The sequence below is a fragment of the uncultured Empedobacter sp. genome, from assembly GCF_937930195.1.
In the GTDB taxonomy this organism is placed as follows: Bacteria; Bacteroidota; Bacteroidia; order Flavobacteriales; family Weeksellaceae; genus Empedobacter; species Empedobacter stercoris.
Map to the genome: position 1 here is coordinate 1 of NZ_CALGVK010000064.1, position 41059 is coordinate 41059.

42 protein-coding genes are annotated in these 41059 nt (G+C 32.9%); 7 read left to right on the forward strand and 35 right to left on the reverse strand.

What is annotated here, in order from left to right; genetic code table 11:
* From carB to Q0616_RS03770, 9 genes are all read right to left on the reverse strand, one after another.
* On the reverse strand, positions 1 to 1223 hold a 1223-nt coding region (gene carB, locus Q0616_RS03730), incomplete at its 3' end, for a carbamoyl-phosphate synthase large subunit (RefSeq protein ID WP_298775220.1).
* 78 nt (positions 1224 to 1301) lie between these two features.
* The gene (locus Q0616_RS03735) at positions 1302 to 1682 is read right to left on the reverse strand and encodes a GxxExxY protein (RefSeq protein WP_262903637.1); all 381 of its coding nucleotides are present in this window, start codon (positions 1680 to 1682) and stop codon (positions 1302 to 1304) included.
* 190 nt (positions 1683 to 1872) lie between these two features.
* Positions 1873 to 2958 (reverse strand): glutamine-hydrolyzing carbamoyl-phosphate synthase small subunit, encoded by a 1086-nt coding sequence (gene carA, locus Q0616_RS03740; RefSeq protein WP_298775224.1) that lies wholly within the window; start codon positions 2956 to 2958, stop codon positions 1873 to 1875.
* Positions 2951 to 4087: an aminotransferase class III-fold pyridoxal phosphate-dependent enzyme gene (locus tag Q0616_RS03745; RefSeq protein ID WP_298775226.1), complete on the reverse strand. Its 1137-nt coding sequence runs from the start codon at positions 4085 to 4087 to the stop codon at positions 2951 to 2953. Before Q0616_RS03745 ends, carA begins: the two co-directional genes overlap by 8 nt.
* Positions 4088 to 4114: 27 nt before the next feature.
* The gene (locus tag Q0616_RS03750) at positions 4115 to 4477 is read right to left on the reverse strand and encodes a four helix bundle protein (RefSeq protein ID WP_171621929.1); all 363 of its coding nucleotides are present in this window, start codon (positions 4475 to 4477) and stop codon (positions 4115 to 4117) included.
* 34 nt (positions 4478 to 4511) lie between these two features.
* On the reverse strand, positions 4512 to 5498 hold the full coding sequence (gene argC / locus Q0616_RS03755; RefSeq protein WP_171621928.1) for an N-acetyl-gamma-glutamyl-phosphate reductase: 987 nt from the start codon (positions 5496 to 5498) through the stop codon (positions 4512 to 4514).
* A gap of 83 nt (positions 5499 to 5581) precedes the next feature.
* The gene (gene argG, locus Q0616_RS03760; RefSeq protein ID WP_225541122.1) at positions 5582 to 6763 is read right to left on the reverse strand and encodes an argininosuccinate synthase; all 1182 of its coding nucleotides are present in this window, start codon (positions 6761 to 6763) and stop codon (positions 5582 to 5584) included.
* Positions 6764 to 6770: 7 nt separating this feature from the next.
* Positions 6771 to 7223, reverse strand: a complete 453-nt coding sequence (locus Q0616_RS03765; RefSeq protein WP_171621926.1) for an ArgR family transcriptional regulator — start codon at positions 7221 to 7223, stop codon at positions 6771 to 6773.
* A gap of 70 nt (positions 7224 to 7293) precedes the next feature.
* Positions 7294 to 7872: a GNAT family N-acetyltransferase gene (locus Q0616_RS03770; protein WP_171621925.1), complete on the reverse strand. Its 579-nt coding sequence runs from the start codon at positions 7870 to 7872 to the stop codon at positions 7294 to 7296.
* A 251-nt stretch (positions 7873 to 8123) separates the two neighbouring features.
* Here Q0616_RS03770 and argB point away from each other — a divergent pair, with 251 nt between their 5' ends.
* Together argB and Q0616_RS03780 are read left to right on the forward strand one after the other, a co-directional pair.
* A complete protein-coding gene (gene argB / locus Q0616_RS03775; RefSeq protein WP_171621924.1) occupies positions 8124 to 8891 on the forward strand; it encodes an acetylglutamate kinase in 768 nt (255 codons plus the stop codon).
* Complete coding sequence (locus Q0616_RS03780; protein ID WP_298775232.1) at positions 8885 to 9952, forward strand: M20 family metallo-hydrolase; 1068 nt, start codon at positions 8885 to 8887, stop codon at positions 9950 to 9952. Before argB ends, Q0616_RS03780 begins: the two co-directional genes overlap by 7 nt.
* A gap of 252 nt (positions 9953 to 10204) precedes the next feature.
* Here the strand turns inward: Q0616_RS03780 and Q0616_RS03785 are convergent, their stop codons facing one another.
* The 4 genes from Q0616_RS03785 to Q0616_RS03800 form a co-directional block, all read right to left on the reverse strand.
* Positions 10205 to 11155: a hypothetical protein gene (locus Q0616_RS03785; protein ID WP_225539387.1), complete on the reverse strand. Its 951-nt coding sequence runs from the start codon at positions 11153 to 11155 to the stop codon at positions 10205 to 10207.
* Positions 11156 to 11187: 32 nt separating this feature from the next.
* Positions 11188 to 11727, reverse strand: a complete 540-nt coding sequence (locus tag Q0616_RS03790) for a biopolymer transporter ExbD (RefSeq protein ID WP_298775234.1) — start codon at positions 11725 to 11727, stop codon at positions 11188 to 11190.
* A 19-nt stretch (positions 11728 to 11746) separates the two neighbouring features.
* Positions 11747 to 12337, reverse strand: coding sequence for a biopolymer transporter ExbD (locus Q0616_RS03795; RefSeq protein WP_171621920.1), 591 nt, complete (start codon positions 12335 to 12337; stop codon positions 11747 to 11749).
* Positions 12338 to 12423: 86 nt separating this feature from the next.
* Positions 12424 to 13236, reverse strand: a complete 813-nt coding sequence (locus Q0616_RS03800) for a MotA/TolQ/ExbB proton channel family protein (protein WP_188319171.1) — start codon at positions 13234 to 13236, stop codon at positions 12424 to 12426.
* Between the two features lie 324 nt (positions 13237 to 13560).
* On the opposite strand from Q0616_RS03800, the gene Q0616_RS03805 reads away from it, so the two are divergent.
* Positions 13561 to 15702, forward strand: a complete 2142-nt coding sequence (locus tag Q0616_RS03805; protein ID WP_171621918.1) for a type IA DNA topoisomerase — start codon at positions 13561 to 13563, stop codon at positions 15700 to 15702.
* A 39-nt stretch (positions 15703 to 15741) separates the two neighbouring features.
* Here the strand turns inward: Q0616_RS03805 and Q0616_RS03810 are convergent, their stop codons facing one another.
* The 6 genes from Q0616_RS03810 to Q0616_RS03835 all read right to left on the reverse strand — a co-directional run bounded on the left by Q0616_RS03810 (position 15742) and on the right by Q0616_RS03835 (position 21250).
* Positions 15742 to 16656 carry a WYL domain-containing protein gene (locus Q0616_RS03810; protein ID WP_171621917.1) on the reverse strand — a complete coding sequence of 305 codons (915 nt, stop codon included), beginning with the start codon at positions 16654 to 16656 and terminating at the stop codon, positions 15742 to 15744.
* Positions 16657 to 16805: 149 nt separating this feature from the next.
* Complete coding sequence (locus Q0616_RS03815; protein WP_171621916.1) at positions 16806 to 17456, reverse strand: N-acetylmuramoyl-L-alanine amidase; 651 nt, start codon at positions 17454 to 17456, stop codon at positions 16806 to 16808.
* A 208-nt stretch (positions 17457 to 17664) separates the two neighbouring features.
* Entirely contained in the window at positions 17665 to 18423 is a 759-nt protein-coding gene (gene tpiA, locus Q0616_RS03820; protein ID WP_171621915.1) for a triose-phosphate isomerase, read from the reverse strand.
* 71 nt (positions 18424 to 18494) lie between these two features.
* A complete protein-coding gene (locus tag Q0616_RS03825) occupies positions 18495 to 19577 on the reverse strand; it encodes an ABC transporter permease (RefSeq protein ID WP_171621914.1) in 1083 nt (360 codons plus the stop codon).
* 3 nt (positions 19578 to 19580) lie between these two features.
* A complete protein-coding gene (locus Q0616_RS03830; protein WP_298775244.1) occupies positions 19581 to 20705 on the reverse strand; it encodes a BT_3928 family protein in 1125 nt (374 codons plus the stop codon).
* On the reverse strand, positions 20702 to 21250 hold the full coding sequence (locus tag Q0616_RS03835; RefSeq protein WP_225539382.1) for a DUF1599 domain-containing protein: 549 nt from the start codon (positions 21248 to 21250) through the stop codon (positions 20702 to 20704). Before Q0616_RS03835 ends, Q0616_RS03830 begins: the two co-directional genes overlap by 4 nt.
* 53 nt (positions 21251 to 21303) lie before the next feature.
* Between Q0616_RS03835 and folP the strand changes: the two genes are divergently transcribed.
* A complete protein-coding gene (folP, locus tag Q0616_RS03840; protein WP_188319177.1) occupies positions 21304 to 22128 on the forward strand; it encodes a dihydropteroate synthase in 825 nt (274 codons plus the stop codon).
* Positions 22129 to 22165: 37 nt separating this feature from the next.
* Here folP and Q0616_RS03845 read toward each other — a convergent pair whose 3' ends face one another.
* From Q0616_RS03845 to Q0616_RS03855, 3 genes are all read right to left on the reverse strand, one after another.
* On the reverse strand, positions 22166 to 22594 hold the full coding sequence (locus Q0616_RS03845) for a hypothetical protein (protein ID WP_298775250.1): 429 nt from the start codon (positions 22592 to 22594) through the stop codon (positions 22166 to 22168).
* Between the two features lie 53 nt (positions 22595 to 22647).
* Complete coding sequence (locus tag Q0616_RS03850) at positions 22648 to 23670, reverse strand: DUF4407 domain-containing protein (RefSeq protein WP_188319179.1); 1023 nt, start codon at positions 23668 to 23670, stop codon at positions 22648 to 22650.
* Between the two features lie 107 nt (positions 23671 to 23777).
* Positions 23778 to 24839, reverse strand: coding sequence for a branched-chain amino acid aminotransferase (locus Q0616_RS03855; RefSeq protein WP_171621909.1), 1062 nt, complete (start codon positions 24837 to 24839; stop codon positions 23778 to 23780).
* 80 nt (positions 24840 to 24919) lie between these two features.
* On the opposite strand from Q0616_RS03855, the gene mnmD reads away from it, so the two are divergent.
* From mnmD to Q0616_RS03870, 3 genes are all read left to right on the forward strand, one after another.
* The gene (mnmD, locus tag Q0616_RS03860) at positions 24920 to 25636 is read left to right on the forward strand and encodes a tRNA (5-methylaminomethyl-2-thiouridine)(34)-methyltransferase MnmD (protein ID WP_286483609.1); all 717 of its coding nucleotides are present in this window, start codon (positions 24920 to 24922) and stop codon (positions 25634 to 25636) included.
* Positions 25637 to 25708: 72 nt separating this feature from the next.
* Positions 25709 to 26536 carry a 50S ribosomal protein L11 methyltransferase gene (prmA, locus tag Q0616_RS03865; RefSeq protein WP_188319180.1) on the forward strand — a complete coding sequence of 276 codons (828 nt, stop codon included), beginning with the start codon at positions 25709 to 25711 and terminating at the stop codon, positions 26534 to 26536.
* Positions 26537 to 26542: 6 nt separating this feature from the next.
* The gene (locus Q0616_RS03870; RefSeq protein WP_171621907.1) at positions 26543 to 26839 is read left to right on the forward strand and encodes an ATP-dependent Clp protease adaptor ClpS; all 297 of its coding nucleotides are present in this window, start codon (positions 26543 to 26545) and stop codon (positions 26837 to 26839) included.
* Between the two features lie 7 nt (positions 26840 to 26846).
* Here the strand turns inward: Q0616_RS03870 and Q0616_RS03875 are convergent, their stop codons facing one another.
* From Q0616_RS03875 to Q0616_RS03935, 13 genes are all read right to left on the reverse strand, one after another.
* Positions 26847 to 27251 carry a hypothetical protein gene (locus tag Q0616_RS03875; protein WP_260542057.1) on the reverse strand — a complete coding sequence of 135 codons (405 nt, stop codon included), beginning with the start codon at positions 27249 to 27251 and terminating at the stop codon, positions 26847 to 26849.
* 33 nt (positions 27252 to 27284) lie between these two features.
* Entirely contained in the window at positions 27285 to 27821 is a 537-nt protein-coding gene (locus Q0616_RS03880) for an RNA polymerase sigma factor (protein ID WP_298775255.1), read from the reverse strand.
* Positions 27822 to 27995: 174 nt separating this feature from the next.
* Positions 27996 to 28517, reverse strand: a complete 522-nt coding sequence (locus Q0616_RS03885) for a septal ring lytic transglycosylase RlpA family protein (RefSeq protein WP_171621904.1) — start codon at positions 28515 to 28517, stop codon at positions 27996 to 27998.
* A gap of 323 nt (positions 28518 to 28840) precedes the next feature.
* The gene (locus Q0616_RS03890; RefSeq protein ID WP_171621903.1) at positions 28841 to 29293 is read right to left on the reverse strand and encodes a GatB/YqeY domain-containing protein; all 453 of its coding nucleotides are present in this window, start codon (positions 29291 to 29293) and stop codon (positions 28841 to 28843) included.
* 101 nt (positions 29294 to 29394) lie between these two features.
* On the reverse strand, positions 29395 to 31215 hold the full coding sequence (gene ftsZ / locus Q0616_RS03895) for a cell division protein FtsZ (RefSeq protein ID WP_298775274.1): 1821 nt from the start codon (positions 31213 to 31215) through the stop codon (positions 29395 to 29397).
* A gap of 56 nt (positions 31216 to 31271) precedes the next feature.
* Entirely contained in the window at positions 31272 to 32714 is a 1443-nt protein-coding gene (gene ftsA, locus Q0616_RS03900; RefSeq protein WP_284583239.1) for a cell division protein FtsA, read from the reverse strand.
* Positions 32701 to 33432 (reverse strand): cell division protein FtsQ/DivIB, encoded by a 732-nt coding sequence (locus Q0616_RS03905; RefSeq protein WP_225541109.1) that lies wholly within the window; start codon positions 33430 to 33432, stop codon positions 32701 to 32703. The genes ftsA and Q0616_RS03905 overlap by 14 nt, the downstream gene beginning before the upstream one ends.
* A 1-nt stretch (position 33433) precedes the next feature.
* Positions 33434 to 34774, reverse strand: coding sequence for a UDP-N-acetylmuramate--L-alanine ligase (murC, locus tag Q0616_RS03910; RefSeq protein ID WP_298775262.1), 1341 nt, complete (start codon positions 34772 to 34774; stop codon positions 33434 to 33436).
* Positions 34774 to 35880 (reverse strand): undecaprenyldiphospho-muramoylpentapeptide beta-N-acetylglucosaminyltransferase, encoded by a 1107-nt coding sequence (murG, locus tag Q0616_RS03915; protein ID WP_171621899.1) that lies wholly within the window; start codon positions 35878 to 35880, stop codon positions 34774 to 34776. The genes murC and murG overlap by 1 nt, the downstream gene beginning before the upstream one ends.
* Positions 35852 to 37051 (reverse strand): FtsW/RodA/SpoVE family cell cycle protein, encoded by a 1200-nt coding sequence (locus Q0616_RS03920; RefSeq protein ID WP_225539373.1) that lies wholly within the window; start codon positions 37049 to 37051, stop codon positions 35852 to 35854. The genes murG and Q0616_RS03920 overlap by 29 nt, the downstream gene beginning before the upstream one ends.
* 14 nt (positions 37052 to 37065) lie before the next feature.
* Complete coding sequence (gene murD, locus Q0616_RS03925) at positions 37066 to 38400, reverse strand: UDP-N-acetylmuramoyl-L-alanine--D-glutamate ligase (RefSeq protein ID WP_298775265.1); 1335 nt, start codon at positions 38398 to 38400, stop codon at positions 37066 to 37068.
* A 2-nt stretch (positions 38401 to 38402) separates the two neighbouring features.
* A complete protein-coding gene (gene mraY, locus Q0616_RS03930) occupies positions 38403 to 39644 on the reverse strand; it encodes a phospho-N-acetylmuramoyl-pentapeptide-transferase (RefSeq protein ID WP_188319188.1) in 1242 nt (413 codons plus the stop codon).
* Between the two features lie 3 nt (positions 39645 to 39647).
* Positions 39648 to 41059 (reverse strand): UDP-N-acetylmuramoyl-L-alanyl-D-glutamate--2,6-diaminopimelate ligase (locus Q0616_RS03935; protein ID WP_298775269.1); only part of this gene is annotated, 1412 nt, incomplete at its 5' end.

A 41059-nucleotide genomic window follows, 5' to 3' on the forward strand; every position in this document is an offset into this window, starting at 1 on the left:
AATGAATTTGCGACAAATCCTCTGTGTCCGATGTCTAACATACGAACTCCTTTCTGAATTGCTTCTTCGAAAGAACGTCCGATTGCCATTACTTCACCAACCGATTTCATTGCAGAACCAATGTTACGACGAACACCGTAGAATTTATTTAAATCCCAACGAGGTAATTTCACTACACAATAATCTAATGCCGGTTCGAACATCGCAGATGTAGTTTGCGTTACGCTATTTTTTAATTCATCTAATGAGTAACCTAATGCTAATTTTGCTGCAACGAAAGCCAAAGGATATCCAGTTGCTTTAGAAGCTAAAGCAGAAGATCGAGATAAACGAGCATTCACTTCAATTACACGGTATTCTTCCGAAACAGGATCGAAAGCATATTGAATGTTACATTCTCCAACTACACCAAGGTGGCGAATAGTACGAATGGCAACTTCACGTAATTTATGGTATTCTGAATTTGTTAATGTTTGAGATGGAGCGATAACAATCGATTCACCTGTATGAACTCCAATCGGGTCAAAGTTTTCCATATTACAAACCGTAATACAGTTATCATACGCATCACGTACAACTTCGTACTCAATTTCTTTCCATCCTTTTAAAGATTCTTCCACTAAAACTTGAGAAGAATAATTGAATGCTTTATCAACTAATTCTAATAATTCTTCTTCATTGTTTGCGAAACCAGAACCTAAACCACCTAAAGCGTATGCTGCACGAATGATTAATGGAAAACCGATACGTTTACCCGCTGCCATCGCATCTTCTATTGTCTCAACAGCTTCCGAACGAGCAGTTAAAACGCCAATTTGGTCTAATTTTTCGATAAAAATATCACGGTCTTCCGTTGCTTCAATCACAGGAATTTGTGTTCCTAAAACTTCAACACCGTATTTTTCGAAAATATTTTCTTTATTTAATTCAACCGCACAGTTTAAAGCTGTTTGTCCTCCAAAGGCAACTAAAACTCCGTCTGGTTTTTCTTTTTTAATTACTTCTTCTACAAAGTAAGGTGTTACAGGTAAGAAGTAAACTTCGTCTGCAATTCCTTCAGAAGTTTGAACAGTTGCAATATTTGGATTAATTAAAACTGTTTTGATTCCTTCTTCTTTTAACGCTTTTAACGCTTGCGAACCAGAATAATCAAACTCTCCAGCTTGACCAATTTTTAGTGCTCCTGATCCTAATACTAATACTTTTTTTATATGTGATTTCATTATTTTTTTTGTTTTGTTGTTTAATCTAATTAATTCTTAACCGCAGAGATCACAAAGATTTCGCAAAGAATTTGAAGTTTAAAGTTGATTTACTACCCTTTTCAATCCGTCTTTTAAACGAAAAGTATTAAAATTCATTAACAAACCTAATTTATAATTTCCCAATTTGAGATAGGTTAGAGTTTGCGCCAAATGAACGTTATTTAATCCCTCAACCGCTTTTATTTCTATCACAATTTTATTTTCAACCAATAAATCAATTCTATAACCACAATTCAACTTTACTTCTTTAAAAACCAAAGGCATTGGCTTTTCTTTTTCTACATACAGACCATTTTGATTTAATTCATAATAAAGACACTCTTTATATGCACTTTCTAAAAGTCCTGGTCCAAGAGCTGAATGTACATTGATTGCACATCCTATGATTTTAGTTGCTATTTCATTTTCTATGATCATACTCTTGAATATCAAAGTTTTCTTCTGTTATTATTGATCTACAATCTAATTTAACCAATTTTTATGACAGAGAACTCAAATATTACGTAAAGAATAAGTGATTAAAATCTCTTATATTTTTATTAATCTCTACTCTTTGTTCTCTGCGTAATCTTAGCTTCTTTGCGGTTAAATAAATTGATTAACTAAATTAATTTACACTTTTATATTTTTTTACTTCTTCAATAAATTCATCAAATAAATATTCTGTATCGACTGGTCCTCCCATAGCTTCTGGGTGGAATTGAACGGTGAAGAATGGTTTTGATTCGTGACGAATTCCTTCACAAGTACCATCATTTAAGTTCGTAAAGAATGTTTTGAATCCTTCTGGTAATTTCGAATCATCTACTGCGAAACCGTGGTTTTGAGATGTAATAAAACATCTTTTTGTTCCAACTAATTGTACCGGCTGATTATGCGAACGGTGTCCATATTTTAATTTGAAAGTAGACGCACCAGCAGCTAAACTTACCAATTGGTTTCCTAAACAAATTCCAAAAATTGGCTTATCTTCTTTCAAAGATTCTTTGATATGATTAATGGTAGCAACACACATCGATGGATCTCCAGGACCATTTGAGATAAATAAACCATCATACTCTAATGTTGAATAATCATAATCCCAAGGTACTCGAATAACCTCAACACCACGATCTACAAAACAACGAATAATGTTATTTTTCACCCCACAATCTACTAAAACAATTTTCACTTCAGCTCCTTCGTTGTAACGAATCACTTCTTTACATGATACTTGATCCACTAAATTATCTAAATCAGGATTGTAAAATTCTACATCTGTATCTGCAACAATCTTTCCTAAAGTAGAACCTTGATCACGTAATTTTTTTGTAATCATACGTGTATCAACACCGTAAATACCTGGGATATTTTGGCTTTCTAACCAAGCGCCTAATTTTTGGATAGCGTTCCAATGCGAATAATCATCTGCATAATAAGAAACAACTAAACCAGTAACTTGAATTTTATTTGATTCCATCCAAGTTTCGATTGATTCGATCATCGCTTTATCATCAGGAACACCATAATTTCCGATCATTGGAGCTGTCATCACCATAATCTGCCCTTTGTATGAAGGGTCAGTTAAACTTTCATTGTACCCAACCAAAGCTGTGTTAAATACTACTTCTCCTGCGGCAGAAGTATATGCACCGAAAGATTTTCCTTCGATTTCTAATCCGTCTTGGAATACTAATTTTACTGTCTTATCCATTGATGATAATGTTAATTTCAGTTTCTAATGCTGATATGAATTTATCTACGTATTGTGTTGTAATTGTAAGTGGAGGCAATAAACGAATAACATTTGTACCTGCATAACCTACAAAAATATTGTGTTTTGTTAATAAGTTATTTTTTAACGTTGCAATTGGAAAATCAAATTCGATTCCAATCATTGAGCCACGACCACGAACCTCTTTGATTTTTGGAAATTTGTTTAATTGAATTCCGATATAATTTCCAATTTCTTTAGCATTGTCAATTAAGTTTTCTTGTTCGATTACATCTAATACTGCAACAGCAGCAGCACAAGCTAAATGATTTCCTCCGAAAGTTGTTCCTAATAAACCATAAGACGCTTTGAATTCTGGTGAAATTAAAACTCCTCCGATTGGAAATCCATTCCCCATTCCTTTTGCCATTGTGATCAAATCTGCTTTGATGTCAGAATGTTGATGTGCGAAAAATTTCCCCGAACGTCCATATCCACATTGTACTTCGTCAGCGATCAAAATAACGCCGTTTTCTGTACAAACATTTCTTAATTCTTGAACGAATTCATCTGATGGTAAAACAATACCACCAACTCCTTGTATAGGTTCGTAAATAATAGCAGCAACGTCTCCTCCAGCAATAATCTCTTTAATAGCATCAATATTATAATCTAGAAAAGAAACTTTGTGATGCGCATTAAAAGGCGCTACAATTTTTGGATTATCTGTTAAAGCAACAGATCCAGATGTACGTCCATGAAAAGCACCGTTAAACGCAATGATGCGATCTTTTCCTGTATGAAAAGAAGCTAATTTAGCTGCATTTTCGTTTGCTTCAGCTCCAGAATTACATAAGAATAATGTATAATCTTCATATCCTGATAAACGTCCTAATTTCTCTGCTAATTCTGTTTGAATTGGAATTTGAACTGAGTTAGAGTAAAATCCAATATTGTTTACTTGTTCTGTAATTTTTTGCACATAATGCGGGTGTGCATGCCCAATAGAGATCACTGCGTGACCACCATATAAGTCTAAATATTCTTTTCCGTTTTCGTCCCAAAGGATACAATCTTTGGCTTTAACCGGAGTTACATTCATTAATGGATATACGTCGAATAGTTTCATTTTTGTTTAAGTTTTACGTTTAACGGTTTACGCTAAACGATTATTAATTGTTTTAATAAAAGCTAATAACATCGCTTTTACTTTTTCAACTTCATCTTCAAGTTCTTTAAATATTTCTTCTGTTATCAATTTCAAATCTTTTGATAGAATCAATAAATAAAGCGTTTCATTTGTAGAACCTAAAGAGATATGAAGGAATCGTAAAAAATCTTTATCCGAATTTCTACCACAACCTTCTGCTATATTATTCGGGATAGATACACAAGCTCTTCTTAATTGAGAGGTTAGATTAAACATTTCGGATTTAGGAAATTCAGAAGTTATCTCATAAACTTTCAAAGTAAGTTGATGAAATTCGTTCCAAACTTTTATGTTCCTAAAATCTTGCATATCATTTACCGTTAAACTTTTAGCCTTAAGCGTCTTAAAACGCTACCGTTTTTAGATTAAGTCCTAAATTTTCTTCCCAACCGAACATCAAGTTCATATTTTCTACAGCTTGTCCAGAAGCACCTTTTGTAAGGTTATCGATAATAGAAGTTATCAATAATACATCGTCTTGTTTCTGGATATGTAAAAAACATTTGTTGGTATTTACGACTTGTTTCAATGCAATTGGCGCGTTAGAAACAAACGTAAAAGGTTCGTTTTTGTAATATTCGTTAAAAATATTTTTTGCTTCTTCTTCTGACAAATCAGATTTAAGATAAACACCAGCTAAAATTCCGCGCGCAAAATCACCTCGCATTGGTAAGAAATAAACTTTGTTATTGAAATCTTTTTCTAATTGATTCAATGTTTGATAAATTTCTCCTTCGTGTTGATGTGTAAACTCTTTGTAAAAAGAAACATTATTATTTCGCCAGCTAAAATGCGTCGAAGCCGACAAACTTTGCCCAGCTCCTGTAGATCCTGTTACCGCATTAATGTGAATATCATTTTTGATTTCATTTTTTGCAGCCAAAGGCAATAATGCTAATTGAATAGCTGTTGCAAAACAACCAGGATTTGCTATGTTTTGAGCAGTTTTGATTGCTTCGCGGTCCAATTCTGGTAAACCGTAAACAAACGTCCTATCTTCGAAAATATGGTTCGCATTTAATCGAAAATCATTACTCAAATCAATAATTTTTGTTTGAGCTGAATAGGTATTATTCTTTAAAAACTCTGCTGATTTTCCGTGACCCAGGCATAAAAAAACGACATCAGCATTTTCGTCTATTTTATCCGAAAATACGATGTCAGTTTCTCCAAACAAATCGTCGTGCACTTTGGTAACGGGGTTGCCTGCATTTGATGTGCTGTACACAGACGAAATAGTAACCATCGGATGATGAATTAATATTCTTAGCAATTCGCCTGCAGTGTATCCAGCACCTCCTACAATGCTTACGTTAATTTTGTTTGACATTTGATATTTTTTGCGCGTGTTTATTGTAATTTAATATTGAAATAAAGTGGATTCAATTTAATGAACCCACTTTAACGAATCAATTAATCGAAACTATGAACAATCTTTAATTGATTACCGAATATTTTGATGAAACCTCTTGCATCTCTCGAATCCCAAGCATCGTTTTCTTCACCATAAACAGCAACTTTAGATTGCATCATATCATAAGGAGACTCGATACCAATCATTGAGAAATGGTAAGGATTTAATTGAACTTTTACTTTACCTGTAACTTTTTCTTGTGAAGATTCTAAGAATGCTTCGATGTCACGCATTACAGGATCTAAATATTGTGCTTCGTGCAATAAAGTTCCGTACCAGTTAGATAAAGAATCTTTGTGCAACAATTGCCATCTTGTTAAGGTATGTTTTTCTAATAAATGATGAGCTTTGATCAATAGATAAGCAGCTGGAGCTTCGAAACCTACACGTCCTTTAATTCCTAAAATTGTATCTCCGACATGGATATCTCTACCGATAGCATATTCCCCACCGATTTCGTTTAATTGTTGGATCAAAGCAACTGGAGATAATTTTTTTCCATCTAAAGCAGTTGGAATCCCTTTTTCGAATTCAATTTCAATTACAGATGGTTCTGTTCTTGATAATTGAGTTGGATAAGCTTCTTCTGGTAATGCTTGGTTAGATGTTAATGTTTCTACACCACCAACAGATGTTCCCCAAATTCCTCTGTTAATAGAGTATTTTGCTTGTTCCCAACTATAATTTACACCATTTGCTTGTAAATATTCTACTTCTTGTTGACGAGATAATTTTTCGTCGCGAATAGGTGTGATAATTTTTGATTGAGGTGAAATAACTGCAAAAGCCACATCAAAACGAATTTGATCATTTCCTGCTCCTGTAGAGCCATGTACAATGTATTCTGCTTCTACATCTTTTGCATACTGAGCAATAGCAATTGATTGGAACATACGTTCTGCGCTCACAGATAAAGGATATGTGTTATTTTTTAATACATTTCCATAAATTAAAAAACGGACACAATCGTTGTAATACTTATCTGTAATATCAATTGTTACGTGTTTAGATGAACCTAATTCGTAGGCACGAGTTTCGATTTCTTTTAACTCTTCTTCAGAAAACCCACCAGTATTTACAATTACGGTGTGCACTTCCATTCCTTGATCTTTTGTTAAGTTAACCAAACAGTACGATGTATCTAGACCTCCACTGTAAGCTAAAACTGCTTTGTTGCTCATTGTTTGTTTATTTGTTTATATTGGGAATAATTCTTCTTAATTCATTGGTAACCTCTTCTCGGCTACTCTCTTCTTTCAATACGATCAACACCGTATCGTCTCCAGCAATTGTTCCAATTATTGTATTGAAATGTGTGTTATCTATCTCAAAAGCAATTCTGTTTGCATAACCTGGCTTTGTTTTAATAACCCCTAAATTGTTAGAGAAAATCAAACTTGTTTTTTCGTTATGTGTAACCGTTGCTGTTGGAGCAACACTTTCTGTAAGGCGATAAATGTATTGTCCCGAACTATTAGGAACTTTTGAAACTTTCAATTCGCGCAAATCTCTGGATAAAGTTGCTTGAGTAACTGAGATATCTAAATCGATTAATTTTTTTAATAATTCGTCTTGATTACTGATTTCTTGATCTGTTATTAAATCTTTTATAATCTGGAATCTGTATTTTTTATTACTCATTTTGAATATTTATTCGAAATTTTATGCAAATATACTCATTTTAGACAAAAAAAAACCTTAGTCCGTATATTTATTCATCTTCTTTTTTATCCGCATTTTGTTTTGCTTGCTGAGCATATTTGTCATCAAGGTTATCATAAACCAATCCTGTACAAATACAGCGCTCGCGATCATTATCCATTAAGATGTGATAGTTTTTACAACTTTTACATCCATTCCAAAATTCATCCGATTGTGTTAATTCCGAAAAAGTTACTGGCTTGTATCCTAATTTTGTGTTCATACGCATTACAGCTAAAGAAGTTGTAATACTAAAGATTTTTGATTTTGGGAATTTTGTACGAGACAATTCAAAAACTGCATGTTTTATTTCGCGCCCAATTCCTGAACTCCTTAAATCTGTACGTACAATTAAACCTGAGTTTACAACGAATTTTTCTTCTTCGTAAGTTTCAATGTAGCTAAACCCCGCGATTTGATCATTATCATCAAAAGCGATCACAGCATTTCCGTTGCGCATTTTGCGCTCCAAATAAACTGGATTTCGTTTAGCAATACCCGTTTTTCTCATACGAGCTGATTCTTCGTACCATTCGCACAACAATTCTGTGTACTTGGCATCGTCTGCATTTGCTATTCTAACATACATAATTTAAGGGAAAGTTGATTAATGATAAAAAATCGAGAAAAGATGACCAGTTGTCATCACACTTAAGTAAAATATGAGAACCAATTGGCTTGCTTTCTATCAGAAAGCTTCTCTCATAATTGAGAAGAATAATTTCAGTAATTTCTTCCATTAATCAATAAGATATTCAGTTATTATACTGAGATGCAAAGTTAAATATTATATTTTTGTAACACCAAAAAAAAGCAAACAAAATTTACATATTTATTAAAATGTTGAAAATTATAAAAATAGGAGGCGGAATTATCGACAATGAGCAAGAATTAGAACAATTCTTACAAACGTTTTCGGAAATCAAAGAACCAAAAATTTTGGTACATGGAGGTGGAAAAGGCGCTTCAAAAATGTTAAATCAATTAGGTATCGAGCCTAAAATGATTGAAGGACGACGTATTACAGACAAACCTACCTTGGATGTTGTGACAGGTTTATATGCAGGAAACTTGAACAAAACCATTGTTTCTAAATTGCAAGCATTTGGCTGTAATGCTTTAGGTTTATCTGGTGCAGATGGAAATGCAATTAAAGGAACTAAACGTCCTGTAAAAACTATTGATTATGGTTTTGTAGGTGATTTGAATGATAATAGTATCAATAAAGAATTGTTTCAATTGTTAATCGACAACAACATTACGCCTGTTGTTTGTGCTATTACGCATGACGGAAATGGACAATTATTAAACACAAATGCAGATACAATTGCTTCTACAATTGCAGTAGCGATGTCGAAAGAAAACGAAGTTGAGCTTAATTTTTGTTTCGATAAAATAGGTGTACTTCGCGATGTAAATGATGACTCAACTTTGATACCAACTATTAACGAAACTTTATATTTGCAATTAAAAGAAGAAGGTGTAATTTTCGAAGGTATGATTCCGAAATTAGACAATTCATTCAAAGTAATCAATGCGGGTGTAAAAAATGTATGTTTAGTACATGCGCGCAACATTAACTCAGAGATTAAAACAATTTTATGTTAGAATTAGCTATTCTCAAAAAGAAAGCTGTCGATTTATTATGTCAATTAATCGAAACTCAATCTTTTTCAAGTGAAGAAGACAAAACAGCCGACATTATTTTTAAGTTTTTAACTGATCATGGTGCTACGGCTCATCGTCAAGATAATAATGTTTGGAGTATTCATCCAAATTTTGACAAAAACAAAAAAACAATTTTATTAAACTCTCATCACGACACCGTTAAATTTGGTTCATCTTGGACATATGATCCTTTGAAAGCGACAATCGAAGGAGATAAATTAGTTGGTTTAGGGAGTAATGATGCAGGTGCATCTGCAGTAAGCTTATTGGCAACTTATATCAATTTTCTAAACGAGGATCTACCTTATAACCTAATTGTGGCTATAACAGCCGAAGAAGAAAGTTCTGGACAACTAAATGTTGCAAGTATTTTACCTAATTTACCAAAAATAGATTTGGGAATTGTAGGAGAACCAACGCAAATGGACATGGCAATTGCTGAACGTGGATTGGTTGTAATGGACGTAATTGTAAAAGGAAAAACTGGACATGCTGCCCGAAACGAAGGTGTGAATGCCATTTACGAAGCAATTGAGGTGATGGATTGGTTCAAGTCTTATCAATTCGAAAGGGTGTCTGATATGTTGGGACCTGTAAAGATGACGGTTACACAAATCGAAGCAGGAAAACAGCATAATGTTGTACCTGATGAATGTCGTTTGGTTGTAGATTGCCGAGTAAACGAATTGTATTCTAACCAAGAAGTCGTTGATATTATTTCCAATTGTTTGCCAAAAGCAATAGTAAAAGCTCGTTCGTTACGATTAAACTCTTCGCGTATTTCTGAACATCACCCGATCGTGCAAAAAGGCATCGAGTTAGGTTGTACCACTTACGGCTCTCCAACAATGTCGGATCAAGCCATGATGAATTTTGAAACAGTGAAAATGGGACCTGGAGATTCGGCTCGTTCGCACACTCCTGACGAATACATTTATCTATCAGAAATAGAACATGGAATTGAACGATACACTAATTTATTAAAAGATTTTTCCTTTTAATTTAGAAAAGAAAAGTACGTCATAACACGTTAAAAAGCATCTTCAATCGTCTTGAAGATGCTTTTTGATTTATTAAATATAGGGTTCGATAAAAAACCTGCGCTGCTTTTGAGTAAAACCTGCGCAAGTCTTGGGTCAAACCTGCGCAGATTTTGTTTAAGAACAAAGCTATAAGATTAGAAAAATATAAATACAAAAAAAAGAGGCTAAATGATTTTAGCCTCTTTTTTATATGTAATGTACGATTAAGTATTACTCAATTAACATTTTTACTGGGATGTTGAAGTTCAACTTCGCAGCACGACCATCTTCAGTTTGCGCTGGTTTGATCGTTTTTCCTCTTCTTTGTTGACGCTGTGTAATACGTTCTAAAGCTTTTTTAGCTTCAGGCCCTAACTTTGCATCACCCATTGGAGAGATTCCAACAATTCTACCTTCTGTATCAATTTGGAAGTTCAGTTTAGCCGAAACTACACCTGTACCTTGTCCTGCTTGATCATTAGCAAAATCTTGTAACTCATCTTGTAAATCAGCCGATAGCTTTTTAGATAAACAGTCTGTAGCAGCTTGTTTACCTTTTGCAGCATCTTTCTCACAACCTGGATAAATAGCCATAACAGCAGCTGTACGAGCTGATACTGTTGCAGGAGGAGCTGGTTTATCACCTTTATCCTCTGTTTTTGGCGCTTGAATTGTATTCTTCGGTGCTTCTTTATTTAGATTCACAGGACCTCCTCCAGTTTGACCAGAAGATTCTTTTCCTTCACGTTTTTCAAAAGATAAATCTTTACCTACCAACTCTTCTTTAGGAGGAATCGTTTCCTCTTTTTTAGGTTGTTCTTTTGGTTCTGGCATTACGAATTTCTCTTGTGCCGTCTCCTCTTGATAATGATTTTCTTGTTGTTCTGGTTCTGGCTCTGGTTCTGGTTCTACCACTTCTTCCTCTTTTGGAGGTTCAGGTATATTTAAATCCTCAAGCTGAACGTCTACGACTACTTCTTCTGTTTGTTTGCTTTTGAACATTCCAGTTGCAGAAGCAATTACAGCAAAAGAAATGATTACAATTACTATAAATCCACGAATGAAAGCTTTTAATAGAGTGCTTTTTTCAGACATTCTCATGTCATAGGCACCATATGCTTTGTTTCTACCTTCAAATACAATCTCGTCTAAGGATTTTAGTTTGTTGTTATTTTCTGACATTTTAATTCTTTTAAATTTAACAAATAAACTAATTATTTACCTACTTTTTCATCGTACACCTTTTGTTCTTCAGGTGTAATCTGAACGATACCGTATCGTGTAGATTTCGTAATCTCCATTTCGTCTAACACTGTTACTAAATTATCATAAGATGCATCATCCATTGGTTTGATAATTACAGTAAACTTCTCTTTATCACTTGCTCTTGATGCAGCAGTTGTAATTACATTACGAATTCCTTCTGCAGAGTAATCAGTTTCATTTAAGTTACCAGCATTTAATTTCCCAGCCTCTTGTTGATACCAAAATAATTTATTATCCTTCGCTACTAAAATAGTAATCGAATTTTTAATATTGATATCATCTTGAACATCTTTCTTAGTTTTATCTTCAATTTTTGGAGGCATATTCAAGTTCATTACGTTTGGTTTGATCGAAGTCGCTGCAAACATAAAGAAAGTAATTAATAAGAAACCTAAATCTACTAACGGAGCCATATCGACCGCAGTCGAATTCTTTTTGGAACGGACTTTTTTTCCGTTGCCGCCATTATCTGTTTGTATTTGCGCCATTGGGTTAAATTTCTTTTAATTATTCTTGAGATGTAATTAACTGGAACTTATTCATATTCTTTTCTTGTAATTGTTGGATCAAAGTTTTGAATTGTTTGTATTCAGATTTTTGATCACCTTTAATTGCTAAGAAAATATCAGGGTTCACTTCTTTTGCTTCAAATACCCAATCAATCAATTCTTGATTTTTATTCGGTATCGTATCTAATGGAATACCTGGATGATATGATTGTTGTTTATCAGCAGGCTGATTCAAATAATTTCTCATTTCATTCATTGGTACACCAAACTCTACTATGCTTTTGAATGCATTCTTTTCAGCATCTGTAAACTTCACTCCGTACTTATCACCCATTCTTTCTAATGTAGGAATACGATCTTTTTCTTCTAATCCGAATAAGAATTTTCCTTTATCATCAATTTTAATGATCATCATGTTTTCTGTAGCCATTTTTTGGTTCGAAACAGATGTCGGTGTTACGACAGGAACAACTTCAGGTTCTCTAAAGTTAGATGTCAAAATAAAGAAAGTTAACAAAAGCCAAGCCATGTCAGACATAGCTGTTAAGTCCATCGAAGGACCTCTTCTTTTTGGTTTTACTCTTGCCATTTTCTCTGTATTATTAATTAATATTCTAAATTGTTTGTTGTTTGATTTTTCCTTATACTATCCTTCTAAGGCTTCGTCAATGAATATTAATTGTGAGCAGAGAAAGATTGTTGAATACTCATTCCTACTTCGTCAATTTTGAATGTTAAATCATCAATTTTAGAAGTTAAGAAAGCATACATAATAATAGCGAATGCAGAAGCACCAATCCCCATACCTGTATTAATTAAGGCCTCAGCAATACCTACTGATAATTGTGCAGCATCTGGAGATCCTCCTCCTTCACCTAATGCGAAGAATGCTTTAATCATCCCGATTACAGTACCCATTAAGGCAATTAACGTACCAACAGAAGCAATTGTAGAAATAATTGTCATGTTTTTCTCTAACGTTGGCATTTCTAATGTAGTCGCTTCTTCTAACGTTTTACCTAATTGAGCTAATTTTTGCTCTTTGTTTAAAGTTGTGTCGTTTTCTAACGCTTTGTAAGTTGTCAAACCTTCTTTCACTACGTTTCCTACGGCACCTTTTTGTTTGTCACATAATTCGATTGCTTTGTTAATTTCATTTTTGTTTAATAAAGCACGAATGTCGTTTACAAATTTCTCAGCAGATCCTGTTCCTTTTGCTTTGTTTAAAGCGATAACACGGTCGATAGAGAATACCAATACCATAAAGAAAAACGAGATTAAGAATGGAATAATTACCCCTCCTTTAAAAATAATTCCTAAAAAGTTTAAAGGATTTCCTCTTTCTGTATCTCCTCCTTCAAAGTTACCTGGTTGACCAAAAACACCATAAAAGATCCCCATTGCGATAGCAATTAAAATGATCATAGTAATCACAGGGTTAAGACCTCCCTTTTTAGTTTTAGCTGGTACTGTTACATTCTTTTCCATTTACTAATTCTTTTAAATATTATGATTTTTATTAATGTGGGTGTAAATTAAGTGAAAATTTTTTAAATCTTCTAAATTTTTTATGTTGTTATGACGTTAAATTTCGAATTTATTTGAAATCAATAGTATTTTTCACCGAAATGATAATTTATTTTTTATCTCATCAGTTCTAATAAAACCTCACAACTTTATAAATTTTGAAAAATATTCAATCTTCACAAAAATTAACCTATCGCAAATTTATTCAATATTTATACATATTTATATTTTTTTTTAAGAATTAAATTATTATTTTGACTTTTGCACTTCAATATTATAATTGCTATGAAAGTTTGTATTGCCGAAAAACCAAGTGTTGCTAAAGATATCGCCAAAGTAATTGGTGCTAATCAGAAGCATGATGGATACTATGAAGGAAACGGATTTCAAGTTACTTGGACTTTTGGTCACCTATGTACATTAAAGGAACCGCAAGATTATACTCCCGAATGGAAAAGTTGGGATCTGAATTATTTACCTATGATTCCGTCAAGTTTTGGAATAAAATTAATCGCTGACAAAGGAGTTTCGAAACAATTTAATATTATCAAAAGACTTGTAACAGCTAGTCAAGTTGAAGAGATTATAAACTGTGGTGATGCTGGTCAAGAAGGAGAATTGATACAACGATGGGTTTTATTGAAAGCCAAAGCGAAAGCTCCAATGAAGCGCCTTTGGATTTCATCTTTGACAGAAGAAGCTATAAAAGAAGGTTTCGAGAATTTGAAAGATGGAGAAAAATATTTCAATTTATTTTCTGCTGGACAAGCGCGTGCAATTGGTGATTGGCTTTTAGGAATGAATGCAACTCGTTTATTCACCAAAAAATTTGCTCCACCCAAAACTGTTCTATCTATTGGACGTGTGCAAACGCCAACTCTTGCTATGATTGTGCAACGACAAAAAGAAATCAACGCTTTTGTTATAGAAGAATATTGGGAACTGAAAACAGTATTTAAAGAAGTTGAGTTTAATGCAACAATTCCTCGTTTAAAATCTGAAGAAAAAGCCAAACAAGGTTTAGATTTTATTAAAGACAAAGAGTTTGAAATTATTGATTTTGAAATAAAAGAAGGTCGCGAAAAAAATCCACGATTATTTGATTTGACTGCTTTACAAGTAGAAGCCAATAAGAAATATGCATTCTCTGCAGAAAATACATTGAAATATATCCAAAGTCTTTACGAGAAAAAGTTTGTTACATATCCTCGTGTTGATACAACGTATTTATCCGAAGATATTTATCCAAAAGTTCCAGGAATTCTAACTAAACTTACAGCCTATCAAAATTTAGTTGCACCATTAATGACGCAACCAATTCCGATGTCAAAAACTGTTTTTGATAACACAAAAGTAACCGATCACCACGCTATTATTCCGACAGAAATCTTTCCTCAAGGTTTATCAAACGAAGAAAAGCGTATTTATGATTTGGTTGCTCGACGTTTTATCGCAGTTTTTTATCCTGAATGTAAAGTTGCCAACACAACGGTAGAAGGAAAAGTAGAAAATATTGGTAAAGATGGTCAACTTTCTGCAATTAATTTTAAAGCAACTGGAAAGCAAATTCTCGAAATGGGATGGCGCGAAGTATATGTAAAAGATAAAAAGGAGGACGAAAAAGACGAAGAAAAAATAATGCCAATTTTCGAAATTGGTGAAAAAGGACCTCACGAACCTTATATCCACAAAGGAAAAACAACTCCTCCAAAAAATTATACAGAAGCAACTTTATTGCGTGGAATGGAAACTGCAGGTCGTCAAGTGGACGATGAAGAAATGCGAGAACTGATGAAAGAAAACGGCATTGGCCGTCCATCTACGCGTGCTAATATTATCGAAACATTGTTCCGAAGAAAATATATCGAAAAGAAAAAACGAAACATTGTGGCAACACAAACGGGAATTGATTTGATAGATACGATTCAAGATGAATTATTAAAATCTCCAGAATTGACAGGAGTTTGGGAACGAAAACTTCGTTTAATTGAAAAAGGTGAATATGAATTGGAACAATTCAAACAAGAATTAATTGAAATGGTTTCAAAATTAACATTTGAGGTAAAAAACAGTTATTTCAGACCAATTTCGTCGCACCAAAATTCTGCTCAAATAGAAGATAAACCCAAAAAAGAGCGTAAACCAAAAGAAGAAATTAATCTGGAAGATGCTACTTGTCCGAAATGTAAAACACATAAATTAGTAAAAGGAAAAGCCGCTTATGGTTGTTCTAATTTCAGAGAATGTGGTTTCAAAGTTCCGTTCGAGTTTATGGGTAAAAAATTAACTAACAAACAAATTTTAGATTTAGTTACGAAGCAGAAAACGGGAAAAATGACGGGATTAATCAATCCTGAAAATGGAGAAAAAATTGCTGGGAAAGCTATTTTGGGAATGTATTTCGATTTAGAGTTTGAACAGATGTAAAATAAACAAATTTCGAAAGACAACTATTAGAAATTCATTCTATTTATATTTCTCCAATGTTTCCTTCAAAATTGTTTTTACTTTTTCTTTCAGTTTTTTAGGTTCGATAATGGTTACAGAACGGCTCATCGAAAGAATTTCGCTGATAAAATCTTCGGTTAAAAATAATTCTAAACCAATTAAAACCTCATCATTTTTAGTTTCTAAAATTTGTTGCGATTCGTGCAAAGGCAAAGATTCTAAATAAGCTGCTTGTTTTTTTGTTACAGAAAGCACAATTTTTTCTGGTTTTTCAGAACTTGGAACAATTATTCCGAATGAATATTTATACTTATCTATGTAATTAAATTCAATATTATTGTCTATTTTATCATTTAAAATTGAAACTTTATTCATTCGTTCCAAACCAAAATTTTTCACAATTCCCTTATCATCTGCAATCAAATACCAACGATTATTGTGCTCTCTAATGGCAATTGGTGAAACTTTTCGAATCGTTTCTTTTTCTTCACCAAATTTTTGATAATGAAATTCAATTTTCTTTTTTTGTTGAATAGCTTGTACAATATCAGGCAAAAATTCAGCACGTTTGGGTTTTCTTTTTTCCAAATACACGATAGATTCGAGCGAATTGGTCAATTTCAAGGCAGAAAAACTGTTGATTTCTTCTAATGTTTTCAGAAATAGATCAGAACTATAATCATCTTGAAAAATATAATATCCACGCTGACTTCGACTATACATAATGTCAATTCCCAAGATATTACGAATTTCTCGAATATCACGTTGCAATGTTCGTTTAGAAAAGTTAAATTCTAATGTATCATCTTGTAGTTGTAACATTTCAAATTCTCGTTCCAAAAAACGTTCTAAATCTTCGTAAGAACAGTATTTTTGTTGCGAAAGTTTACGAACAATATTAAAGTAACGCGCGATATAACCTTGTTTTGACATTGTATTGTAAGTGTTTGAACAAACTTAAGTGTTCTACAACTAAAAACAAAAAAAAGTAACATTTCCTTACAAAATGTTACTTTTTATTCATTCCTAAAAATGAATGATACGAAAAAACGGATTTTTATGTTTTTATCTTACAGCTTTATTTATTGAATTGCTGTATCAACTTCAGCCACTTCATCCACTACTACAGTAGGTTGATTTACTTCAGCAGTTTCAATAAAATTAGAAATTTTGTCGATAATTTCTGTATTTGAAGTTGGTTCGTTTTTCACTTTTAAACTTAAAAAGATTGAAGGCGCTAAATTATCTTGTATATAATTTGAATCATTTTGATATACACCATCATTTTTAACTGTTGTTGAATTTAAGTTTTCTGCCAATTCTTTTGCTACTTTGAATGTATCTTCAAAAGCAACATTCTGTTTAGACACTACAGCTGCAACCTTGTTTGTATTATCATCAGATTTATCAAAACTTAATGTCATGATCAATTCAGGTTTTAAACTATCAATAATTGCTCTTTTCTCTTCTTCTTGCAGTCCTTTCGTTAAATCTTTCCAAAGAAGAACATTTACATTTTCTTTATTTAAAGTTTCTATTTTAGACTTAAGTTCTGTGGCAATATTTGCTCCAGATTCTGCTGCGATATTATCTACAATATCCAAAATAACAACCTTTGGTGCATCTTGGTTAATTGTATATGAAGTTGAGACTGGAACTTCATTTTTCGTTGTGAAAGAGAAAGAAACTAACCCTATTGCTACAACTCCTAATATTTGCGTCAATTTTTTCATAATAAATGTGTTTTGCTTAAAAATGATACTTTTTTTTAATAGTTAGTACGTGTTACAATTTTGCAGAGATTGTTCCGAAAAATCTTAATTAATCCTAAGAAATGTTATATTTTTCTTAAAGATAGGTTTAACGTAAATTTGAACCCTACATAAATAAAGGAATTGAAGGAAAACAAAAAACTCAATCTTGCGATTGAGTTTCTTTATATTATTTACATGCAGCTATTATCTGCACAAAGTCGTCAAATTTTAGTGAAGCACCTCCTACGAGACCACCATCAATATCTGGTTGAGCAAAAATTTCGTTTGCATTCTGTGCATTCACACTTCCTCCGTATAAAATACTTGTATCATTTGCCACTTCTACTCCGAACTCATCATTCAACACTTTTCGAATAAATGCATGAATTTCTTGTGCCTGCTCTGGTGTAGCTGTTTTACCTGTTCCAATTGCCCATACTGGTTCGTATGCAATAATCAAACGAGAAAGATCATCATGGTTTTGTGAAGTTAAAGCATTCATGATTTGTGATTTTACTACATCAAAATGTTTATCCGCTTCGCGTTCTTCTAACTTTTCGCCAACACAAAGGATTGGATTAATTTGATAGTTGAATGCTTGTTTCAATTTTGCAGCAATAACCTCATCTGTTTCTCCTTGATATTCTCTACGTTCAGAATGTCCAATAATAGCAAAGTCTAACCCAATACTATCCAATTGTTCTGCTGAAATATCACCTGTATAAGCTCCTTTATCGTGAGCTGAAATATCTTGAGAAGAAACCTTAACATATTGTTCGTCTATAGCTTCTAATAAAGTTTGTAAATAAATAGAAGAAGGCGCAATAATCACTTGAGCTATTGGCTGATTGTCTGCCACCCAAGCATTCAGATTTGTTGCTAAATGAATTGCTTCTTCATAGTTTAAGTTCATTTTCCAGTTTCCTGCTACTATTCTATCACGCATAAAAAAGTGTATTTTATATTGGTTTTAATATTTACTGCAAGATAATTATTTCTCGTGATATTCTACCTGATTTATTTTATGCGAACGCGTGGATCAAGAATTCCATAAAGAATATCAACCAAAATATTAATCACAATGAACATGACTGCAATCACTAAAACAGCTCCCATAACAATTGGTAAGTCTAATGTATTCAAAGCATTTACAATTTCCTTTCCTAATCCATTCCATCCAAAAACAAATTCTACGAAAACCGAACCTGCCAACATCGATGCAAACCAACCAGAAATAGCTGTAATCACTGGATTTAATGCATTGCGTAAAGCATGTTTTGTAATCACTGTTTTACGGGACAAACCTTTTGCAAAAGCTGTTCGAATATAATCTTGATTCAGAACTTCTAACAACGAATTTCGTGTTAATTGTGTAAAAACTGCTAATGGTCGCGATCCTAATGTAATGGCAGGAAGAATTAAATTTTTCAACATCAAATGTTTCCCTTCTCCCAAATCATCTACCTCATATAAACTACCAATCATATTAAGACCCGTAATATCGTGCATCAAAAATGCAAAAATGTATGCAATTATAATCGCCGAAAAGAACGAAGGAATACTCATACCAAAACTTGTAATGACCAATAACATGCGATCAAGCCACGTATCTTTCATTAAAGCAGAAACAATTCCCAACGCAACACCAATTATAGTTGCAATAATAATAGCAGCAATAGCCAAAACCATTGTATTAGGCAGCGTTTCTCCAATAATTGTACTGACATTCTTTCCTTGTTTTTGGAAAGATTCTCGCAAATAGGGCGCTTTCAACACCATTTCATTTGTTCCAAAATCAACTAATTTGGTGTACTTGTATTTATCTGAACTTAACGATGTGTAGGTTGTATTCGTTTCATCAATATTGTGAAACGAAACCGGCGAAAGATCATTCAAATAAAACGCATATTGTTTCCATAAAGGTTGATCTAAACCTAAATTCTTACGAATTTGAGCCAATTGCTCTGGATCTTCTTTTTGATCAAGCATCATACGAGCAGGATCCCCAGGAAGTACTGAAAACATTAAAAAAACAACGGTAACAACTCCGAAAAGTGTCAAAAATCCGTAGAAAATTTTATTTAAAATATAATTAATCACTTGTTAAAATAAATCTTCTAATTGATTAAGCGAAGGAAAATCATTGTCATGATATTTCGCTTTCACCGTTCCTTTTTCTAAAATCATTACACCTGGATTAGAGCGAATAATTGTTTTCATTGTTGTTTGATCCATAAAACAATTTTCAAGTTCCAAACCTTTAATCGGATTATTTGAAACCGTAACAACTCTATATCCTTTATATTTAGAAGCTTCTTTTCCTAAAATATTCAATTTTTCAATTTGCTTCTCATTTACCTTTTCAACAAAAGGAACAACAAAAACAATCACTTTCGGTGCATTTAGAATCTCAGAAGTTTTATCAATGCCATTACAATCAAAACTAAAATCGTGAATTGGAGGTTCGTATCCTTTTTTCTCGACAATAGTTCGTGTTTTATCCGCTTCAATTATCCAAGGCGTTCCGTGTTTGTACCATTTGTCATCAGCAATATATTGCGCATCATCAATTTCGACTACTTTACCATCAACACTGTTTTTCATCGTGTAAATCGTTTTGTACGTTGTTGGTTTCAATCCCAATTCTTGTGGAGATTTCATTCCTTCAATCAAGTCTTTTCCAACTGCATAAGGTCTAAAATCAATTATTGGCAAATGATTAATTCCAATATAAGCGATAATTGCAGAAGCTAAAATCGTCATAAAATTGATTGCATAATTCGCTTTTTCAACAAATAACGGCTTGATATATTGTTGTCCGACAACCAAAATAATAATCAATACCAATAACACAACGTCTTTATAAAACGATGTCCAAGGTTCTAATTTTAAAGCATCACCAAAACATCCACAATCGGTTACTTTATTGAAATAAGCCGAATAAAATGTTAAAAATGTAAAGAAAATTATCGTCAATAATAAAGAAATCGTTGTAAATCTTTTCCAAACACCAAGCAATAACAATACACCTAAAACAATTTCAAAAATTGAGAAAAATGTTGCCAAAGGCAAACTCAAACTTTCTAAAAAAGGAATATTAAGAACGGTAGGCGAAAAATATTCTTCTAATTTGAAACTTAATCCGATTGGATCTACATTTTTTACAAATCCAGAAATAATAAAAATGACACCAACTATAATTCGTGCAAATTGAACAAGATATTTCATGACGTTTTATTTTCGTTAATTAAAATCATTGCGAAAATCGAATAATTAATCATATCCAAATAATTTGCATCTAAACCTTCTGAAACAATCGTTTTTCCTTTATTATCTTCGATACTTTTTGTGCGTAGGACTTTCTGATAAATTAAATCCGTTATCGAACTTACACGCATATCTCGCCAAGCTTCACCATAATCATGATTTTTTTTCATCATCAAATCGTGCGCAATAATCGCATATTTATCGTACAAATCAATTGCTTGTTCATCTGTTAAATCAGGTTGATCTGCAAATCCAAGCTCTAACTGAATCAATGCCATAATCGAATAATTGACGATTGCAATAAACTCACCTTCTTCGTCTTCATCTACCAAACGTTCTGTTGCTTCTTGTAGCGTACGGATACGATTTATTTTGATAAAAATTTGATCTGTTAACGACGGCAAACGCAGCACACGCCAAGCTGGACCATAATCTTGTAATTTCTTCGTATATAAATCTCGACAAACTGAGATGATTTCTTTAAATTGAATTGAGGTATTTTTCATAATTTCGTTTCGATTTCAAAAATAATTGAAATTGCTTAAAGAACTTCTAAGATATGACAATTAATTGTAATGGTCGTTTGATTGATTTCAACGAGCCAAAAATTATGGGAATTTTGAATACAACGCCAAATTCTTTTTATGATGGAGGGCGTCATCATTCGATCGATTTAATTTTAGAAAAAGTTGAGAAACATTTGTCCGAAGGTGCCGATATAATAGACATTGGTGGATATTCGACAAAACCTGGAGCTGAAAATATTTCGGAGCAAGAGGAAATAGATAGAACTGCACCTATTATCGAAAAAATTATTGAAGAATATCCTGAACTCATTGTTTCGATTGATACATTTCGTGGAAATGTGGCGCGCGTAGCTGTAAAAGCTGGCGCTTCAATTATCAATGATGTTTCGGGATGGGAATTGGACGAAAATATGTTTGATGCCATCAAGGAATTAAATGTACCATACATTTTGATGCACATGAAAGGAACGCCACAAACAATGCAAAAAAATCCAGAATACAACGACATCACACTTGAAGTTAACGAATATTTTTCACAGAAAATCGCGCAATTAAAAGCTGCAAAAGTGAATGATATTATTTTGGATCCTGGGTTTGGATTTGCCAAAACATTGAATCATAATTACGAATTATTCAGTAAAATAGAAACGTTGGGATTCGGCGAATTTCCTTTATTAGTTGGTATTTCAAGAAAATCGATGATTTATAATTTGTTCAACTCAACTCCTCAAGAAGCGCTCAACGGAACTTCTATTTTGAATATGGTTGCTTTACAAAAAGGTGCAAAAATTTTGCGTGTGCATGATGTGAAAGAAGCAAAAGAAACCTTACAAATATTTCAAAAATTAAATCAATAATAAATAACAAAGCCACTTTTTAAAGTGGCTTTTATTTTTAATCTATAACTTTACTATTCGGAAAGAAAACCTTGTACGTATCAACCACATTGATATCAGAAGTCAAAATTTGCCAATGCGAATCTTTCACAAATTCAAATACAACTTCGTTGTCGTATAAATTTTCGTCCTCAATATTTACATGTAAATTATTTTCTTTTCGATCACCAATAATCAAGGCTTCCGTTACATGTTCCATTTTGTAACACAAACTTTCTAATTGGTCATATTCTACAAAAATCCCTTCTTGTTGATCGATCACTTCTTGCAATTCGAAAACAGAATATTCATCCGTCTCACTTTCGCCATCAATCCAAAGTAATTTCCAAAAATAATCTTGTATATCTTTTATAGGAGCGATTACCTCTTCCATTCGTTGAATTTGGTTTTCGTCTTCTCCGTAAATTTCTATTTTATAACTTTCCATATATCATGCAAAATTAAAAAAGTAACTTCAAATGGAAGTTACTTTTTTTGATTTTATACTTTTTCTAATTCGTGTTTTAATCGTTTTTCAGATTTGATATCCATAATCTGAATGGATTCTTGACTAAAAATCTTAAAACTGTATTCGTGTTTTTCTAATAAAAAGTCATATGGACCTTTTGGTGCGATTAATTTCACTAAAACAGGAGCTGTTTCTAATGAAATAAAAACAAGAGCTATAAAAATAGCGGCAGTTCCTAAAATAGCGTTTGTTGTAGATAATTCATCTAAAGCCTGCATACGAGCTGCAAATCCGTTGTAATTTTCTTCCGTTGGTTTAGCCGCATCAATTTCTTTCTCTTTTGCAACATTCAATCGATCTAATTCTTTGTTAATCTCTGCTAAACGAGGCGAAGATTGTTGAATATAGGTTTCGATTTCGGCAGCTTTTTGTTTTTTCAATTCTGCCTTTCGTTTGGCATTTGGCCCATAACCTTCACGACCTGTTGTTGTTTCTGTTTGTGTTCCTACAACTTCTTTTTCCAATTCTGTAGAAGCTGTATTATATTCAGCTCTTAATTGATCAATTTGAGCGTAAATTTCTTTTCTTTCATTCAAAAAAGGAGTTCCTAATTCTGCATAACGTGCATCAATTCCTTTTTGTAATTCAGCTTTATTTCGATTGACAATAACATTTAATTGCTTGTTAATTTCTTTCTCGAAGATTTTTAATTCTAACGGTTTCGAAATGACAATACCTAACAAAATGGCAACCAAAATACGTGGTAAAGCAATAAAAAACTGACGGAAAAGGCTCCCTGATTTCTTCATCGAGGTTACAATATAACGGTCAAGATTAAAAATCATCAATCCCCACAATAATCCAAATCCAGTTGCTGCATATATATTATCAAAAACTGTATTTAAGGCATAACCCGCTGACAAAGCAGCCAAAATCCCCGTAAATAAGATGACACCCCCGATACCTATATGTTTGTTTATATCAGTAGGTGTTTTTTTCAAGAGTTCAAAGCTACTCCCCGAACAGATGATTAAAAATTTTTGTAGTCCATTCATTTTACAAATATAGTACTTTGTATAACATAATATTAAATATCGTGCCAAAAAAAGCTGACAATCAAATTGTCAGCTTAAATTTTTAAAAAAAATTACTTAAAAATAAATTAAGCTTGTTTTTCTATTTTAATTCTCCATCCGTAAGGATCATTCGCTAATCCGTACTGAATATCTTTTAATTTCTTTTTCAATTGTAAAGCAAAAGAATCTTCTTCCGCTAAAGTAGGTAATTGCGCACGCTCTTCTCCAAATCCTACTGCATCATACTGCGTAATAACAACAGCAGTTCCACAACCAAATACTTCTTTTAATTCTCCGGATTTGTATGCATCATATAACTCTTGTACTTCGACAGGGCGTACTTCAACTTCATATCCATTATCTTTAGCTAACGTCAAAACTGAATCACGCGTTACACCATTCAAAATACGCTCTGAAGTTGGCGCAGTTAAAATTTTGTTTCCGATACGTACCATTACATTCATTGTTCCTGCTTCTTCGATGTATTTATGCTCGATAGAATCTGTCCAAATTACCTGATCATATCCATCTTTTTGTGCTTCTGAAGTTGGGAAGAAAGATCCCGCATAATTTCCACCACATTTTGCAAAACCAACACCTCCTTGGGCAGAACGGCTGTAGTAATCAGCAATTTTAACTGATAAAGGTTTGTCGTAATAATTAGGAGCATAAGCCAATAAAATAGCAAAGATGAATTCATTAGATGCTCTTGCAGAAACCGCTTCTTCTGTCGCAAACATTACAGGACGAATGTATAAAGACGTTCCGTAATCTTTTGGTACCCATTGACGATCTAAATCAATAATAGTTTTTAAACCATCAATAAAAATTTCTTTTGGAATTTGAGGCATATTAAGACGAGCAGCAGAAAGATTAAAACGCTCAAAATTTTTCTCAGGACGGAAGATAAACACTTCTTCTTCATCATTCTTGTAAGCTTTCATTCCTTCAAAAATTGTTTGTCCATAATGGAAAGACATCGCTGCTGGAGTCATCGAAATTGGACCATAAGGTACAATTTTAGGCTCATCCCACTTACCATCTTTGTAGTGCGCGATTAACATATGGTCTGTAAACTCTTTACCAAAAACAGTAGAGTCGAAAACTGAATCATTGAATTTAGATTCAGCAATTTTTTCTATAATCATTTTACGATATATTTTGTTTGTGCTTATCAAAGGTACATTTTATTTGCACTTTTTCATAATAAATATCATAACTTTCGACGATGAAAAGAATTATTCAAGAAACTGAAGACGGTTCAAAAACCATCTATATTGAAGATTGGGATGAATCTTATCATTCCAAACATGGCGCTGTACAAGAGGCTTTTCATGTATTTATTCAAAATGGATTACATCATTTTAAAGAAACAAAAGATTTTATTAAAATTTTAGAAATTGGATTAGGAACGGGATTAAATTCGTTTATCACTTTAATAGAAGCAGAGAAAAATAAAATTTCTGTGCAATATGTTGGAATCGAAAAGTTTCCGGTTTCTAAGGAGGAATTTGAGTTGGTTAATTATTTTGAAAATGTGTTTAAACTTTATCCTGAATTAGAAGATCGTAAAACAGAGTTTTTAGAATATTATCAGCTATTATTTGATTCTAATTGGGAAAAATGGCACAAGATTTCACCTTATTTTGAATTCAAAAAAGTGGAAGAAGATTTTTTCAATCTCAAAAATATTCAAGAAAAAAACGTCGATTTAGTTTATTTCGATGCTTTTGGTTCGCGTGTTCAACCCGAATTATGGGAAAAAGAATTATTAGAAATCGTAGATTCTGTCACTAAAAACTCTGCTATTTTCACTACTTATGCTGCAAAAGGGAGTATTAAAAGAGGGTTAAAAGATTTGGGTTATATCGTGCAAAAACGTCCAGGACCTCCTGGAAAACGGGAAATTATGGTTGGTCTAAAGAACTTTTCAATTACGAAATAATCTCATTGACAAGTTAATTTTAAAAATCGTAAATTTGCATCGGAAAATAATTTGATGTTTTCCATATTTTTTATGACAAATTATATCGAATATAAATTTAAAGTTGCGGTAGTAGAGCCTTTTAATGAAATTATTATTGCAATGATTTCTGAATTACCTTTTGAAAGTTTTGTTGAAAACGAGGAAGGTTTTGATGCTTACATGCCAAAAACAGAAGAAAATATTGATGATGTAAAAGAAGTAATCGATTCTATAGAGAACATTGATTTTTCCTATACGCGTCAAGAAATCGAACAACAAAATTGGAATGCAACGTGGGAAGAAAATTTCACACCAATTTTAGTAAATGATCAATGTTTAATTCGTGCCGAATTCCACGAAACAGTAGAAAATATTCCGTACGAAATTATCATTCAACCAAAAATGTCGTTTGGAACAGGGCACCATTCTACAACACATTTGATGGTAGAATATATCTTGGAAACTGAATTTACAGGAAAAGATATTTTGGACATGGGCTGTGGAACTTCTATTCTTGCAATTTTAGGAATGAAGCGTGGTGCAAACTATGCAGAATGCATTGATATTGATGAATGGGCTGTTGAAAACTCTATCGAAAATGGAAAACGAAATGGTGTAAGTTTGGATGCCAAAATGGGAGATAATTCATTGTTGGGAAGCAAACAATTTGACGTTATTTTAGCCAATATCAACAAAAATATTTTAATCAGCCAAATTCCTTCTTATATTAATGTATTGAACGAAAATGGTGATTTATTCTTAAGTGGTTTAATGGAACAAGATTTTGATGACATCTTGGCTTTCTGTACCGAAAATGGTTTAAAATTTGTGTCTAAAAAACAACGAAATGAGTGGATTGCACTGCATTTCAAAAAATAAAATGATATGATAAAATACGCAACGCAACCTCTATGGGAAACGGAAAAAGATTCGGCTGTTGATGTATTGGAGCAAGAATCGCACAAGTATCAAATTATCGTTTACAATGATGATGTGAATACATTTGATTGGGTAATCGAATCGTTAATTGATGTTTGTGAACATACACCAGAACAAGCAGAACAATGTTCGATTTTAATTCATTACAAAGGTAAATGCGAAGTATTGACTGGTGAATTAGAAGATTTAAAACCTCGATGCACAGAGTTATTGAACCGAGGTTTGAGCGCAGAAATTATTTAAAAATTTCTTAATAATTATACAAAACAAAATCAGAATCGTCTAATGTTTCATTGGACGATTTTTTATTTTGATCACTTACTATATACGAATCATAAATTTTTTCATAAACCTGAATCTCCGTTTTTGTATCAACAACTTCTTGTGATTTTTGAGAAGAATTAATCATAAAAGGAAGAGCAATTAAAGCAATAAAAATTAAACAAGCAACTGCCCACCACTTAGTAAAATGGATAACTTTTGTTTCTTTTTTATTGATTGTTTTAGCAATTATATTCTCTTCCAAATCATTAAAATATTGATTCGGTACAGTTAAATTTTCTTTTTGTTTGAAAGAATTCAGATATAGTTCATTCTGCAAATCATCGAAATAATGATCAGGAACTTTAAAATTATTTTTTAAATCATTCTTCATATCACCACTTAGACAATAAAATTAAAAAAAGGTTTAATCTTCAAGTTCTAAAAATTCTTTAATCTTTGTCACTGCATGGTAATAGGATGCTTTGAGTGCTCCTACCGATGTTCCTAAGATTTCAGAAATTTGTTCATACTTCAATTCTTCGTAATATTTCATCAAAAAAACTGTACGTTGTTTTTCTGGTAAACTTGCAATTGCTTTTTGTAACTTTTGTTGAATTTCATCACCTGTAAAATATACATCAGAAGACAAATTATTGGCGACATTCATCGAATAATCATCGTACGAAACATTTCTTTCTTTTGCATTTTTATGAATAAAATTTATGGTTTCATTATACGCAATTCTAAAAATCCATGTCGAAAATTTTGACTCATTTTTAAAAGAATCCAAGTTTTGATAAACCTTTATAAATACATTCTGCGACACATCGTCCGCATCTTCATGAATCAAAACCATGCGACGTATCTGCCAATAAACCTTCTGGTGATATTCTTTCACAATTAATTTAAAAGCTTCTTCTAATTTTTTATCTCGTATAAAAGTTGATATGTCCTGATCCAATCGTAAAGTAAATTAAGATGTAAAGCTATTAAAATTAGAAGTATAAAAAAGTATATTTTATATATATTTAAGTTAAAATCTTCAGTAGCATTTTTTTACATATGAACATAATAAAAAAGGTTTGAGAAATATTTCTCAAACCTTTTTATTTTTTCTGAACATCTTAGCCTTTTTTTAGTCTTCGCTTTTGATAATTTCATATTCAACTTTCATCACTCCTGTATTGGTGTGACCGATTTCGCTGAATGCAGCTTGACTTAAGTCTAAAACTCTAGATTTAGCGTATGGACCTCTGTCGTTGATTTCTACAACCACAGATTTACCATTTCTGATATTCGTAACTTTTACTTTCGTACCAAATGGTAAAGACTTATGGGCAGCTGTAAGTTCGTGTTTGTCATACTTTTCACCACTAGCTGTCTTGCGTCCGTGGAATTTGTCTCCATACCAAGAAACAACTCCTGTCGAGATTTTTCGAGCACTACTCTCGATAAGTTCTCCAACCAACTTTTCATCTTCAATTGATAATGTATCTTGTTTGATGGTATCATTATCAACATCATTACTAAATCTTTTCTCAGAAGCTGGTACAATAATTGCCTCATTAATACCCGATTCCTTAAAAATTTTACCATCAGCATTTGCTATTGGAAAAATCATTAACATTGCTATAAACGCTGTAATGCTTTTCGTCATCCTTTAGATTTTTCTGATTTACTTTGCAAATTTAAGGGTATAAACACCTTCTTATTTAGAATTATTCTAATCCATTGATTTTTAATTCTTAAATCTCCTGTGTTTTACTTATAATGTTACTTACAGCGATTTGTTAATTTAATGTTAAAATAAAGTAGTAATCCTAATTTTTTTGGCAATTATTCGTTTAAATCGGATATATCATTGTTTTTCAATATATAATACATTTATATAATTTAGAGATATTTATCAAATTGAGAAATAAAAAAGGTAAAGCCTATAAGACTTTACCTTTTCTTAATTTTTAAAGATTTAAAAATCAATTATAAACTTGCTAAAATATCTTTTACTTTAGCTGAAATTAACTTTCCTTCTGCTTTACCAGCTAATTGAGATGATGCAGCTCCCATTACTTTTCCCATATCTTTAGGTGAAGTAGCGCCAACTTTAGTCACTATTTCTTGAATTACAGCTGTTAACTCTTCGTCTGTTAATTGGGCGGGTAAAAATTGTTGAATAACCTCTGCTTGTGCCAATTCTTTTTCCGCTAATTCTACACGTCCATTTGCTTCAAATTGTTCAGCAGCTTCTTTACGTTGTTTTACAAGTTTTTGTAATAAAGCAATTTCTTGATCTTCTGATAAATCACCATTAGCTCCAGATGTTTTAGCTAATAATAATTCAGATTTTACAGCTCTTAAAGCTTCTAAAGCAACAGTATTTTTAGCTTTCATCGCTTCTTTTAACTGTGCCATTATTTGAGTTTCTAAATTCATTTGTTTTGCTTTTAGACTACAAATTTAAGACAAAAAAAGGCTCATCGCAAAAGCAATGAACCTTTTCTATAATAAGAATATTTTTTACGAGTGATCCTTTATTAATCTACGTTGTCGTGTAGAAAATTGTTTGGACGAATTTGAGTTTCGTTGTTACGGTTTGTACCTACCGAAAAATCAGATGATTGTTTATCATTACGATCAGATAAATTCAATCCTTGACGTTTGTAAGCAGGAATGGCCTCATATTCATCTACCTGAGAGTTTGTCATCGTGTTATTAAATTTAAAATTAAATTGTTTCAAACGATTTCTTCTCTCTTCAATCATGCTATTCAATTCAGGGTCATTAGACTGTTCGATTGGTTGATTAAATGGATCTACAGCAACTTGAACATGTTCTGTTTGCGATACATTTGATTGAATCGGTTCTACATTTCCATATCCATTATTTTGAGGAGCTTGGTACCCAGCATAATTATTTTGAGGATAATTAGATTGTTCTGAAGCTACAGGATTTGTATATGAATTATATGTTTGATTATTATTTGCATTATTCGATGGCTCTTGCGTACGATTAAAATCAGATTTCAAACGTGGTTCAAAGTCGTCGTAAGAACGTTTTTCTTGTACTGGCTCATCCTCAACATCATCTAAAACATATCGTTTTGGAGAGTTATTTTCTTCAAAAGATTCAACTGGAGTATTGTGATAAGTTTGTTGTTGAAAACTTTGATTAACATCTGCATCACGATAGTTCTTTTGAGGCGCTTCTGGCGTTTGATTTTGTTGTGGCGCTTGTTGAGAAGCATTAGAACGACCAAAGTCTAACGTCATCGGTTTTACTCGATTTACAAAAGGTTGTTCTACAGATAACGTCTTATTGATCGGTTGTTCTTCCTCTAAAGTGTGAATAATTTTTTGTTCTTCTTTTCCTGTATATGCTTGATCTTCTGTAGGAAAACCAGTTGCAACAACAGTTACAGAGATAGAATCGCCTAAATCTAAATCTTCGCCAATACCCATGATGATATTTGCGCTATTACCTGCTTCTTGTTGAATGTAATCATTGATTACTCCAATTTCATCCATTGTAATTTCATTATTACCAGATAAAATTAATAACAACACATTTCGTGCTCCTGTAATTTTGTTATTATTCAACAATGGAGAGTCTAAAGCAGAAGAAATTGCGTCTTTTGCTTTGTTTTCACCAGAACCTTGTGCAGATCCCATGATTGCTGTACCAGAGTTTTTAAGAACTGTACGTGCATCACGTAAATCGATGTTCATTGCGTAGTGTTGTGTAATAACTTCTGCAATCCCTTTTGCCGCTGTTGTTAAAACTTCATCAGCTTTAGAGAAACCATTTTTAAAACCTAAGTTTCCGTATAACTCACGTAATTTATCATTATTGATTACAATTAATGAATCTACGTTTTGTCTTAATTTTTCGATACCTTTTTCAGCTTGTTCCAACCTCATTCTTCCTTCGAAAAAGAATGGCGCTGTTACAATACCTACAGTCAAGATATCCATTTCTTTTGCAATACCAGCAATTACTGGCGCTGCTCCGGTTCCTGTACCACCACCCATTCCAGCAGTAATAAAAACCATTTTAGTTCCTTCGTCTAAGACAGCTTTCACATCATCCATACTCTCGATAGCAGATTGCTCTCCTACCTCAGGATTTGCACCAGCACCTAAACCTTCAGTTATTGCTTGTCCTAATTGAATTCTTGTTGGAACTGGACTGTTAGCTAAAGCCTGAGAATCTGTGTTACAGATCACAAACTCTACTCCCGCGATTCCTTGTTCAAACATGTAGTTTACGGCGTTACTACCTCCACCACCTACTCCGATTACTTTGATAGCTTGAGATCGGCTCTTTGGTAAATTGAACACAATATCTCCTGATAACATATCACTCATATTCTTCTTATTAAATTGGTTCGTAATTTATTCTTAATTTATTCTTATTATTCGGTTTCGTTAATCATTTGGATAAATTTATCCGTCCATTTCGAAAAGAAATTCTTCTTTTCTGGTTTAGATTTAGTTTCTTTCTTATCTCCAATTTCTTGATCCAAGAATTCATCAACAACTTCTTCCCTTTTTGGTATTTTTACATTTTCAACATCAGTAGCAACGTTTGTTGATTTTGATTGTGAGGAATATCCACCTATTTCTAGTTCTTCTTGATTGTTTAGGTTATCAATTACTGGTTTTTCATAAATTTCGTGCTGATAATTTGCCGCTAACTCTTCTAACCCTTTCATCAATAATCCAACAGATGTTGCATATTCAGGACCGCTGATTTCTTCTGCTTTAGCACCTACAATATGCTCGTTGGAGTATCCAATTCTCACATCCATACCTGTAACATATTCTGTTAATTGACGAATGTGTTTTAATTTTGACCCCCCACCTGTTAAAACGATTCCTGCAATCAATTTTTTGTTTTGATCTTCGCAACCGTAGTTTTTCAATTCTAAATAAACTTGTTCTAAAATTTCCTGCACGCGTGCATGGATAATTTGTGACAATCTTTTTAATGATATTTCTTTTGCTTCGCGGCCTTTTAATCCAGGAATCGAGACAATTTCTGTTTCTTTATTTTCACCAGGCCAAGCAGAGCCAAATTTTTCTTTTAAAGCTTCGGCTTGTTTACCGATAATAGAGCATCCAACTTTAATGTCTTCTGTAATCACATTTCCACCGAATGGAATAACCGATGTGTGACGAATGATACTATCTTTAAAAATTGCAATATCTGTTGTACCACCACCTATGTCAATCAATGCTACACCTGCTTCTTTTTCCTCTTCACTAAGTGCTGCACTTGAAGATGCAATAGGCTCTAAAGTGATACTTGCCAAGCGTAAACCTGCGGCTTTTACACAACGTGCAATATTTCGGATAGAAGAAACTTGTCCTACAACCACATGGAAATTGGCTTCTAAACGACTTCCGTACATGCCGATTGGTTCTCGAATTTCTCCTTCGTTGTCAACCTTAAATTCTTGCGGAAGAACATGGATAATTTCTTCTCCTGGTAACATCACCAATTTATAGACCTGATTTGTCAATAATTTTAAATCATTATCATCTATCACATCTTCTGAATTGGTACGTGTAATGTAATCGCTATGTTGTAAACTACGGATATGTTGTCCTGCAATACCAACGGTTACATCAGTAATCTTGACACCTGAAGACCTTTCTGCCTTATCAATTGCTTCTTTTATCGAATTAATAGTTTGCGTAATATTATTCACGACTCCTCTGTGTACACCCAAACTTTTTGCTTGTCCGTGTCCAAGAATTTCAATTTTTCCGTTATCATTTTTTCGTCCGACAAGTGCTACAATTTTTGTAGTTCCTATGTCTAAGCCAACTGCAATCTTACTATTGTTCTCCATTTTTTATTCGTTTGGTTGCTACAACTTGGTTTACAAATTTCAAGCTCAATTTTTCATAATCTTCTGTTCCTATAAAATCGATGTATTGATAATAGTACAATTTCAGATTATGTAACTTTTGTTCAAAATTATTTAAAGTACCTAATTCTATATAATAGTTTCCACTATTTACAATTAAATTAAATGAACGTTGTCCTACTTTCTGAATGGCTATGATGTGATTTTTTAATAATTCATCTGCTTTCAAAGCTTGAACAAATTTACTCAAATCCTCATACTCATTCGGTTTTACATCACCAGAAACCAAAATTACATCCGCTGAACTTAATTTAGATAAAGGCATTTTTTCGCCTTTGGTTGTCAAATAAAACTCATTTGTCAGCGTTTTCACTCGAGCAACTGCTGTATTTGCTTTTATATCAAGTCGTAAATGTCCATTAATGTTTTTACTCACTTGTACAGAATCTACAAAGGGACTCTTATTTATTTTTTGTTCGATATCTTTTACATTTACCTCTCTCAAGGTTTGTTTCATAATGTCTTTTCCATCTTTGTTGATTATATCTTTTATCGATTCGTCATTGATAAAATAATTTTCAACGGGCTGAACAAATGCCACATCAATTTTTTCCACAGTACGCGAAGCATTCTTAATTACCGTAAAACTAATCAAACCGATTAGCAAGATAACTCCAAAAATCACTTGTATGATTTTCAATTTATGCTTCACTTAACCATTCTTTTATTGGTTTAACAATTGTATCAATATTTCCTGCTCCTACAGTTAATAACACATCAAAATCTCGTTTTTTGATGTTCGCTAAACTATCTTCTAATGAAGATACTATTTTTTCTTGTAATTCTACCTTTTCTAACAACCAATTTGATGATACACCTTCGATTGGAAGCTCTCTTGCCGGATAAATATCTAATAAAATAAGGCTATCTAATTGGCTTAAACTTGCTCCAAACTCATCAGCAAAATCACGTGTTCGTGTAAATAAATGAGGTTGAAATACTCCTAACACTTTTTTACCCGGATATAATTCACGAACTGAACGAATTGCAGCATTCAATTCTGTTGGATGATGTGCATAATCGTCGATATAAATTTTTCCATTTGCTTCGAAACGATTAAAGCGTCTTTTCACTCCCACAAAGCTTGCTAAAGCTTCTTTTATTTTATCAAGAGAAATCCCTAAATATTCTGCTACAGCTAATGCTGCAAGAGCATTTTCCATATTATGATGACCTGGCAATAAAATTCCGATGTTTTGCATTTCTCCATGAGGAGTCGTTACATCAAAAACATAATGCCCGTCAATAATTCTTACATTATGCGCATTATAATCAGCATCTTCTTCAACTCCGTAAGTAAAAGCATTTTCAAAATTTAAACCTTTGCGAACAAATAGTTTTTCTTCTACAATTGCTGCAAATTCTTGAAATGATTTTTTTACTTCTTCACGCTCTCCATAAATATCCAAATGGTCAGGATCATCACTTGTAATAATGGCTAATTTCGGAGAAAGGCGTAAAAAAGAACGGTCAAATTCATCGGCTTCAGCAACCGTATATTTAGAGCCATTTAGAATGATATTTGAATCGTAATTTTCTGCAATACCACCTAAAAATGCTGTACTTTCTACTTCTGCTACTTTTAGGATATGCCCTAAAATAGACGAAGTTGTTGTTTTCCCGTGCGTTCCCGCAACGCCAATATTGTAGGTATGTTTGGTAATTTCACCTAACACTTCAGAACGTTTCATGACTTTAAAATCATTCACTAAAAAATAATTTAGTTCAGAATGATCTTTTGGTACCGCTGGTGTATAAATCACCAATGTATTTTCTGGTTTAATTCCTGCTGGAATTAACTCGATATTATCTTCGAAATGAATATCAATTCCTTCAGTAATCAATTCAGTTGTCAGTTCGGTTTGTGTTTTGTCATAACCTGCAACTTCTTTTCCGATTGATTTGAAGAAACGTTCCAACGCACTCATTCCGATTCCTCCTGCACCGATGAAATAATAATATGTTTTATCTAAAATATTCATTATAATAAATTCAATAATATATCTACAATCTCTTTTGTCGCATTCGGTTTCCCTAATTGCTTGATGTTTTGAGATAATTTATTTTTTAATTTTTCATTGTTTGCCAAAGCAATTACCTCTTTGACTAAATTTTGTTTTGCATCTGCATCTTTTACCATAATCGCAGCCTCTCTCTCAACCAACGCTTGCGCATTTTTAGTTTGATGATCTTCTGCCGCTGTTGGTAAAGGAAGCAAAATTGTTGCTTTACCAACTATACACAATTCCGAAATTGCCATAGCTCCTGCACGAGAAACAATCATATCCGAAGCTGCATACGCATCTTTCATGTTGTAAATAAATTCGGTTACATGAATGGTTGGATATTTATCTCCAACCAAGTTTTTGATTTTTTGATAATCTAACTTTCCTGTTTGCCAAATTAACTGAACACCACTTGCAACAAATTCCTCAAGGTTTTCTAACCATGCATTATTCATTGCTCTTGATCCTTGCGAACCTCCAACAGATAAAATAGTTGGTTTTTCTGGATCTAATCCAAAAACAGAAATTGCTTCTGATTTGGATGGTAAGTTTTGAAAAATTTCGGCACGAATTGGATTTCCTGTGTAATGCACTTTTTCTTGTGGAAACTGTGAAATTCCTTCGTAAGCTGTACAAATAGCCTTTGCTTTATTTTTCAAAATTTTGTTGGTAACACCCGGAAACGAATTTTGTTCTTGTAATAAAATCGGAACATTTTTGCTTCCCGCTATCCACAACATTGGTCCACTTGCATAACCTCCTGTACCAATAGCTAAGTCTGGTTGAAAATCAGTATAGATTTTCTTTGCAAGACTTAAACTTTTTATCAATTTGAAAGGAAATTTTAAATTCGCTTTCATATTACTTCTATCAAATCCAGAAATTGGTAAGCCTTTTATAGCATAACCAACTTTTGGTACTTTTTCCATTTCCATTCTTCCTTCTGCTCCTACAAACAGAATTTGAGCATCTGGCAAACGACGTTTTATTTCATCTGCGATTGCTATAGCTGGATATATATGTCCACCTGTTCCTCCGCCACTTATCAAAACTTTAGGCGATGTCTTCGATGTATTCTTCACTTAATACTTTTCTATCTTGTTCTAATTCTTCTTTCGATTTAATTTGAGTACTAACACTCAAAATTATTCCGAACGAAATACATGTCATCCAAATGGATGTTCCACCATAACTAATCATTGGTAATGGTTGTCCTGTTACTGGAATTAAATTTACAGCAACCGCCATATTCACCATTGCTTGAACGATAATTGGTAGGCCGACTGCAAATACAAGTAGCGTACCAAAAATGGTATGAATTTTAGATGCGATGATACAAATTCGAATTAATATCAAAAGAAAAATTCCAATTAATAAAATTGCACCAATGGCACCGTACTCTTCTACAATAATTGCGAAGATAAAATCGGAAGAAGACTGAGGTAAAGTCTGTTTAAAAACACTTTTTCCTGGTCCTGCCATTTCATTTAAACCTCTTGCAATTGCTGCTTTTGCGTGTAGAACTTGGTAGCTTTCTAAACCCGAATCATCATTAAATTTCTCTATACGTGACATCCATGTGTGTACACGCGAATTTGCAATTAAATCTGGTTTATTAAAAGCCAACCAAATAAATCCTCCTCCTAAAAGAATCCCTAATCCTGCAATTGTAAATAAATACTTGAATGGAAATCCTCCAATAATCAATAATATCCCACACATTCCAGCTAACATCAACGCTGTTGATCCATTAGAAGGAAAAATTAATCCTACAATAGCAAGGATTGGTAAAAATAAAGGAATTAAGGTATTTTTCCATGTATATTCTTTGTCTCTATTTTTTGTCAAATAACGAGCTATATAAATCAACAATGCTTGTGAAGCTATCATAGATGGTTGAATACCTATCCCTGTTCCTGGAATCGTCAACCATCGAGCAGCATTTGCCCCACCGATTGTTTGTCCTTGTACGAGCGTCAGGATCAAAACTACTGAAAGTAAAAGAACTGCACTTAAAGCAAATAGGCCAAACCAACGATAATCCACACGCTGTAATCCATAAATGAAAAATAAACCAATTAAAAGAATTACGGCATGTTTACCTAAATGTCCAAAAATAGTTCCTGAACCTACTGTATACACCAAGTTAGAACTTGCCGAATAAACTGGTAAGAACGAAAATAATGCTAACAATAAAATGAAAGCCCAAAGCGGTTTATCGCCTTTAAAATATTTTTGTACGATGGTAGACATTGGTTAGTTTGTTATTATAATTTGCGTACGTTTTCTTTAAATTGATCGCCACGATCTTCGTAACCGTTGAACAAATCGAAACTTGCACAAGCTGGTGATAATAAAACCGTTTCTCCTTTTGTTGCCAATTGATAGGATTTAGCAACACAATCTTTCATATTATTCGTTTCGACAATTGTATCGATGTATGGACTGAAAAAATCAATAATTTTGGCATTATCTACACCCAAACAAACGATTGCTTTTACTTTCTTTTTAACGAAAGGTAAAACTTCGCTATAGTCGTTTCCTTTATCAGTTCCACCAACAATCCAAACGATTGGTTTCGTCATACTTTCTAACGCATAATAAGTTGCATTAACATTTGTTGCTTTAGAATCGTTGATAAAATCAATTCCGCCAATTGTCAAAACAGGTTCTAAACGATGTTCAACAGATTTAAAATCCGACAAACTCTTTTTTAGATCCTCATTATTGATTTCAATAATTTTTGCAGCTACAGCCGCAGCCAATGAATTAGAAACATTGTGTTTTCCAATTAATCCTAAATCATTCACTAACATTGTAAAATCACCATTCGAATCGCTCACACGGAACAATTCATTATTTGCGTATGCTTCATTTGTTGCATCCATCATTGTGAACGGTTTACGATGAGCGCGAATATTCATCTGATCTATCATCTCCATTGTTTTTGGATCATCCAAATTGTAGATAAAATAATCGTTTTCATCTTGGTTTTCAGCTATTCTGAATTTAGCCTTTGCATACAAATCAAACTGATAGTTGTATTGGTCTAAATGATCTGGTGTAATGTTTAATAAAATTGCAACATACGGTTTGAAATCTCTTTTAATATCGTCTAACTGAAAACTACTCACTTCTAACACATAATAGTCGAAGTTATCTTCAGCTACAGATTTTGCAAAACTTTTTCCGATGTTACCACCTAATCCTACATTTAATCCAGCTTGCTTTAGGATATGGAACATCAAACTTGTTGTTGTTGTTTTTCCATTAGATCCTGTAATCGCAATAATTTTTGCATCTGTGTAACGAGATGCAAATTCAATTTCAGAAATAATTGAAACGCCTTTCGCTTCTAATTTCTGAATTAGTGCTGCTTTCTTAGGAATACCTGGACTTTTCATGATTTCGTCTGCATTCAAAATTAAATCTTCTGTATGCTGTCCTTCTTCATAAGCGATTCCGTGCTCCTCCAAAAGTTGTTTATATTTATCTTTTATTTGTCCCATGTCTGAAAGAAAAACCTCAAAGTTTTCTTTCTTCGCAAGAATAGCTGTTCCTACGCCACTTTCTCCTCCTCCTAAAACGACTAATCTTTTCATTTTTATCTAATCTTTAAGGTAATAATACTAATTACCGCTAAAATGATTCCGATGATAATGGCACGAACCACGATTTTACTTTCGTGATATCCTAATTTTTGAAAATGGTGATGTAAAGGAGACATCAAAAAGATTCTACGACCTTCACCAAATTTCTTTTTCGTGTACTTGAAATAAGACACTTGCAACATCACTGACAAACTTTCTGCGAAAAATATTCCACACAAAATCGGTAGTAACAATTCTTTTCGAACGATAATTGCCAAAACTGCGATAACACCTCCAATTGTCAAACTTCCTGTATCACCCATGAATACTTGCGCCGGATAGGTATTGTACCAAATAAATCCGATCAAACCTCCAAGGAATGCACCACAGAAAATTAATACTTCTTCGGAACGAGGAATAAACATAATATTCAGATAATCTGCGAACATGATATTTCCCGAAACGAAAACAAACATAGCAATCGCCGCCATAATTACAGCTGAACTACCAGCTGCTAAACCATCGATACCGTCTGTTAAATTGGCTCCATTCGAAACTGCTGTAATGATAAAAATTACCGCAAAAATGAAAATTGCTGCAACTGCCCATGTAGGACGATCTTCTGCATTCATCCAAAATAAAATATCTGAATAGTTAAATTCATTCCCTTTAACGAAAGGCATCGTTGTTTCTAATGTTTTTTCCTCAGGACCAAATTTAATTGCTCGATTGTATTCCGTTTGTTCAGTTCCTGCTTGGACTTTCACTCTGTTTTCTTGATGTTTTACAGTAACTGTTGGACTGAAATAAAGCATTAAACCAACTACAATTCCAAGACCCACTTGTCCTAAAATTTTAAATTTACCTTGTAAACCTTCTTTGTTTTTCTTGAATACTTTGATGTAATCATCTAAAAATCCAATAACACCTAACCAAATTGTTGAAACCAACAAAATGATGATGTAAATATTATCTAATTTTGCAAAAAGTAAAGTAGGAATTAACGTTGCTAATATGATGATTAAACCACCCATAGTTGGCGTTCCTGCTTTTTCGATTTGTCCTTTCAACCCTAAATCACGAACAATTTCACCCATTTGTTCTTTACGTAAATAACTAATAATTCGTTTTCCGTAAAACAAACTGATGAACATGGCTAATAAAATTGCCATTCCCGCACGGAAAGACGTGTATTGAAACATGCGTGCTCCAGGGAAATTGATACTCTCTAAATAATCAAATAAATAGTATAACATTCTTTATTTGTTCAATATTTTACTCAATTCTGACGCTATTTTAACATCAGAAAAATGTGTTCTTACTCCGTTAATTTCTTGATATGTCTCGTGACCTTTTCCTGCAATCAAAATAATATCTTTTGGCTCAGCCATTTTAAGTGCTGTTTTTATAGCTTCTTTACGATCTGTAATTTTCAGGGTGCGATTATAAAATTGCGGTTTCACACCAACTTCCATTTCACGTAGAATCTCTTCTGGATCTTCTGTTCTTGGATTATCTGATGTAAAAATGGCAAGATTAGATTTTTCGCTTGCGATATCAGCCATTTCAGGACGTTTTGTTTTATCGCGATCTCCACCACAACCTACAACTGTTATTAATTTTTCATTTTTGGTACGAATCCCTTCAATTGTATCCAAAACATTTTCTAAAGCATCTGGCGTATGTGCATAATCTACAATCACAATAATACCTGATTTCGTCTGAAATGTTTGAAAACGACCATCTACATTTCCAAGTGTGCTCAATGCTTTTAAGACTTCTAATTCATCTTGCCCTAAAATTGAGGCTATACCAAAAACTAATACCAAATTATAGGCATTAAATTGACCAATTAATGATGTCCAGAATTCTTTTCCATTGAATTCTAATTGCATTCCATCAAATTGATGTTCGATAATTTTTCCTTTGAAATCTGCATCAGTTTTTAGTGCGTACAATCTTTTTGTTGCCACTGTATTCTGAAGCATCACTTTTCCATTTTTATCATCTGCATTTGAAATTGCTGTTGACGTTTTTGGTAAATCGTCGAAAAATTTCTTTTTAGCTGCAAGATAATTTGCAAAAGTTTTATGGTAATCCAAATGATCGTGTGTGATATTCGTAAATCCAGCAACTTCGAAATGTAAACCTGCAATTCTATTTTGATGAATTCCGTGCGAAGAAACTTCCATAAAAGCAAATTCGCAACCTCTATCTACAGCCTCACGAAACATTTTGTTTAATGTCAAAATATCTGGCGTTGTATGCGTAGATGGAATCACTTCACCATCAATTACAATTTTAATTGTCGAAATTAATGCGCAAGCATACCCTAATTTTGTAAACAACTCATACAACAATGTTGTTGTCGTTGTTTTCCCATTAGTTCCTGTGACACCAACAAGTTTTAAATCTTTTGTTGGATTTTCGTAAAAATTAGAAGCTAAGATTCCTAATGCAATTGTTGAATTTTCAACTTTCACATAGGTTACTTCATCCACTAAATTTTCTGGAAAAACTTCACAAACAATTGTTTTAGCACCTAAACCAATTGCTTTTTCTATATACTGATGTCCATCTACTGTAACTCCATTTACAGCGACAAAAACATCATTGTTTGATACTTTTCTTGAATCAAATTGAATAGTATTGACTTCAACTTTTGTTGAAC

Coding starts and splice junctions, on each gene's coding strand:
- Q0616_RS03770 (WP_171621925.1), bottom strand. CDS start 7,872: ATGTATGTTAGAATAGCAAATGCAGACGATGCCAAGTACACAGAATTG.
- Q0616_RS03920 (WP_225539373.1), bottom strand. CDS start 37,051: ATGTCTACCATCGTACAAAAATATTTTAAAGGCGATAAACCGCTTTGG.
- Q0616_RS03870 (WP_171621907.1), top strand. CDS start 26,543: ATGATAAAATACGCAACGCAACCTCTATGGGAAACGGAAAAAGATTCG.
- Q0616_RS03890 (WP_171621903.1), bottom strand. CDS start 29,293: ATGAATTTAGAAACTCAAATAATGGCACAGTTAAAAGAAGCGATGAAA.
- Q0616_RS03780 (WP_298775232.1), top strand. CDS start 8,885: ATGTTAGAATTAGCTATTCTCAAAAAGAAAGCTGTCGATTTATTATGT.
- Q0616_RS03815 (WP_171621916.1), bottom strand. CDS start 17,456: ATGAAAAAATTGACGCAAATATTAGGAGTTGTAGCAATAGGGTTAGTT.
- Q0616_RS03850 (WP_188319179.1), bottom strand. CDS start 23,670: ATGAATGGACTACAAAAATTTTTAATCATCTGTTCGGGGAGTAGCTTT.
- Q0616_RS03835 (WP_225539382.1), bottom strand. CDS start 21,250: ATGAAAAATACCTCAATTCAATTTAAAGAAATCATCTCAGTTTGTCGA.
- murD (WP_298775265.1), bottom strand. CDS start 38,400: ATGAAAAGATTAGTCGTTTTAGGAGGAGGAGAAAGTGGCGTAGGAACA.
- Q0616_RS03805 (WP_171621918.1), top strand. CDS start 13,561: ATGAAAGTTTGTATTGCCGAAAAACCAAGTGTTGCTAAAGATATCGCC.
- mraY (WP_188319188.1), bottom strand. CDS start 39,644: ATGTTATACTATTTATTTGATTATTTAGAGAGTATCAATTTCCCTGGA.
- Q0616_RS03750 (WP_171621929.1), bottom strand. CDS start 4,477: ATGCAAGATTTTAGGAACATAAAAGTTTGGAACGAATTTCATCAACTT.
- ftsZ (WP_298775274.1), bottom strand. CDS start 31,215: ATGTTATCAGGAGATATTGTGTTCAATTTACCAAAGAGCCGATCTCAA.
- argB (WP_171621924.1), top strand. CDS start 8,124: ATGTTGAAAATTATAAAAATAGGAGGCGGAATTATCGACAATGAGCAA.
- Q0616_RS03735 (WP_262903637.1), bottom strand. CDS start 1,682: ATGATCATAGAAAATGAAATAGCAACTAAAATCATAGGATGTGCAATC.
- Q0616_RS03810 (WP_171621917.1), bottom strand. CDS start 16,656: ATGTCAAAACAAGGTTATATCGCGCGTTACTTTAATATTGTTCGTAAA.
- Q0616_RS03830 (WP_298775244.1), bottom strand. CDS start 20,705: ATGAAATATCTTGTTCAATTTGCACGAATTATAGTTGGTGTCATTTTT.
- prmA (WP_188319180.1), top strand. CDS start 25,709: ATGACAAATTATATCGAATATAAATTTAAAGTTGCGGTAGTAGAGCCT.
- ftsA (WP_284583239.1), bottom strand. CDS start 32,714: ATGGAGAACAATAGTAAGATTGCAGTTGGCTTAGACATAGGAACTACA.
- argC (WP_171621928.1), bottom strand. CDS start 5,498: ATGTCAAACAAAATTAACGTAAGCATTGTAGGAGGTGCTGGATACACT.
- folP (WP_188319177.1), top strand. CDS start 21,304: ATGACAATTAATTGTAATGGTCGTTTGATTGATTTCAACGAGCCAAAA.
- Q0616_RS03845 (WP_298775250.1), bottom strand. CDS start 22,594: ATGGAAAGTTATAAAATAGAAATTTACGGAGAAGACGAAAACCAAATT.
- Q0616_RS03795 (WP_171621920.1), bottom strand. CDS start 12,337: ATGGCAAGAGTAAAACCAAAAAGAAGAGGTCCTTCGATGGACTTAACA.
- Q0616_RS03800 (WP_188319171.1), bottom strand. CDS start 13,236: ATGGAAAAGAATGTAACAGTACCAGCTAAAACTAAAAAGGGAGGTCTT.
- argG (WP_225541122.1), bottom strand. CDS start 6,763: ATGAGCAACAAAGCAGTTTTAGCTTACAGTGGAGGTCTAGATACATCG.
- Q0616_RS03875 (WP_260542057.1), bottom strand. CDS start 27,251: ATGAAGAATGATTTAAAAAATAATTTTAAAGTTCCTGATCATTATTTC.
- Q0616_RS03745 (WP_298775226.1), bottom strand. CDS start 4,087: ATGAAACTATTCGACGTATATCCATTAATGAATGTAACTCCGGTTAAA.
- Q0616_RS03785 (WP_225539387.1), bottom strand. CDS start 11,155: ATGTCAGAAAATAACAACAAACTAAAATCCTTAGACGAGATTGTATTT.
- tpiA (WP_171621915.1), bottom strand. CDS start 18,423: ATGCGTGATAGAATAGTAGCAGGAAACTGGAAAATGAACTTAAACTAT.
- Q0616_RS03885 (WP_171621904.1), bottom strand. CDS start 28,517: ATGACGAAAAGCATTACAGCGTTTATAGCAATGTTAATGATTTTTCCA.
- murC (WP_298775262.1), bottom strand. CDS start 34,774: ATGAATATTTTAGATAAAACATATTATTATTTCATCGGTGCAGGAGGA.
- carA (WP_298775224.1), bottom strand. CDS start 2,958: ATGGATAAGACAGTAAAATTAGTATTCCAAGACGGATTAGAAATCGAA.
- Q0616_RS03765 (WP_171621926.1), bottom strand. CDS start 7,223: ATGAGTAATAAAAAATACAGATTCCAGATTATAAAAGATTTAATAACA.
- Q0616_RS03855 (WP_171621909.1), bottom strand. CDS start 24,839: ATGATTATAGAAAAAATTGCTGAATCTAAATTCAATGATTCAGTTTTC.
- Q0616_RS03790 (WP_298775234.1), bottom strand. CDS start 11,727: ATGGCGCAAATACAAACAGATAATGGCGGCAACGGAAAAAAAGTCCGT.
- mnmD (WP_286483609.1), top strand. CDS start 24,920: ATGAAAAGAATTATTCAAGAAACTGAAGACGGTTCAAAAACCATCTAT.